The 57,519-nt window shown below is 65.3% G+C and carries 49 protein-coding genes and 1 pseudogene (1 of these 50 only partly in view); 22 read left to right on the plus strand and 28 right to left on the minus strand.

Translation table 11 applies throughout. The annotated features are described in order from the left end of the window. Positions 1 to 168: 168 nt before the first annotated feature. From JQ573_RS19675 to JQ573_RS19690, 4 genes are read left to right on the plus strand one after another with little or no spacing between them, the layout of a single operon-like run. Positions 169 to 642 carry a chemotaxis protein CheW gene (locus JQ573_RS19675; RefSeq protein WP_173639571.1) on the plus strand — a complete coding sequence of 158 codons (474 nt, stop codon included), beginning with the start codon at positions 169 to 171 and terminating at the stop codon, positions 640 to 642. Between the two features lie 43 nt (positions 643 to 685). Then, entirely contained in the window at positions 686 to 1,075 is a 390-nt protein-coding gene (locus tag JQ573_RS19680) for a PleD family two-component system response regulator (protein WP_212316523.1), read from the plus strand. A gap of 39 nt (positions 1,076 to 1,114) precedes the next feature. Continuing rightward, entirely contained in the window at positions 1,115 to 1,972 is an 858-nt protein-coding gene (locus tag JQ573_RS19685; protein ID WP_212316524.1) for a protein-glutamate O-methyltransferase CheR, read from the plus strand. Between the two features lie 3 nt (positions 1,973 to 1,975). Beyond that, entirely contained in the window at positions 1,976 to 2,293 is a 318-nt protein-coding gene (locus tag JQ573_RS19690; RefSeq protein WP_050404430.1) for a hypothetical protein, read from the plus strand. 157 nt (positions 2,294 to 2,450) lie between these two features. On the opposite strand, the gene JQ573_RS19695 is transcribed toward JQ573_RS19690, so the two are convergent. Then, entirely contained in the window at positions 2,451 to 2,759 is a 309-nt protein-coding gene (locus JQ573_RS19695) for a hypothetical protein (RefSeq protein WP_212316525.1), read from the minus strand. A 153-nt stretch (positions 2,760 to 2,912) separates the two neighbouring features. On the opposite strand from JQ573_RS19695, the gene JQ573_RS19700 reads away from it, so the two are divergent. The 3 genes from JQ573_RS19700 (at position 2,913) to JQ573_RS19710 (ending at position 6,357) form a co-directional block, all read left to right on the plus strand. Further along, positions 2,913 to 3,545 (plus strand): response regulator transcription factor, encoded by a 633-nt coding sequence (locus tag JQ573_RS19700; RefSeq protein WP_092121810.1) that lies wholly within the window; start codon positions 2,913 to 2,915, stop codon positions 3,543 to 3,545. Positions 3,546 to 3,781: 236 nt separating this feature from the next. Further along, positions 3,782 to 5,521, plus strand: coding sequence for an L-arabinonate dehydratase (araD, locus tag JQ573_RS19705; RefSeq protein ID WP_212316526.1), 1,740 nt, complete (start codon positions 3,782 to 3,784; stop codon positions 5,519 to 5,521). A gap of 116 nt (positions 5,522 to 5,637) precedes the next feature. Beyond that, positions 5,638 to 6,357, plus strand: coding sequence for a ribonuclease activity regulator RraA (locus tag JQ573_RS19710; protein WP_212316528.1), 720 nt, complete (start codon positions 5,638 to 5,640; stop codon positions 6,355 to 6,357). 304 nt (positions 6,358 to 6,661) lie between these two features. Here JQ573_RS19710 and JQ573_RS19715 read toward each other — a convergent pair whose 3' ends face one another. The 9 genes from JQ573_RS19715 to JQ573_RS19755 form a co-directional block, all read right to left on the minus strand. Then, on the minus strand, positions 6,662 to 8,770 hold the full coding sequence (locus JQ573_RS19715; protein ID WP_212316530.1) for a S9 family peptidase: 2,109 nt from the start codon (positions 8,768 to 8,770) through the stop codon (positions 6,662 to 6,664). A gap of 100 nt (positions 8,771 to 8,870) precedes the next feature. Beyond that, the gene (locus tag JQ573_RS19720; RefSeq protein WP_212316531.1) at positions 8,871 to 10,589 is read right to left on the minus strand and encodes an iron ABC transporter permease; all 1,719 of its coding nucleotides are present in this window, start codon (positions 10,587 to 10,589) and stop codon (positions 8,871 to 8,873) included. Between the two features lie 167 nt (positions 10,590 to 10,756). Beyond that, the gene (locus JQ573_RS19725) at positions 10,757 to 11,821 is read right to left on the minus strand and encodes an ABC transporter substrate-binding protein (protein WP_212316533.1); all 1,065 of its coding nucleotides are present in this window, start codon (positions 11,819 to 11,821) and stop codon (positions 10,757 to 10,759) included. A 23-nt stretch (positions 11,822 to 11,844) separates the two neighbouring features. Beyond that, entirely contained in the window at positions 11,845 to 12,897 is a 1,053-nt protein-coding gene (locus JQ573_RS19730) for an ABC transporter ATP-binding protein (RefSeq protein WP_312011594.1), read from the minus strand. Positions 12,898 to 13,175: 278 nt separating this feature from the next. Beyond that, the gene (locus JQ573_RS19735; RefSeq protein ID WP_212316537.1) at positions 13,176 to 13,511 is read right to left on the minus strand and encodes a GIY-YIG nuclease family protein; all 336 of its coding nucleotides are present in this window, start codon (positions 13,509 to 13,511) and stop codon (positions 13,176 to 13,178) included. A gap of 258 nt (positions 13,512 to 13,769) precedes the next feature. Further along, positions 13,770 to 14,954, minus strand: coding sequence for an alanine--glyoxylate aminotransferase family protein (locus JQ573_RS19740; RefSeq protein ID WP_176534284.1), 1,185 nt, complete (start codon positions 14,952 to 14,954; stop codon positions 13,770 to 13,772). A gap of 132 nt (positions 14,955 to 15,086) precedes the next feature. Beyond that, on the minus strand, positions 15,087 to 15,917 hold the full coding sequence (locus tag JQ573_RS19745) for an LssY C-terminal domain-containing protein (RefSeq protein WP_312011543.1): 831 nt from the start codon (positions 15,915 to 15,917) through the stop codon (positions 15,087 to 15,089). Between the two features lie 133 nt (positions 15,918 to 16,050). Next, on the minus strand, positions 16,051 to 16,776 hold the full coding sequence (locus tag JQ573_RS19750; protein ID WP_212316539.1) for a thermonuclease family protein: 726 nt from the start codon (positions 16,774 to 16,776) through the stop codon (positions 16,051 to 16,053). A 334-nt stretch (positions 16,777 to 17,110) separates the two neighbouring features. After that, complete coding sequence (locus JQ573_RS19755; protein ID WP_212316541.1) at positions 17,111 to 18,838, minus strand: hypothetical protein; 1,728 nt, start codon at positions 18,836 to 18,838, stop codon at positions 17,111 to 17,113. Between the two features lie 360 nt (positions 18,839 to 19,198). Here JQ573_RS19755 and JQ573_RS19760 point away from each other — a divergent pair, with 360 nt between their 5' ends. Continuing rightward, positions 19,199 to 20,053 carry a caspase family protein gene (locus JQ573_RS19760; RefSeq protein WP_212316543.1) on the plus strand — a complete coding sequence of 285 codons (855 nt, stop codon included), beginning with the start codon at positions 19,199 to 19,201 and terminating at the stop codon, positions 20,051 to 20,053. A gap of 168 nt (positions 20,054 to 20,221) precedes the next feature. On the opposite strand, the gene JQ573_RS19765 is transcribed toward JQ573_RS19760, so the two are convergent. From JQ573_RS19765 to JQ573_RS19795, 7 genes are all read right to left on the minus strand, one after another. Further along, positions 20,222 to 21,049 (minus strand): efflux RND transporter periplasmic adaptor subunit, encoded by an 828-nt coding sequence (locus tag JQ573_RS19765; protein WP_249132113.1) that lies wholly within the window; start codon positions 21,047 to 21,049, stop codon positions 20,222 to 20,224. A 124-nt stretch (positions 21,050 to 21,173) separates the two neighbouring features. Next, positions 21,174 to 21,566 carry an alpha/beta fold hydrolase gene (locus tag JQ573_RS19770; RefSeq protein ID WP_212316547.1) on the minus strand — a complete coding sequence of 131 codons (393 nt, stop codon included), beginning with the start codon at positions 21,564 to 21,566 and terminating at the stop codon, positions 21,174 to 21,176. Then, complete coding sequence (locus JQ573_RS40920) at positions 21,563 to 22,090, minus strand: alpha/beta fold hydrolase (RefSeq protein WP_409363665.1); 528 nt, start codon at positions 22,088 to 22,090, stop codon at positions 21,563 to 21,565. The genes JQ573_RS19770 and JQ573_RS40920 overlap by 4 nt, the downstream gene beginning before the upstream one ends. A gap of 688 nt (positions 22,091 to 22,778) precedes the next feature. Then, complete coding sequence (locus tag JQ573_RS19780; RefSeq protein WP_212316551.1) at positions 22,779 to 23,024, minus strand: hypothetical protein; 246 nt, start codon at positions 23,022 to 23,024, stop codon at positions 22,779 to 22,781. A 233-nt stretch (positions 23,025 to 23,257) separates the two neighbouring features. Then, on the minus strand, positions 23,258 to 23,467 hold the full coding sequence (locus tag JQ573_RS19785) for a cold-shock protein (protein ID WP_029084280.1): 210 nt from the start codon (positions 23,465 to 23,467) through the stop codon (positions 23,258 to 23,260). A gap of 213 nt (positions 23,468 to 23,680) precedes the next feature. Further along, positions 23,681 to 26,179 carry an adenylate/guanylate cyclase domain-containing protein gene (locus JQ573_RS19790; protein WP_212316553.1) on the minus strand — a complete coding sequence of 833 codons (2,499 nt, stop codon included), beginning with the start codon at positions 26,177 to 26,179 and terminating at the stop codon, positions 23,681 to 23,683. A gap of 136 nt (positions 26,180 to 26,315) precedes the next feature. Beyond that, positions 26,316 to 28,394 (minus strand): AsmA family protein, encoded by a 2,079-nt coding sequence (locus tag JQ573_RS19795; protein WP_212316555.1) that lies wholly within the window; start codon positions 28,392 to 28,394, stop codon positions 26,316 to 26,318. A 212-nt stretch (positions 28,395 to 28,606) separates the two neighbouring features. On the opposite strand from JQ573_RS19795, the gene JQ573_RS19800 reads away from it, so the two are divergent. Then, positions 28,607 to 29,281 (plus strand): Crp/Fnr family transcriptional regulator, encoded by a 675-nt coding sequence (locus JQ573_RS19800; protein WP_212316557.1) that lies wholly within the window; start codon positions 28,607 to 28,609, stop codon positions 29,279 to 29,281. A 243-nt stretch (positions 29,282 to 29,524) separates the two neighbouring features. Here JQ573_RS19800 and JQ573_RS19805 read toward each other — a convergent pair whose 3' ends face one another. Then, complete coding sequence (locus JQ573_RS19805; protein WP_212316559.1) at positions 29,525 to 30,385, minus strand: helix-turn-helix domain-containing protein; 861 nt, start codon at positions 30,383 to 30,385, stop codon at positions 29,525 to 29,527. Between the two features lie 186 nt (positions 30,386 to 30,571). On the opposite strand from JQ573_RS19805, the gene JQ573_RS19810 reads away from it, so the two are divergent. The 5 genes from JQ573_RS19810 to JQ573_RS19830 are packed head-to-tail and all read left to right on the plus strand — an operon-like array spanning position 30,572 to position 36,340. After that, on the plus strand, positions 30,572 to 32,149 hold the full coding sequence (locus JQ573_RS19810) for an ABC transporter substrate-binding protein (RefSeq protein ID WP_212316561.1): 1,578 nt from the start codon (positions 30,572 to 30,574) through the stop codon (positions 32,147 to 32,149). Continuing rightward, entirely contained in the window at positions 32,146 to 33,147 is a 1,002-nt protein-coding gene (locus JQ573_RS19815; RefSeq protein WP_212316563.1) for an ABC transporter permease, read from the plus strand. The genes JQ573_RS19810 and JQ573_RS19815 overlap by 4 nt, the downstream gene beginning before the upstream one ends. Continuing rightward, positions 33,147 to 33,980, plus strand: coding sequence for an ABC transporter permease (locus JQ573_RS19820; RefSeq protein WP_212316564.1), 834 nt, complete (start codon positions 33,147 to 33,149; stop codon positions 33,978 to 33,980). Before JQ573_RS19815 ends, JQ573_RS19820 begins: the two co-directional genes overlap by 1 nt. After that, positions 33,977 to 35,680 (plus strand): ABC transporter ATP-binding protein, encoded by a 1,704-nt coding sequence (locus tag JQ573_RS19825; protein WP_212316566.1) that lies wholly within the window; start codon positions 33,977 to 33,979, stop codon positions 35,678 to 35,680. Before JQ573_RS19820 ends, JQ573_RS19825 begins: the two co-directional genes overlap by 4 nt. A 24-nt stretch (positions 35,681 to 35,704) precedes the next feature. Continuing rightward, positions 35,705 to 36,340: a pyridoxamine 5'-phosphate oxidase family protein gene (locus tag JQ573_RS19830; RefSeq protein ID WP_212316568.1), complete on the plus strand. Its 636-nt coding sequence runs from the start codon at positions 35,705 to 35,707 to the stop codon at positions 36,338 to 36,340. A gap of 329 nt (positions 36,341 to 36,669) precedes the next feature. On the opposite strand, the gene JQ573_RS19835 is transcribed toward JQ573_RS19830, so the two are convergent. The 4 genes from JQ573_RS19835 to JQ573_RS19850 form a co-directional block, all read right to left on the minus strand. Further along, positions 36,670 to 39,819 carry an efflux RND transporter permease subunit gene (locus tag JQ573_RS19835; protein ID WP_212316570.1) on the minus strand — a complete coding sequence of 1,050 codons (3,150 nt, stop codon included), beginning with the start codon at positions 39,817 to 39,819 and terminating at the stop codon, positions 36,670 to 36,672. 13 nt (positions 39,820 to 39,832) lie between these two features. Then, positions 39,833 to 40,750, minus strand: a complete 918-nt coding sequence (locus tag JQ573_RS19840) for an efflux RND transporter periplasmic adaptor subunit (RefSeq protein ID WP_212316572.1) — start codon at positions 40,748 to 40,750, stop codon at positions 39,833 to 39,835. A gap of 245 nt (positions 40,751 to 40,995) precedes the next feature. Beyond that, a complete protein-coding gene (locus tag JQ573_RS19845; protein ID WP_212316574.1) occupies positions 40,996 to 41,643 on the minus strand; it encodes an OmpA family protein in 648 nt (215 codons plus the stop codon). Positions 41,644 to 41,783: 140 nt separating this feature from the next. Continuing rightward, positions 41,784 to 43,388, minus strand: a complete 1,605-nt coding sequence (locus JQ573_RS19850) for a caspase family protein (protein WP_212316576.1) — start codon at positions 43,386 to 43,388, stop codon at positions 41,784 to 41,786. A gap of 387 nt (positions 43,389 to 43,775) precedes the next feature. Here JQ573_RS19850 and JQ573_RS19855 point away from each other — a divergent pair, with 387 nt between their 5' ends. Beyond that, positions 43,776 to 44,582, plus strand: a complete 807-nt coding sequence (locus JQ573_RS19855; RefSeq protein WP_212316577.1) for an N-acyl homoserine lactonase family protein — start codon at positions 43,776 to 43,778, stop codon at positions 44,580 to 44,582. A gap of 60 nt (positions 44,583 to 44,642) precedes the next feature. Then, a pseudogene (locus tag JQ573_RS19860) lies at positions 44,643 to 45,527 on the plus strand (NAD(P)-dependent oxidoreductase); the annotation flags it as partial. Between the two features lie 327 nt (positions 45,528 to 45,854). On the opposite strand, the gene JQ573_RS19865 reads toward JQ573_RS19860, so the two are convergent. Then, positions 45,855 to 46,415, minus strand: coding sequence for a MarR family winged helix-turn-helix transcriptional regulator (locus tag JQ573_RS19865; RefSeq protein ID WP_409334689.1), 561 nt, complete (start codon positions 46,413 to 46,415; stop codon positions 45,855 to 45,857). Between the two features lie 194 nt (positions 46,416 to 46,609). On the opposite strand from JQ573_RS19865, the gene JQ573_RS19870 reads away from it, so the two are divergent. The 5 genes from JQ573_RS19870 (at position 46,610) to fahA (ending at position 52,222) form a co-directional block, all read left to right on the plus strand. Then, a complete protein-coding gene (locus tag JQ573_RS19870) occupies positions 46,610 to 48,238 on the plus strand; it encodes an FAD-dependent oxidoreductase (RefSeq protein WP_212316579.1) in 1,629 nt (542 codons plus the stop codon). Positions 48,239 to 48,248: 10 nt separating this feature from the next. Continuing rightward, entirely contained in the window at positions 48,249 to 48,476 is a 228-nt protein-coding gene (locus tag JQ573_RS19875) for a DUF2783 domain-containing protein (RefSeq protein WP_212316580.1), read from the plus strand. 28 nt (positions 48,477 to 48,504) lie between these two features. Continuing rightward, positions 48,505 to 49,458, plus strand: coding sequence for an MBL fold metallo-hydrolase (locus JQ573_RS19880; protein ID WP_212316581.1), 954 nt, complete (start codon positions 48,505 to 48,507; stop codon positions 49,456 to 49,458). Positions 49,459 to 49,460: 2 nt separating this feature from the next. Continuing rightward, positions 49,461 to 50,807 (plus strand): homogentisate 1,2-dioxygenase, encoded by a 1,347-nt coding sequence (gene hmgA / locus JQ573_RS19885; protein WP_212316582.1) that lies wholly within the window; start codon positions 49,461 to 49,463, stop codon positions 50,805 to 50,807. Between the two features lie 143 nt (positions 50,808 to 50,950). Then, a complete protein-coding gene (gene fahA, locus JQ573_RS19890; RefSeq protein WP_212316583.1) occupies positions 50,951 to 52,222 on the plus strand; it encodes a fumarylacetoacetase in 1,272 nt (423 codons plus the stop codon). 104 nt (positions 52,223 to 52,326) lie between these two features. On the opposite strand, the gene JQ573_RS19895 is transcribed toward fahA, so the two are convergent. Both JQ573_RS19895 and JQ573_RS19900 read right to left on the minus strand, forming a co-directional pair. Then, entirely contained in the window at positions 52,327 to 52,638 is a 312-nt protein-coding gene (locus JQ573_RS19895) for a DUF1272 domain-containing protein (RefSeq protein ID WP_212316584.1), read from the minus strand. 85 nt (positions 52,639 to 52,723) lie between these two features. Next, positions 52,724 to 53,200: an Lrp/AsnC family transcriptional regulator gene (locus tag JQ573_RS19900; protein ID WP_212316585.1), complete on the minus strand. Its 477-nt coding sequence runs from the start codon at positions 53,198 to 53,200 to the stop codon at positions 52,724 to 52,726. A 123-nt stretch (positions 53,201 to 53,323) separates the two neighbouring features. Here JQ573_RS19900 and hppD point away from each other — a divergent pair, with 123 nt between their 5' ends. Next, positions 53,324 to 54,442: a 4-hydroxyphenylpyruvate dioxygenase gene (gene hppD, locus JQ573_RS19905; RefSeq protein WP_212316587.1), complete on the plus strand. Its 1,119-nt coding sequence runs from the start codon at positions 53,324 to 53,326 to the stop codon at positions 54,440 to 54,442. Positions 54,443 to 54,622: 180 nt separating this feature from the next. Here the strand turns inward: hppD and JQ573_RS19910 are convergent, their stop codons facing one another. The 3 genes from JQ573_RS19910 to JQ573_RS19920 all read right to left on the minus strand — a co-directional run. Continuing rightward, positions 54,623 to 55,735 (minus strand): CaiB/BaiF CoA-transferase family protein, encoded by a 1,113-nt coding sequence (locus tag JQ573_RS19910; protein ID WP_212316589.1) that lies wholly within the window; start codon positions 55,733 to 55,735, stop codon positions 54,623 to 54,625. A gap of 249 nt (positions 55,736 to 55,984) precedes the next feature. Further along, the gene (locus JQ573_RS19915) at positions 55,985 to 56,785 is read right to left on the minus strand and encodes a xanthine dehydrogenase family protein subunit M (RefSeq protein WP_212316590.1); all 801 of its coding nucleotides are present in this window, start codon (positions 56,783 to 56,785) and stop codon (positions 55,985 to 55,987) included. 13 nt (positions 56,786 to 56,798) lie between these two features. After that, positions 56,799 to 57,519 carry the final stretch of a xanthine dehydrogenase family protein molybdopterin-binding subunit gene (locus tag JQ573_RS19920; RefSeq protein ID WP_212316591.1) on the minus strand. Its footprint extends 1,619 nt past the window's final position, so the window shows 721 of its 2,340 coding nt (coding positions 1,620-2,340); the start codon falls outside the window, past its right edge — the gene reads right to left on this strand; its stop codon occupies positions 56,799 to 56,801.

Here is a 57,519-nt window from a genome sequence, read left to right on the forward strand (position 1 = left end):
AGGCCGGCTTCCACGACTATGTCGCCAAGTTTGATCGTCCCGGGCTGATCGCGGCGCTGAAAGAGCAGACCGCCGAACTGCGCCGGGCGGCTTAAGGGAAGCGAGCGTGATCCGGAAAAGTGGGAACCGGTTTTCCGATCCGATCATGCTCAAACAAAAGGTTGAGTGATGAGCAGCAAGACCGAGACCAGTGAAGGCGCAATGGCCGAATACGTCACGGCCGTGATCGGCGGGCAGCTGTTCGGCCTGCCGATCTCGCGGGTGCAGGACGTGTTCATGCCCGAGCGGCTGACGCGGGTGCCGTTGGCCTCCAGCGAGATCGCCGGCGTGCTCAACCTGCGCGGCCGCATCGTCACCGTGGTCGACATGCGCGCCCGGCTCGGCCTGCCCAAGGCCGACGACGGCACGCCGCCGATGGCGGTCGGCGTCGACCAGCGCGGCGAATCCTATGGCCTGCTGATCGACCAGATCGGCGAGGTGTTGCGGCTGCCCGATGACAGCCGCCAGGACAATCCGGTCAACCTCGATCCCCGCATGGCCAGGCTCGCCGGCGGCGTTCACCGCCTCGACGGCCAGCTCATGGTCGTCCTCGATGTCGATCGCGTGCTCGAACTGGTGCCCAAGACACTTGCTGCAGCGTAACGCTCCGCCGCGGAGACGGCGGACTCTACAAGGAGGCCAACATATGAAGACATGTCTTGTCGTCGACGATTCCGGTGTGGTGCGAAAAATCGCACGCCGCATCCTCGAAGGAATGGAATTCACCGTCATCGAAGCCGAGGACGGCGCGGTCGCGCTCGAAGCCTGCAAGCAGGCGCTGCCGGACGCGGTGCTGCTCGACTGGAACATGCCGGTCATGGACGGCTTCGAATTCCTCGTGCAACTGCGCCGCATGCCCGGCGGCGATGTGCCGAAGGTGGTGTTCTGCACCACCGAGAACGGCATCGACCACATCTCGCGGGCGCTGCATGCCGGCGCCAACGAGTACATCATGAAGCCGTTCGACAAGGACATCGTGATCGCGAAATTCCAGGAAGTGGGTTTGCTGGCGCTCGATGCGTCGGCCGAAGCCTAATACCCACCCAGTTTCACCCTTTGCCTTTGCGAGGCTCCCGTGACGCCCCCCGACTACGAGTATCTGCGTAAGCTCCTGAAGGACCATTCCGGTCTCGATCTGTCCGCGGACAAGCAATATCTGATCGAGAGCCGCCTGCTGCCGCTGGCCCGCAAATGCGGTCTGTCCGGCATTCCCGACCTGATCGCCAAGATCAGGGCCGGCTCATCGACGCACACCGTCCAGGTGGTCGAGGCGATGACCACCAACGAGACGTTCTTCTTCCGCGACAAGGTGCCGTTCGATCATTTCCGCGACACCATCATGCCCGAGGTCCTGAAGGCGCGCGCCGCGCGCCGCAGCGTCCGGATCTGGTGCGCCGCCGGCTCGACCGGCCAGGAGCCCTATTCGCTGGCGATGTGCCTCAAGGAGATGGGCGCAGCGCTGGCGGGATGGCGGGTCGAGATCACGGCGACCGACCTGTCGCAGGAGGTGCTGGAGAAGTCGAAAGCCGGCATCTACAGCCAGTTCGAGGTGCAGCGCGGGCTGCCTATCCAGATGCTGGTGAAGTATTTCAAGCAGTCGGGAGAACTCTGGCAGATCAATCCCGAGTTGCGCGCGATGGTGCAGCACCGTCAGCTCAATCTGCTGCACGATTTCTCCCAGCTCGGCACGTTCGATGTGATCTTCTGCCGCAACGTGCTGATCTATTTCGATCAGGACACCAAGATCAACATCTTCAACCGGCTCGCCCGGTTGATGGAGGCCGACGGCTTCCTGGTGCTCGGCGCCGCCGAAACCGTGGTCGGCCTGACCGATACGTTCAAGCCGATTCCCGAGCGGCGTGGCCTGTACCGGCCGAGCGGGGTGCGGCCTGCGCTTGCGATGCCGCGGACTGCCATGGCGGTCGGATATTGAGCGATGACGGAGGACGGCAAATCCATTGAGCGTGTCACGTTCAGCCGGGGCGTCGATGTCTGCATCATGGCCATCGACGGCACCTGGCGGCGCGACTGCCAGCTCAATGCCATCTCCGACAATGACGCGGCGTTGACCGTCGAGGGTTCCATTCAGGGGCTCAACCTGAAGGAGTTCTTCCTCCTGCTGTCGTCGACCGGGCTCGCCTATCGCCGCTGCGAGCTGGTCCGCGTCAACGGTACCGAAATGGATATCAGCTTCCTCAAGGGCAAGCCGAGCAAGCGGCGGTCGGGCTCTGACGAAGAGCGGGCCAGAGCCTGACGTAACGAGGGCCTGACCTCAAGAAGGCCTGACCCGGCTGGATGGTCGATGCCTGCCGCCAATCCGAATGTGGAACGGATCGCCGCCTCGAGGGTTGGGGCGTCGTCGGCACAATCCGCATGATGGCGCCGAACTTGGCGCTGGCCGGTCCGGCTGGTCAGTTCAGGAAACGCGCCGGTGCCTCTGGATCGCGCAGCCGATCGAGCGCCGTGCCGAGGTCGGTGTCGCAGGCCTTCAAGGCCGTGGACGCCACGGCATAGCGCGGGGTGACGTCGTCAAGCACGAAGATGTCGGCGGCAGCATCCCGCTCGGCCAGAAATGCCTCGCGCGCAATCGCCGCCTCGATCAGCCGCAGGCTCGCCTGGACATGGCCGATCAGTGCGACCAGGTCCGTCACGATCAGGCTGTAGGGATCGCTGCCCTCGTCCAGGCACACCGCAACGCCGTCCGCCGCTGCATTTTCCATGCATGTTTCTCCACTGCCCCCACTTTTAGGGACCGCGGTGCTACTTGTGCGTTAAGCGGACGTCCCGTACAAATACGGGTCCATTGATCGAGATGGTCGAGTTACTTCTTGTGCAGTCTGGGCAGCACGCTTCACCACTGATGGACGAGACATATGGTTGAGAATGGCGCTCCTCGCGGGGAAATCTTTGTAGTCGACGACGACCCCGCCGTTCGCGAGACGCTGTCCGTGGTCCTGTCGACCGCCGGCTACAAGGTGATTTGCTTTGCAGACGGCGCTGCGCTGCTCGCGGTGGCGCGCAGCCGGACGCCGGCCTGCATCCTGCTCGACGTGCATATCCCCGGCAAATCCGGCCTCGATATCCTGAAGGAGCTGCACGGCGAGGACTATCCGGCGCCGATCTTCATGATCTCCGGCCAGGGCGACATCACGATGGCGGTCAGCGCCATCAAGAACGGCGCGCTCGATTTCATCGAGAAGCCGTTCCGCGGCAACGAGATCGTCAGCCGCCTCAATGAGGCGATTGACGCCTATACCAGGCGCCAGGCCGAGACCTCGGCATCGCGCATCGCCGCGCTGCACTTTCCCGGCCGCGAGCCGCTGACCCGCCGCGAACGCGAGGTGCTCGAGCAGTTCACCGCGGGCGCCTCCAACAAGGAGGCCGGGCGTCACCTCGGGATCAGCCCGCGCACGATCGAGGATCACCGCGCCAACATCATGAAGAAGCTCGGCGCGCGCAACGCCGCCGACCTCGTCCGCATCGTGATGACGGCGCAGCAAAAGTAAGCCAAGGTCGGGCCAAGGCCGGTCTACGCTCCGATTTCGTACATCGCAGGTTTGTGCGGCGCACGCCCGGCACACGGGCGGCGAACGGCACGTCTGCGCCGCGCGCGGGACGAGACGTCCGGAAATCCTGTATATGCGTGGCGCAGGGCATGCGTGCCGAGACCCGCGCGTGTGCGAGCAATCTCGAGACACGCGATATCGTAACACGCAATATCGAAGCATATGGCGCATCCAAGATGACCAACAAGAACAAGACCCCGGATCAATTGCGCAGCGCGCGCTGGTTTGCGCCCGACGATTTGCGCGCCTTCGGCCATCGCTCGCGCGCGATGCAGATGGGCTACGCGCCGGAGGAATGGCGCGACCGGCCGGTGATCGCGATCATCAACACCTGGTCGGACGCGCAGCCCTGCCACATGCACTTCAAGAGCCGGGTCGATGACGTCAAGCGCGGCGTGCTGATGGCCGGCGGCTTTCCGCTCGAGCTGCCGGCGCTGTCGCTGTCGGAATCGCTGCTGAAGCCGACTACCATGCTCTACCGCAACATGCTCGCGATGGACGCCGAGGAGCTGCTGCGCGGCCATCCGGTCGACGGCGTGGTGCTGATGGGCGGCTGCGACAAGACCACGCCCGGCCTGCTGCTAGGGGCCACCAGCATGAACCTGCCGGCGATCTATCTGCCGGCCGGGCCGATGCTGCGCGGCAACTGGAAGGGCAAGACGCTCGGCTCCGGCTCGGATGCCTGGAAATACTGGGACGAGCGCCGCGCCGGCAAGATCTCCGACAAGGACTGGGTCGACATGGAGGCCGGCATCGCCCGCAGCTATGGCACCTGCATGACCATGGGCACGGCCTCGACCATGACCGCGATCGCAGAAGCCATCGGCATGACGCTGCCCGGCGCATCGTCGATCCCCGCGGCCGACGCCAACCATATCCGGATGAGCTCGGAAGCCGGCCGCCGCATCGTCGAGATGGTGTGGGAGGATCTGACGCCGCAGAAGATCCAGACGCGAAAAGCGTTCGAGAATGCGATCACCGTCGCGATGGCGATGGGCTGTTCGACCAACGCCATCATTCACCTGATTGCGCAGGCGCGCCGCGCCGGCCAGGACATCTCGCTCGACGATTTTGAAGTCGCGAGCCGCAAGGTGCCTGTCATCGCCAATGTGCGGCCGAGCGGCGACCTCTATCTGATGGAGGATTTCTTCTATGCCGGCGGGTTGCCCGGCCTGATGAACCGCATCAAGCCGCATCTGCATCTCGACTGCATGACGGTGTCGGGCAAGACGCTCGGCGAGAACATCGAAGGCGCGGAGGTTCATAATGATGATGTCATCCGCACCGTCGACAACCCGATCTACAAGGAGGGCGCGCTGGCGGTGTTGAAGGGCAATCTCGCGCCCGACGGCTGCGTCATCAAGCCGTCCGCCTGCGATCCGCGCTTCCTCAAGCACACTGGACCTGCGCTGGTGTTCGACGACTATCCCTCGATGAAGAAGGCAGTCGACGACCCCGATCTCGACGTCACGGCCGATCACGTGCTGATCCTGCGCAACGCCGGCCCGCAGGGCGGCCCGGGGATGCCGGAGTGGGGCATGCTGCCGATCCCGACCAAGCTCGTGAAGCAGGGCGTGCGCGACATGGTGCGGCTGTCGGATGCGCGGATGAGCGGCACCAGCTACGGCGCCTGCATCCTGCACGTCTCGCCGGAGTCCTTCATCGGAGGCCCGCTGGCGCTGGTGCGGAACGGCGACCGCATCACGCTCGACGTCGCCGCGCGCACCATCAATCTCGATGTGCCGGAGGCGGAGCTGGCCAAACGCCGCGCCGAATGGAAGCAGCCCGAGCAGCGCTTCGAGCGCGGCTATGGCTGGATGTTCTCAAAACACATCAAGCAGGCCAATGAAGGCTGCGACTTCGATTTCCTGGAAACCGGTTTTGGTAGACCGGTGGGCGAGCCGTCGATCTACTGACCGTCGTTCCGGGGCACGCGCAGCGTGAACCCGGAACCCATTTCTCCGAAGCGCATGCGGCCTGATGGATTCCGGGCTCGCGCTCTGCGCGCCCCGGAATGACGAAGGGAGCACCGATGTCAAAACTCAGCGACACCACCCGCAACAAGCTGAAATCCGTTTCCACCGCCACCGTTGCGACCGCGCTGTTCAAGCGCGGATTGCGCATCCAGATGATCCAGGATGTTCATCCCCTGAGCCCGGATCAGCCGATCATGGTCGGCGAGGCCTTCACGCTGCGCTACATGCCGGCGCGCGAGGATCTCAACACGATCGACGTGTTCCGCGACCGCGCGCATCCGCAGCGCAAGGCGATCGAGGATTGCCCGCCGGGCAGCGTGCTGGTGATGGACAGCCGCAAGGATGCGCGCGCGGCGTCGGCCGGCGCGATCCTGGTGACGCGGCTGATGAAGCGCGGCTGCGCCGGCGTCGTCACCGACGGCGGCTTCAGGGATTCGGCCGAGATCGCGCGGCTGGACTTCCCGGCTTTTCATCATCGCCCGAGTGCGCCGACCAATCTGACGCTGCATCAGGCGATCGAGATCAATGTCCCGATCGGCTGCGGCGACGCGCCGGTGTTCCCCGGCGACGTGATCCTTGGCGACAGCGACGGCGTCATCGTGATCCCGGCGCATCTCGCCGACGAGATCGCGAACGAGACTTTCGAGATGACCGCGTTCGAGGATTTCGTCACCGAGCAGGTCCAGAACGGCCGCGGCATCTTCGGCCTCTATCCCGCGACCGACGAGCAGACGCTGAAGGATTTCGCGGCCTGGCGGAAGGCGAAGGGGCGGTAGCGGCTCCACGCCCTCCGCTGTCGTCCTGGCGAAAGCCAGGACCCATAACCACAGGGAGGAGTTTGGCGAAGACCGGCAGTGATCCATCGCCGTGGTACGACCACCGCGCTTCATCGATAGATCACGCGGTATGGGTCCTGGCTTTCGCCAGGACGACGATGGGGATGGGACCGGGCAAGCTAACCGGTTCCAGTCGCCTCGGGGGCGTCCGTAGCCCGGATGGAGCGAAGCGCAATCCGGGACTCTTGCATGCGGCGTGACCGCCCCGGATTTCGCTGCGCTTCATCCGGGCTGCGGGAACTCGCTACACCTCCGCCTTGTCCGCCATCCCGACCGCCCACAGCGCGAACGCGTAGACGATTGCGACCTCGTCGAGGCGGTTGAAGCGGCCGGAGGCGCCGCCGTGGCCGGCGCCCATGTTGGTGCGCAGCAGCACCGGGCCGCCGCCGCGCATGGTGGCGCGTAGCCGTGCGATCCATTTCGCCGGCTCCCAGTAAGTCACGCGAGGATCGGTGAGCCCGCCCATCGCGAGGATCGCCGGATAGTCCTTCGCCGCGACATTGTCGTACGGCGAATAGGACAGGATGGTGCGGAAATCCTTCTCGCTCTCGATCGGATTGCCCCATTCCGGCCATTCCGGCGGCGTCAGCGGCAGGGTGTCGTCGAGCATGGTGTTGAGCACGTCGACGAACGGCACCTCGGCGACGATGCCGGCAAACAGCTCGCCGGCGCGGTTGGCGACCGCGCCCATCAGCATGCCGCCGGCCGAGCCGCCATGCCCGACGATGCGTTTTTCACCCGTGTATTTCGCATCACACAGCGCGCGGCCGGCGGCGGCGAAATCGTCGAACGTGTTGGTCTTCTTCTCGCGCTTACCGTCGAGATACCAGCCCCAGCCCTTGTCGGCGCCGCCGCGGATATGCGCGATCGCGTAGACGAAGCCGCGATCGACCAGCGACAGCCGGTTGGCGGCAAACGACGCCGGCATCGCCATGCCGTAGGAGCCGTAGCCGTAGAGCAAGAGCGGCGCCTTGCCGTCACGAACGAAATCCTTGCGGTGCAGGATCGACACCGGCACCTGCGCGCCGTCATGCGAGGTCGCCATGATCCGCGTGGTGACGTAATCGGCCGGGTTGTGACCGGACGGAATCTCCTGCCGCTTGCGCAATACCCGCGTCCGCGTCGCCATGTCGTAGTCATAGACCTCCGACGGCGTCGTCATCGACGAATAGGCGAACCGCAGATTGGTGGTCTCGAACTCGTAGCCGCCCATGGTGTCGAGCGAATAGGCCGCCTCGTCGAACGCGATCGCGTGTTCGTCGCCACTCTTGAGGTCGCGGATGATGATCGCCGGCAGCGCGTTGGCGCGCTCCAGCCGCACCATGTGGCCGGCATAGAGCTCGACATCCAGCACATAGACGCCATCGCGATACGGGATCAGGTCGCGCCAATTGGCGCGCCCGGGCGAGGCGAGCGGCGCGGTGACGACCTTGAAGTCGATCGCGTCGTCGGCATTGGTCAGGATGAAGAGCTCGTCGCCGCGGTCGGCGATCGAATATTGCACGCCTTCCTCGCGCGCCGCGACCAGCCGCGGCGGCGCGTCGGGATTGGAAAGATCGATCAGCCGCTGCTCCGAAGTCTCGTGATCGCCGCCCGCGATCACGCAGAAGCGGCCGCTCGCGCTCTCGTGCAGATGGGTGAACCAGCCGGAATCCTGTTCCTCATAGATCAGGAGGTCGTCGGCCTGCTTGGTGCCGAGCTTGTGCCGCCACACCTGCATCGGGCGGTGATTGTCGTCGAGCTTGACGTAGAAGAAGCTCCTGGAATCCGCGGCCCACACCACGCCGCCGTCGGTCTCCTCGACGAGGTCGTCGAGGTCGCCGCCGGTTGCCCAGTCGCGCACGCGGATCGAGAAATATTCGGAGCCCTTGGTGTCGGCGCTCCAGGCGTGCAGGCGGTGGTCGTTGGAATGCCGGCTGCCGCCGAACTTGAAATATTCGTGGTCCTTCGCCAGCGCGTCGCCGTCGAGCACGACATGCGCGTCACCGCCGTCGCGCGGCATGCGGCAGTACAATTCATGCTGGCCGCCTTCGCGGAACTTGCGGAAATAGGCGAACGGGCCGTCCGGCGACGGCACGCTGGAATCATCCTCCTTGATCCGCCCGCGCATCTCCTTGACCAGCCGCTTCTGCAACGCATCGGTGTGGCCGAGCAGGCTCTCGGTGTAGCCGTTCTCGGCTTCGAGATAGCTCCGGATGTCAGGATCGAGGATCGAGGGATCGCGCAGCACCTCCTGCCATTTCGGATCCTTGATCCAGGCATAGTCGTCCGTCACCGTGATGCCGTGGGTGGTGAAGGAATGCGGCCGGCGCGGCGCGACAGGGGGCGGTGTTGTGGTGGCGGATTTGGTCACACGATCCTCATGGTGCGGGGTTCCGCCTTATATCGGGATGAATGTGGCGATTGCCAGATGGGCACGTTGCGCGTCCCATCGCGAGGATGCCGGGAGGCTGCTACCCGTTCCGCAGCTTCGCGCCCGCGTTGCCGCCGGACATCGGGATCTGGTTCACCGCCAGCACCACAGCGAATGTGATCACCAGCATCGCGATGCCGAGCACCGCGATCGCGGCGAGATCGCCGCCTTCGTTGAGATCGTAGATCAAGACCGACAGCACCTTGGTCTGCGAGGTGAACAGCACGATCGCCGCCGACAGTTCCCGCATCACGCCGATGAAGATGAAGCACCAGGTCGCGATCACGCCGGTGCGCAGCAGCGGCGCGGTGATCTGGCGCAGCGCCTGCAACCGCGTCGCGCCGAGGATGCGGCTGGCTTCCTCGAGCTCGGGATGAATGGTCGTGAATGCCGCTTGCAATTGCTGATAGGCCGACGGCAAATTGATGGTGAGGAACGCCAGCAGCAGGATCCACAGCGTGCCGTAGAGCACGAAGGGCGGCCGCGTGTAGCTCAGGAACAGGCCGACGCCGAGCACGATGCCGGGAACGGCGACCGGCGCCGTGGCGAGGAAGCCGAGCACGCGGTGGCCCGCGATCACCTTCCGCGTCGTGACATAGGCGATGACCAGCGCGAGGACGGTGCCGATCGTCGCGGTCGCGGTGCCCAGGATCACGGTGTTCTTCAGCGCGAGCTGGGTCGACGACAGCTCGGTGAACACGAAGACGATGTTGTGCAAGGTCAGCGTCGACGGCGTCACCAGCGTAGTGGCGTTGGGCGAGAACGCGGCGTTGAGCAGCGCGAGGTACGGCAGGAACACGGGATTCAGCAGCACCAAAAGGCAAAAGCCGAGCGCGGCCCAGCGCCAGCCGCGCAACTCGACCCGGCGCGGCGCGCCATATTTGCCGCCGATCACCGAATAGCCACGGCGGCCGAGCAGCGCCTTCTGCCCCTGCAGCAGCAGGATGGTCAGCACCAGCAGCGGCACCGCGGCGGCCGCGGCCAGCTCGAGTTTTGGCGGATACTGGAACAGGCTCCAGATCTTGGTCGTCATGGTGTGGAAGCCGGCCGGCAGCGCCAGGATCGCCGGTGAGCCGAACAGCGTCATCGCCTGCAGGAAGGCAATCAGCGCGCCTGCGACCAAAGCGGGCAGCGCGAGCGGGATGGTCACTCGCCGCGCCGTGGTCCAGGCATTGCCGCCGAGGATCGCGGAGGCGTCCTCCAGCTCGCCCGGCATGGTGTCGAGCGCATTGGCCACCATCACGAACACGAACGGGAACGTGTAGCAGGAGATTACGAAGATGATCCCGGTCATCGAATAGATGTTGAACAGCGCGTCCGCATCCTCGCCGGCGAACAGCCGGTAGAGCTGGTTGAGCAGCCCCGAATTCGGCGCCGCCAGCAACTCCCAGGCGACCGCGCCGAGGAGCGGCGGCGTCACGAACGAGGCCGTCACCAGCGCGCGGATGGTCTGCCGGCCCGGCATGTCGGTGCGCGACACCAGCCAGCTGAGCGGCGCCGCGACGATGCAGCAGATCAGCGCCGACGTTGTCGCGATGATCGCGGTCGTCAGCAGCGGATCGAGGAAATCGGGATTGCTGAACAGCGTGACGAAGTTCTGCAGCGTCGGATGGCGATTCTTGTCGGTGAAGGCGTAGACCGCGAGCCACGACAGCGGCAGCAGGATCAACAGGATGAGCACCGCGGCGAACAGCCACAGCACGGGGCGTGTCCAGTCGATGCGGGGTTTTGCGGCAGAGGAGGTTGTTGTGAGAGTCATGCGAGATATCTCCCCTCGTCATTCGCGGTGCGCAATTGCGCACCTGAGGGCGCGCGCAGCGCGAGCCCGGAATCCATTGCACCGCCAGCACATGCGGCCTGATGGATTCCGGGCTCGCCGCTTTGCGGCGCCCCGGAATGACGAAAACGTTTGCGGCTCGGCATCGCTCAAACCCGAAACAGCCGCGCATAGCGCGTCTTGATCTCTTCGGTCATCGCCTCGACTCCCGCCGGGTCCTCCTTCATCAGCTTGATGTCGGCGAGCTTGCGCCGGCCGGCCTTCGGCTGCACCTGCGCGTGCACCGAGTACTGGCCGGTGAAGTCGACGAAGGATTGCTGGGTCGCGCGGGTGTGCAGCCAGGCCTGGAACAGCTTTGCCGCGTTCGGATGCGGCGCGCCGGCGAAGATGCCGGTCGGACCCGAGATCGTCGGCGTGCCCTCGGTCGGGTAGACCGGCTCGACCGGCTGTCCGGCTTCCTTCAGGAGCACGATGCCGTATTCATTGCCGTCGGCCATGACAGCGCGCTCGCCGAGCGAGAGCTTCTTCGGCGGATCGGTCGAGGATTGCACCTGCATCACGCGCTGCTTCGAAAGCTTCTCCAGGTACGGCCAGCCGAGCTCGCGCACGATCTGGAACGTGGTGGTCATGATGGTGCCGCTATAGGCCGGATGGCCCTTCACCATCTTGCCGATCCACTTTGGATCGAGCAGGTCGGCAAAGCTTTTCGGCGCATCCTCCGCCTTCACCAGATTGGTGTTGTAAGCGATCGACGACAGCCACAGCCGCGTGGTCACGGCCATGCCGTCCGGATCGCGATATCCATCGGGAAAATGCCTGGCGACGTCCTCGGGCACGAACGGCATCAGCCAGCCGCTCTTCTTCCATGGGATAAAGTGCGAGGCATCGGCGCTGTTGACGACGTCGGCGGCGTGGATGTTGGAATCGAATTCCTGCGCCACGCGCTGGAACAGCCGCTCCGAGCCGGAGCGCTCGATCTGCACGGCGATGCCGGGATAGGCGGCCTCGAACGCCTTGCCGAGCTTTTCGCCGACCGGCAGGTCCATCGACGAATAGAACACGAGCTTGCCTTCTTTGGTCGCGGCCGCGACGAGGTCGGGCGTGATCGCGGCCGGCTCGGGAGCCGCGGCGCGCGCCGGCGACGCGAATATCTTGCCGAGCGCGAGCGCCGCAGAGCCTTTCAGGACGTGGCGTCTGGAGATTTGTTTCCGCATCGCGTCCCTCGGCTTTCTGTTTGTTATCGGTTGAGGGCGCGGCAGCGTTCGGGCGGCAGTGTCAGCCAGACCTCGCTGCCCTTCTCGACCGCGGTCTCGGTCGGCGTGGTCACGCGCAGCGAGGTGCCGTCAGGGGTTTCCACCATGTAGTCGCGGTTCATGCCGAGATAGACCTGCCGCGTCACGATGGCCTTCAGCGTGTTCTGCGCGCCTGCGGGGGCTTGCGTCGAGAGCTGAATTTCATGCTGGCGGATCGCGACCGGCGCGCTCTGGCCGGCCGTGAGCCTGGCGCCGACCACCGCGAGAACAGCGCCGGCGAACTCGACATGGGTCGCATCGCGCGCGGTGCCTTTGATCACGTTGGCCGCGCCGATGAAGCGCGCGACGAATTCGGATTCCGGCCGGGCATAGATGTCCTCAGGGCTGCCAAGCTGGTCGATCTTGCCGGCATTCATCACCGCGATCAGGTCGGCCGTGGTCATCGCCTCGGATTGATCGTGGGTGACGTAGACGGTGGTGTAGCGATATTCGTCGTGCAGGCGACGGATTTCGAACCGCATCTCCTCGCGCAGATTGGCGTCGAGGTTGGACAGCGGCTCGTCGAGCAGCAGCGTCTCGGGGCCGACGATCAGCGCGCGTGCCAGCGCGACGCGCTGCTGCTGGCCGCCGGAGAGCTCGCCCGGATAGCGCTGCGCCAGCGGCTCCAGCTTGGTCGTCGCCAGGATCGCGGCGAGTTTTTTTGCGATGGTGTCGCGATCCATTTTGCGCAAGCGCAGGCCATAGACGATGTTCTCGGCCACCGTCATATGCGGCCACAGCGCGTAGCTCTGGAAGATCATCGACATGTTGCGCTGCTCGGGCGGCAGCGTGCGCGCTTTCGATGACACCACGCGGTCGCCGACGCGGATCTCGCCGCCGGACGGTTCGAGGAACCCGGCGATCAGCCGCAGCGTCGTGGTCTTGCCGCAGCCGGACGGCCCGAGCAGACAGACCAGCTGGCCGTGATCGATCGTGAGCGAGACGTCATCAACCGCGACAAACGATCCAAACCGCTTGACCAGGCCACGCAGTTCCACCGATGCCAAGCGATCCCTCCATTTTGTTCTGTCGCAGGGATCCGTGCCCGGCTGTTGCCGGCAGTAAAGCGGAAAACGATGACGACGAAAAGTGCGCGGGCCTTCTCAATAAGTCGTGGCACCTCCTTCCTTCTGTTATCGCATGGCCGCTGTCCCGTCATCCTGAGGCGCGAGCGGAGCGGGCCTCGAAGGATCGACGGCCCGGCTATTTCCGCGTCTAGAGTCCTTGTGGCCACAGCGAGGCCGTCGATCCTTCGAGGCTCGCAAGAGCTCGCACCTCAGGATGACGGGGAGGGATCGGCGGCTCCGGATTTAGCTCGTGGCGCGCCGCCGCGACGGCGCGCGAAGCGGCTGACGGTCTCCCAATCGGATTTGACGAGCGCTTCCTTCTTCGCCCGGCCCCAGCCCTTGATCTGCCGTTCTGCCGCGATGCCATCGGTGATGCGATCGAAATATTCCGACCAGACGAGAACGACCGGCCGCCGCCTATAGGTGTATCCCGGAAAAGCACCCGCATTGTGTTGTTCGATGCGCGGCGCGAGATCGTCACCTGTGGCGCTGCCGACGTAGAACGAGTTGTCGGCGCAGCGAAGCACGTAGACGTAGATGCCCATGGCGATGGTCCGTGAAGCGGCGGACCAAGGATGGGGCAAATTGTGCCGCGGTCAATGCGCGAATACTCGCAGATGCTTCGTCAGCCTGAGAACCGCGCGTTCCGTCATCCTGAGGTGCGAGCGAAGTGAGCCTCGAAGGATCGACGGCCCGGCTATTTCCGCGGCGAGAGCCTTCGGCCGCAGCAGGGCCGTGCATCCTTCGAGGCTCGCTGCGCGAGCGCCTCAGGATGACGGGTCTCAAGCCGCGGCCTTCTGCTCCTACGCCTTCACGTTCTCGCCGAGCCACTGGATGGCGGCGTCGGCGCCGGCCTTGCCGTGCGGGATGTTCAGCGCGGTCAGCGCGACCTCGACGACGCCGAGCGTGCCGAGGATCATTGGCGCGTTGACGTGGCCCATATGCGCGATGCGGAAGGCCTGGCCCTGCAGGTCGCCGATGCCGGTGCCGAGCACGACGCCGCATTTCTCCTTGGCATAGCGCTGGATCGCAGCGGGATCGGCGCCCTTCACGGTCACGGTCGTCACCGTGTTGGAGCGCTCGGCGGGCTCCGCGATGTTGAAGCCGAGCACCTGGCCCTCGCCCCAGACGGCGACGGCGCGGCGCACGGCTTCGCCGAGCAGGCGGTGCCGCTCGAAGGCATTCTCCAGGCCCTCGGCGTGCAGCATGTTGATCGCCTCGCGCAGCGCGAACAGCAGATGCACCGGCGCGGTGCCGGCATATTTGCGGTAGTGCTCGGAGCCTTCGCGCTCGGTCCAGTCCCAATACGGCGTGCGCAGGTCGGCCTTCTTGTGTGCATCCCAGGCGCGGTCATTGGCGGCGACGAAGCCGAGGCCGGGCGGCGTCATCAGGCCCTTCTGCGAGCCGGACATCGCGACGTCGACATACCATTTGTCCATCTCGAACGGCATGCAGCCGAGCGAGGCCACGGTGTCGACCATGAACAATGCGGGATGGCCCGCGGCCTTGATCGCCTTGCCGATCGCCTCGATGTCGTTATAGGCGCCCGACGCGGTGTCGACCTGCACGGCGAGGATCGCCTTGATCTTGTGTTCCTTGTCGCGGCGCAGCCGCTCCTCGACCTCCGCCGGGCGGATCGCGCGGCGCCAGTCGCCCTTCAGCACCTCGACATCGGCGCCCATCGCGGCCGCGGCCTGGCCCCAGCCGATCGCAAAGCGCCCGCTCTCCAGCACCAGCACCTTGTCGCCGCGCGACAGCACGTTGGACAGCGTCGCCTCCCAGGCGCCGTGGCCGTTGGCGATGTAGATGTAGGATTTGCCCATGGTGGCGAACAGCTTCGAGAGATCGCGCAGTAGGCTTTCGGTTAGTTCGAACATCTCGGCGGAGTAGATATCGAGCGCCGGGCGATGCATCGCCTGCAGCACCTGATCAGGCATCGTGGTGGGCCCGGGGATGGCCAGAAATTCCCGGCCCGCGCGAACGGTCATCGTCCTGTTCCTTTTGGGTAATGCTACGCAAATCATGCGTCTGAGGGGTCAAGGGTGGAGAATATGCCATCACGGCCGCGATTGCGAGCCGGACGAAGCAATCCAGCGTTTCCAAAAGCGCGGGACACAGCCTTATTTATCGATGGTCTCGACCACAGCGCGCCAGATCTGGTCCTTGAACTGGGTCGCCGCGGGGCTTGGAATTTGCTCGACGGTGCCGTCGTTCTTGCGGCAGGCTTCGACCAGCCGCATCACCCAGATTTCACCGTCGGTGTAATAGAGGTCGCCGCCGCCATTATGCCCGTCGAAGGTCGGGCCGATACCGGTGACCTGGTATTTCGCGGTGACCATGCCGGCGGATTCGAGGTCGGTCGCGAGCAGCGCGCGTTCGGCGTCGAGGTCGGCCGCGATGTGATGCGTCACTGCGCCGGTGTAGCTACTGATGCCGACACTGCGGTCGAGCGTCGCAGCGCCAAGCCACACCGGGCGCTTCTCCTGACCCTGATCGAGCACCCGCCAGAAACGGACATGATTGCGGCGATCCGCGCTTGCGCCGACCGGCCGTTCGAAGGCGAGGTCCTCGCGGCGGCCGAGATAGAACAGGTTGCTCACCGGCGCATCCTTGTAGGGACGGTCGAGCAGCACGCTGCCTACGATTTCGATCGAGGATTTCAGCGTGACCGGATCGGCCGGGAACCAGCCGGCCTCGTGCATCGCGCAGACCACGTCCTTGGTGTCGCCGATCAGCCCGACATTCATGGGGTCGCCGGGAATGCCCTGCGCGGTGCGGGTCACCATCGGCAGATTGGCGAGGCCCTTCTGGTGCTCGTAATGCGTCCACAGCGCCGGCAGCACCAGATAGGCCGCGATCAGATAGGTGACCAGGACGAACAGCAGCAGCTGTAGATAGCGCACGCGTTTGCGACGGCGCGCCGCAGGCGGGTTGATTTCGACGTCAGTCACGGCACACGCTTTCCGGATCAGTGCGTGGCGCCCTAAAGCGCGATGAGATTGGGTTGAATCGTCATCGCGCCTTAGCTCTTTGTTTGAGCACGATCTTATCGGAAAACCGCTTCGCACTTTTCCGGATCATGCTCTAGCGCCGCGTTTCGCGGCAGCCGGCGGCTTCGGCTTCCTCGACCGAGCAGAACCAGCGCGTGCCCTTGCTGATCTTCATCTCGATCTTGGCGTACCAGCGGCTGGTCGGCTGGTGAAAGATGCATTCGCCGGAGCGGTTGACGTTGCCCTTGATGGTGCAGTCGGGCGAGGGCGCCACCGGGCCGGAGGCGGAGGCGAGCAGGATCGCGTGGGCGCCTTCCGGCGGCTTCACGGTGCCGAGCACGGTGGTCTTCTTGTTGCGCACGCGCCAGTCCCACGGCGCGATGAATGCGCCCTGCCACATCCCGGCCTTGGCCTCGCGCGCCGCTTTCTCGTCGGGTTCGTAGTCATGCGAGATGCGGGTGTAGGCCAGCGCCCAGCCATTGCTGACCATCCACTTCTGGATGTCCTCGCCGTCGACCTCGCAGCGCGCAATGGTGCGGCCGCGGCGATCGACCGAACGGGCGTGGCAGGTCCAGCTCTTGTTGCCGGCATGCTTGATCAGCTCGTCGCGCGCGGCGACGCCGCAGGTCCAGCGCTCACCCTTGGTGTTGAGGCAGAGCTGGTCGGTCGACGGCGCGTCGATCCCGCCGAGCCGGATCTTGACGCTGCCGATCATGAGCTGGTCACCGTCGCGGATCTTCGGCACGCCGGTGATGTCGGCGGCTACAGCCAGCGTCGGCAGCGACAGCAGCAGGCCAGCAGTGAGCAGCGTCTTGAGCATCGGCGTTTCCGGCCAGTCTTTCGTTCAGCGTTCAGGGCCCAAAGGATCGGCGAGGATTGTGCGGGCAATTGGGCAACCCTGCCAGTGGTGTTGTGTTTCCGCCAGTTTCAACTTCGCGTCATCCCGCTCCGCGATGTCATCCTCCCCTGGAGGGGGAGGATCGGTTCGCATGAAGCGAAGCGCAATGCGAACCGAGGTGGGGTGACAGTCTCTCCGCAGGAGCGGTGCCCGTGTGGAGGGATCACCCAACCCGTATCGCATCTTGCTTCGCGCGATGCGATGCGACCCTCCCCCTCCAGGGGAGGGTGAACCGGGCGACTTCGCTCTATCCATCCTAAACCGCAACCATTCGCTTCCTGGCTAGCGCCAGGGCCATCAGCACGAAGGCCGACGTCACCTCGGGGCCGCCGACCAGGATCCGCGTCGGCGTCTTCATCTTATTCCATTCATAGGCCCTGTAGGGTCCCTTGCGGCCGCCCTCGCCGAGGCCCTGCACGATGCAGTGCAACGCCGGCGTGAAGGTCGAGACCTCGGCGCCAAGATGCGCCAGCGCCATCAGCGCGAGCGCGGCGTCGAACGGGTTCATCTCATGCGTAATCAGCTCGCCCTGAACATAGCCGAGCACGCGGGCGCGGATCAGCGCGAACACATTGCCGGGATCGATCACGCGCTGCGCCGCCAGCGGCAGCGCGATGAAGGCGGCGTAGCAGCGGCCGAAATAGGCCGAATAGAGCTCCGGAAGATAATAGATATGCGAGCGCGGATTCCTGAACGCGCCGCTTTCGACCAGATTCTTCTGGAAGGCGATGATGCGATGCACCGTCTCGAGCCGCTGCGGCGTCTCGATGATCCGCCAGCGGGCGAGGTTGCGGAACGAGACCTCGAGGATGTCGAGGTTCAGCGTCGGATCGAGGTCGTTGCCATAGGGCCGCTCGCCGGCGAGATTGTCGATCCAGGTGACGACGCCGCCCTCATAGTCGATGTTGTCGTTGAGCGGCACGGTGACGCGCGGCTCGTTGGCGCCCGCGCGCACCTGGTAGCCGCGATAGAAATCCAGCAGCGGCTGCTGCAGGATCGGATCGTCGGAGCCGGCTTGCGTCGCGGCCGAGAACGCGCACGCGGTGGTGTCGCAGTCGGGCACATAGACGCCGAAGCCGAGGTCCTGCTTGATCTGGGCGAAGAAGCGCGAGAAACGCGGATGCCGCCCCGGCGCCAGCGCGGTGATCACCTTCACGACCGAGCCGTCATGCGAGGGCACCTCCTCGGCGCTGGTCTTCAGGCAGAAGTCCACCATCTCGGCCACCGCGCGCCGCGCCGCGCCCGCCTCATCCGGTGATGCGAGCCCGGTCTCGACATAGCCGAGCAGCGCCTCAGTGAAGAACGCGTCGTAATAGGCCGAGCGGTGGCGGATCTGCACTGGCTCCCACATCGGCTCGGCAATGCCGCGCCATGGCGGGTTGATCAGCGCGCGCGCCGGCGAATGCGCGATGAAGACCCGCGCCAGGCTGAATAGCAAGGTCGAGTTCTTATAGCCGCGGGCGTTCAGCCCGGTCAGCGCCATCAGCATCTCGCGTCCGCCGATATCGGGGTCGCCGATCAGGTTGAAGGCGGCATAGGTCGGGATGAAGCCGCATCTGCCGAACGAGCGCAGCAGATGCGCGCCGGTCAAGCGGATCACGTGGTCGATCTCGGCCATCGCGGGCGGGTGGTGAGGTGCGGTCGCGGCCGGCGGGGCGGGGTGGCGCACGCCGATGCCGTCCATCAGGTCGGCGACCGGGGCGCCGATCGCGGCCCAGTCCGGCGTCGCGGCGTCGCGCGCCTGGACCAGCGCGGCGCGCAGGCCCGCGAGGCGGTCGGGGTCGTTCAGCGCCGGCAGGCCGGTGCGGCGGAGCAGCGCGCGCAGCGGCGGATTGCCGAGCGCGGTCCGATAGAACTTCCCGAGATGGGCATCGCCGCCGCGATAGGTCTGCAGCACGGGGTCGCAGACGTCGTAAAGCGACGGGCCGTCTTTCTTGGCGGTCAGCGCCCGGCACACCGCGCCCGCGATCTCGTGAAGGCCCATGGATCCCTTTCTCAAGGAACCGGTTAACGCCGCCGCCCCCGGCGGTGTTTCCTCCGGTCCTCCCCCAAACTCGCAAGCCTTTGGAAAGCTACATGAATCCCTACAAAATACAAATGTGACCGAAGTCACGTAACGGGATCTTAACGGCGTCAATGGCCTGTGCCGGGCGGCAGCATGCTGCAAACCGGGTTGCTCCGGCGGTCCAGCCGGGTTAAGGGAGTGTTTGTTGCGGCGCCGCAAATTGAGCTGAATTCAACGGCACACACACCTCAACCCCATTAAACCTGATCGTCACTGACGCGACTAACTGGCGCGATTTCGTTCGAACGCCATCGGGATAGAGATTGGGACTAGAACGTTATGAACCTTAGGCAGCTTCATATTTCCCGTCGCACCATCGCCGTCTGCGTGGCGGTGGCCGGCACGGTGTCGCTGGCGATCGGCGCCCACGCCGCGCTCAACAAGCGGACACCGGATGTTGCCAGGGAGACTGTCGCCGGCGCCGTCACCACCGGGCAGACCGGCAGCATTGCGGGCGGCTCCTCCCGCCTCGCGCTGATCATCGGCAACGGCCATTATCCGGACGCTGCGGCGCCTTTGGCCCAGCCGATCAACGATGCCCGCACTTTGTCGTCGGCGCTGCGCCGCGAGGGCTTTGACGTCGACGTGGTCGAGGACGCGACCAGGGACGACATGTTCCGCGCGGTCGAGCGCATGAAGGCCAAGATCCGCCCCGACACCGTCGTGATGCTGTTCTTCGGCGGCTACGGCGTGCAAGTCGGCCGTGAGAGCTACATGATCCCGGTCGATGCCACGATCTGGAAGGAAGCCGACGTCAAGCGCACCGGCGTCAGCGTCGAGTCCGTGCTCGATGCGATGAAGGAGCGTGGTGCCAAGGCAAAGCTCGTGGTGCTCGATGCCTCGCGCCGCAATCCCTATGAGCGCCGCTTCCGTGCCTTCTCGCACGGCCTCGCCCCGATCAGCCCGCCGGAGAACACGATCGTGCTGACCTCGACGACGCCGGGCAAGGTCGCCGACGATTCTTCAGCGCCCAACAGCGTCCTGGTCTCCGAGCTCATCAACAACCTCAACGCCCAGGCCGGGGCAGAGACCGCCTTCAACAAGACCCGCGTCGCGATCTCCCGCGCCAGCGAAGGCGAGCAGGTGCCGAGCGTGTCGTCCTCGCTACTGGAAGACATCAAACTCGGCGGCTGAGCCCGACTCTTTCCCCACGTCGTCCCTGCGAAAGCAGGGACCCATAACCACGACCGGTTATTGTGGCTCCGCGCTGTGGCCCCAGCGCAATCCTATTCGCGCACTCGTGGTTATGCGTCCCGGGTCGCGCTTCGCTTGCCCGGGACGACGGTGTGGATACAGTGCCGCCTACTTCGCGTCCGCGCTCGCGCCCACCGGCCGCACCGGATCGCCCTCGCGCAGCAGCGCGCCGGCGCGGGCGACGACGATGTCGCCTTCCTGGATGCCGTCGCGGATCTCGACCTGACCGGCCGACATCAATCCGATCTCGACCCGCCGCGTCTCGACGCGGCCGCCGCGCACCACCTGCACCACGGTGCCGGCGGTGGAATAGAGGATCGCGGTCAGCGGCACCGCGACGCCGCAGCTCTGCCCGGTCTTGATCTGCGCGCGGCCGGACGAATTCACCAGCAGCCGCTTGTTGGAGGTGATGCCGACGAACACCTGGCCGAGCTGGCTGTTCGGCTCGATCGTCGGCGCGATCGTCCGCACCTTGCCGTCCATCTCGCCGGCGCCGATGATCTTCAGCCGCGCGGTCTGCTCGGTCTTCAGCTTGGCGATGTCGCGGGTCGGCACCATGCCGACCAGATCGTATTCGTTTCTGGCGATGATCGAGAACAGCGCATCCTTGCCCGAGGCCGGCGCACCGACGATCGCCGAGGACGCCGAGATCGTGCCCGCCACCGGCGCCGTGAGGTTGATCGCGTTGGTGCCGTCGGTCAGCCGCGCCAGCACCTGGCCCGCGGTGACGGTGTCGCCGGGATCGGCCTTCACCTCCGCCACCTTCAGCCCGAACCGATCGGGCCGGATCTGCTGCTCGTCGCGCGGCAGCACGATGCCGGAGACCTCGACGATGTTGCCGAAGCAGAATTTCGAGGCCTTCAGCACCGTCACCGCCGCGCCCTTCGGCGCCGCGTCGGCCTCGCCCGCGGCGAGCGCGGGAGAGGCCGCGAGCATGAACAGCACTGAGACGCCAAGCGCGGCTGCGTAGGATGGGTAGAGCGGCTTGTCCGCCGTAGCTCGAAGAGCGAAGGCGGAAGCGAAACCCATCAATCGCTTGAGACGCAAAATCATCGGCAAACTATTCCCAAAATGAGGGCCTCCTGAATACCAGATGCGGCCGGGCCGAGCCAGCCGGCTGCGCCGCGGCGGCAGCCGCCTCGGCTGGCCCGGCACACGCGGCGAGCTCCAGCTTCGCCAGCTCCTCGGCGCGCCAGATGTGCCGCAGGATCTCCGGATTGACCCGCTCGGCATGCGTCACCGGCAGCATGTGGCCGGCCGCCGGCAGATGCCGCATCTCGGCGCCATCAATGATCGCGGCGAGTTTTGCGACAATGCGCTGCGTCACATAGGGCGACAGCCCGCCCGACACCAGCAGCGTCGGCACCCGCAGGGCGCGCGCGGCCGCCGCCACGCCGTCGAGATCGAGCGCGGCGTTGAAATCGTAAGGCAGCTTGTCGGCCTGCTCGATCATCCGCAGCCGCCCGCTCGGCGAGAACTGCTCGCGCGGGCCGGAGCCGGCCCAGAACGCGGTGAACGCCTCGACCGCCTCCAGCGCCGCGCCGTCGAAAATATCCTGCGACACCACCTGCGCGATCCGCGCGAAGCGATCGTACAGCCGCACGTCGGCGGAGCCGTCGCGGAGCAACGCGGAAGTACCGGCTCGATCAGCGTCAGGCTGCGGATGCGCTGCGCATAACGCGATGCCGTCGCCAGCCGAAACGCGATCGCCCCGCCATAGGAATGCCCGACCAGATGGATCGGCCCCGTGGCCTTGGCGAGCCAGGGCTCGAGCCGCGCGATCTCGCCATCCAGCGTCCGCGGCCAGTCGCGCCCGCAGGCGGCGACGCCATAGCCGGAAATATCCGGCGCCATGAACGGCGTGCCACTGAGCGCGCCCGCAAGCTTCGTCCATTGCCGCCCCGACCCCAGCGAGCAGTGCAACGCCACCACCGCCGCCGCCTCGTGCGTCCCGTCCAATCCTGTCATCAAACCCATGCCTCGCGTGTTCTTGTTCTCACGCACGCGCAGTTCCGCGCGCCCGTCATGACGCGAGCGAGGTGGGGGATGGGTTATTCCTGGGAGGGGCGGGTGGGGTCGTGATCGTGATTGCGGAGGCAAACAGATTCACTGGATGGTGATTTGAGGCTCGTGGGAGTTCGCGGAAATGAAAGCAACATCGCACAGTTGCTGCTTTCTAGCCGCTTACATTGTTCTGGATATCAGAAGTTGCCTTGACGTCCCCAACTCGGCGCCCGGTCTTCCCTGCGCCCTCTCACGATTATTGAAGGTGAGTTGATCGCATCCCTCGGGCGCAACGCGCCGCGAGATCGCGAGCGCGTATCCCATCTGCTGTTTGACAATGTTGATCGGGACTAGATTGGGTGCAGCCCCGTCACCCCCGCGCAACGGCTTTGCCGTTGTCGCTGGAGGAGCGCGCATTTGCGCGCGTCTCGAAGGGGCAACGGCCCGGCTGGTGGCCGTGCATCCTTCGAGGCGCGCAAGAAGCGCGCACCTCAGGATGACGGGATTGAGGCTGTCATTGCGAGGAGCGATAGCGACGCGGCGATCTATGGCTCCGCGCAAGCTGAAGTATGGATTGCGTCGCTTCGCTCGCAACGACGGGGGATAGAAGGCGGCTCGTCGGCTGTCGCCGCAATCAAAACAGCGCCGCCACAGCGCGACGTCAGCGCACGATGCGCTTCACGCGCGCTTTCTTCTTGGCGATGGGTGCTGGCGCCAGCTCGGCCTCTGCGGCAGCTTTGGCCTCGCGCGCTTCGCGCAGCGCGCGCAGGCGCTCCATGTTCTTGCGGATCGCGGCTCCGTCGCGTTCGACTTCGGCGATGGCGCGCGCGCCTTCCTCGGCCGCCAGCCGCTGGCGGTCGGCCCTGGCGAGGCTTGCGGGCGATGGCGTGGGCTTCCTGGCGGTCATCGGCAATCTCTCCAAGGCATCATCCCTCTGCGAACGCTTCGCGTCTGTTGCACGGAACGGCGCGATGCAGCGTGCTTTGGGATCACGCGCAGCAAGACATGCTAAAACCCGCCCAATCCGGGTGGATCGAGCGGGCCGCAACGTCATCCCAGTACATCCGTGGAATGACGAACCGGCATGATCGCGACAAACGCGGAACGCGTTTGCGCGGAAATCATGCCCGAGTAAGAAACTCAGACGATCTGAAGATTCTCGGCGCTGGTCTTGCCGCGCATCTTGTCGGTCTTCAGCTCGAACGACACCTTCTGGCCTTCAGCGAGGCCGGTCAGACCGGCACGCTCGACTGCGCTGATGTGAACGAACACATCCTTGCTGCCATCGCTCGGCTCGATGAAACCAAAGCCCTTCTGGCCGTTGAACCACTTCACAGTACCTGTCGCCATCTTCTCTTCTCCAAAATGCGCGTCTGCGCATGTGTTGCGCAGAATCGCGCGCCATCCATTCAACTGACGATGTCTTTGGAGGAGGGCCGTTCTGACCATTCAACAAGGCGCAACGGCTAATCGAATGGCCCCAATATACACACTTTCCGCGCGAATGCAAGGTTCGGGCGGTAGCGGGTTCCCGCTCGGACGGGCGAATGGAGAAAGCGCGGATCACTCCGCTGCCGCCTCCGCTGACGGCTCGCCCTTCCAGCTCAGGATCTCCGCGGCGAGGATCGGGTGATTAAAGCCCTTCAGCACGAGGTCGTCGATGGCGCGGCCTTCGACATGGGGCTCGACCATGCCGTAGACGCGGCGGCTCACCACGATCTGGCCGGCCTTGGCCTCGCCGCACAGGCGGGAGGCGAGGTTGGTGACGCTGCCGATCGCGGCATATTCCAGCCGCTGCTCAAAGCCGACCTGGCCGAGCGTGGCGTAGCCGAGCGCGATGCCGATGCCGAAGCCGAGGGTATGCCCGCGGTTGCGCCACTTCTCGGTCAAGGGGCCGACCGTGTCGCGCATCTCCACCGCCATCCGCACGGCGCGCGCGGTGTGGTCGGCGAGCTGGATCGGCGCGTTGAACAGGATCATCACGCCGTCGCCGGCATATTTGTCGAGCGTGCCCTCGTACTTGAAGATCAGCTTGCCGAGCGCGGCGTGATATTCGCGCAGCACGTTCATCGCCTCTTCCGGCTCGGTCGCCTCGGTGAAGGCGGTGAAGCCGCGCAGATCGCAGAACACGACGGTGACTTCGCGCCGGTGGCTGTCGAGCAGGCCCTCCGGATTGTCGGAGGAGGCGATCAGCTGCGCCACCTGCGGCGCCAGGAAGCGCTCGAGCCGCCGGATGCGCTCGATCTCGCCGAGCTGGGTCTCGACCCGCTGCTCCAGCGACTTGTTCCAGTCCTTGAGCTCTTCGGTCTGCTGCCTGAGCTTGTCGGCCTGCTCGCGCACGGTGGCGTTGGCCTGCTCCAGCGCGTGGCTCTTCTGGTCCACTTCAGTGAACAGCCGCGCATTGCGCATCGCCAGCACCGCCTGGTGCGCAAAAGTCTTCATCAGGCCGATCAGGCTCGCGGGGAAATCGCCGGCCGCCTTGCGCAGCACCACCAGCGAGCCGAGCACGCCCTGCTGGTCGACCAGCGGCACCACAAGCACGGAGTGGAAGCCGGCGCCGACCACGACATCGCGCAGCGGATGATCGGCACTGGATTCTTGTTCTAACGCGCTTTCTTCACGCCAACCGGTATCCACTTCGCTCGAAAACGCTCTAGTGGCGAGATCGGGAAACGCCAGCGGCTCGCCCTTCGTCGCGGCCTCGCCGAGCGGGCTGTTCGCGGCGTCGATCGCGCGATGATGGCCCTCGGCTTCGGCGTCGATGCCGATCGATTGCGTCAGGTTGAACGTGTGCTGTGTCGCGTCGTAGCCATAGATCAGCACGGCGTCGGCATGGGTGATCTCGAGCGCGCGGGCGGCGACCGTCGGCAGCACCGCGTTGAGGTCGAGCGAGGACGCCACCGCGCGGCCGACCTCCTCCAGCACCTTCAGCTCGTTGATCGATTGCGCGAGATCCCGCGTGCGCTCCTTCACCTTGCCTTCGAGGCCAGAATAGGTCTCGGCAAGTTGCGAGGCCATGCTGTTGAATTGCCCGGCGAGCTCCTCCAGCTCATCCGCGGTCTTCACCTCGATGCGGTGGCCGAAGTCGCCGTCGCCGAGCCGGCGCGCGCCGGTACGCAGCGCGGTGATCGGCACCAGCATGCGCCGCGCCAGAATCGTGCCGGCGATGATCGCGACCACGAGGCCGAGCGCAATCAGCAGCGCGATGCGCACCAGCTGGTCGCGGATCGGCGAGAGCGCTTGCGCGGTCGGCTGCTCGACGAAGACGTGCCAGCCGAGGTCCGGCGCTGCGGTTGCGGTCGTGAGCACCGTGTTGCCATCGACGTCCTTGCCGGACGCGATCCGTCTGCCGCTCGGCGACAGTACCGCGGCGACCTGCGGCAGCGCGGCAAGGTCCTTGCCGACCTCGGGGCCCTTCGACGAGCTCGCGAGCACGCGACCCTTGGCGTCGACGAGATAGGCGTAGGCCGTGCGGCCGACCTGGGAATCGCCGAAATAGTCGTTAAGGAAACGCAGGTCGATCTCGGCCACGGTGACGCCGGCGTTGAAGCCGGAATGCTGCTCGCCGATCGACATATAGGGCCGCTCGTCGCGAAAGTACGCCGGCGCGTACGCGGTGCCGCGCTCGATCGCCTCGGTGAAGCGGAGGTCGCGGGAGAAGTCGGCGTTGGAATTCAGCGTATAGGTCTGCCGCGACAGCCGCAGCACCTCGCGGCCCTGGCCGTTGATCAGGGTGAGCTGGTTCACCGCCGGCACCTGGCCGAGCAGCTGGGCATAATCGGCGCGGCGCAGCTCGATCGTGTTGGAGGAGGCGCGGGTCACCCAGGAGATCTGCCGTTCGAGATCGGCGATCGACTGCTCGATGTGCTTGGCGGTGGCGTCCGCCTTCTCGCTCATCGCGTCGGTCAGCGTGCTCCTGATGCCGCGGTAGCTGATCCAGGTCTCTAGCGCGCCGTTGACCGCCAGCACGAACACGACGAGGCCGACCAGCGCGAGGACGTATTTGGCGAACAGGCCGCCGCGCAGGAACCAGTTCTTGCCCTTGTCCGGTGCCCCGTTCATCCAGCCTCGTCCGTTCCCCTCCGATCAGTCGGGTGCGCCACTGTATCGCTGCTGTTTAGCACGGATCGGCGGGGCAAGGCGGGGCCTCCCGTCGCATGGTTAGCCCTGCATTCCGGCGGGGGATATCCGGGAATATTCAGCGGTTGAACAGTTGCCGCAGCACGTCGCTCATCGCGGGATTGTCATGCTGCTCGGCGGGGTCGGCCGGCGGAGGGGCGGGCGGTGGTGGTGCGGCGGCCGGCGGCGCGTCCGGGGTGGGCTGGGCCAAGCTGCGGCTCGGGCGGGAGGCGTTGCCCTGATTGAGGGTCGAGAGGCCCTGCTGCAGCAGGTTCCCGATGGTGTCGCCGAGCTGCCCGCCGAGCGGGCTGTTCTGGCCGGCGGCCACGCCGGCTGGCGCCTGGCCGGTGCCGGGCTGCGCGGCGGTCCCGCTGCCCTGCACGCCGTTGAGGAGGTTGTTGAGCCCGTTCAAGCCTTGGCTCAGGCCTTGGTTCAGACCCTGGCCATTCGCGCCGAACAGGCCCTTGCCCATCTCCTTGAGCTTGGCATAGGCGGCCTCGGGATTGTCGAGGATGCCCTGCATCTCCGGATAGATCCGCGGGGACACCCAGGGCCCCTCGATCATCACGGGGATGCCGAGGCCGACCGGATTGCCGACGCGGCCCTGGCCTTCGGTGGTCATCACGAGCTGCGGCTCGACGCGGAACCCGATCTGGCGGGTGTTGAGATCGACGGTGCCGACCCCGCCCATCTTCACCAGCGGGCCGATCAGATTGAGGTCGGTGGTGACGGCCTGGCCCTTGTCGAGCTTGAACGAGGCCGAGAGCTGGCTGAGATCGGTCGACAGTGCCTCACTCTGCTGCCAGCCCGACAAGGTACCGGTGGTGAGGTTGCGGATCATCTGCGCGACGTTGAGGCCAAGGATCTTGCCGTCCTGGAACACGACGAACGCGGTGCCGCCGAGATTGCCGACGATCGCGCGCGCGCTGGTGCCCTGCGAGGTCAGCGCGATCTTCGCCTGCATCTTGCCGTCGAGTTTGTCGAATTCGGCGAGGCTCTTCAGCACCGGCAGCGCATGCACGCCGGCGAGATCGAGCCGCAGCGCGTAGGTCGGAGTAGCGGCCCTCGCGTCGATCGTGATGTCGCCGTTGGCGGTGCCCTCATAGGCGCCGAGATTGCCGAGCCGGGCCTTCAGCACGCCGCTGTCAACAGATGCATCGATCGCAGCCTGTGCGAAGCGGCCGTCGCCGATCACGAGCTCCGCCGTTGAGATGCGCGCCTGCGCGTCGACATAATTGAGCCCGCCGAGGTCGATCGATGCGTTGCTCCAAATGTTGGTGCCCAATGGCTGCGCCGCATCGGACCGGCTCGGCATCGGCGCCATCGTCATGCGCTGGAAGTCGAGATCGAGCTTCACCAGCGGCTTGTTGCTGGCGAAGTCGACCGAGGCCCAGCCGGTGAAGCCGCCATCGCCGAGCGTGCCGGATACGCCGTTGAACATCACCACCGTGCCGTTCAGGCGCACTTCCGCATTCGCCTTGATCGCCGCGGGCAACAGGCCGGGTGCGTCGATGTTGAACTCGGCCGGCACGTTTTGGCGTTCAAGCGGCGCTTGCGGCGCGGTCGCGCGGATCTCGAACTTCAGCGGCTTGTCACTGGCGCTCGCACTCCCCGTGACGACGATCTTGCGGTCGTTGCCGATGGTCGCATCAGCATTGAGCGTCTCGATCCGATTCTCGACCCGGTCGCGCACATTGGAGAACACGATGGTGCCGCCGGTGACGCTGACATGCCGGATCGTGAGGCCGCCGCTGTCGGACGCGGAAGACTTCGCCGGCGGATTGTGATCGCGGGTGCGCTCGCGCTGCAGCGGCAGATTGATCACCGGCTTGACGATCACAAGGTCGGTGATGTCGGGCTGGCCCGACCACAGGCTCGACAGCGTCATCTCGGCTTCGACCCGATCAGCCGCGAACCGGTTGTTGGCCTCGCGCTCCCGCGGGTCCTGCAACACGACGTCGCTCAGCGTCAGATTGACGGTCGGCCAGAGGCCAATCCTGGCGCTGCCATTGATGGTGAGTGTGTAGCCGGTCTCCCGCTCGACCCGCTCGGTGATGGCCGATGTGAGGAACGAGGACGGGATCCCGACCGCGGCCACCAGCGCGATGATCACGATCACGACAGCGATGGCGGCCCCGGCGAATTTCAGTGCTCTCATCTCGATATTCCAGGCCGGGGCAGACAGGGTTCCGCCGTGGAAAGGCACGGCCGATCGCATGAGATTATCCCGCAAACGGGACCTTGCTCCAACGAGGCGAAAAATAATCCGTTACCAGCATGAACTTATGTGACCTCTCACACACTCTTATGAGGGTGATTGTTGCTAACCGGGCGGAGGGGACCGCTCGGATCGATTTGGAAGGCAATTCAATGAGCAAACAGGCCGAATTTGCGGTCATTCTGAAAATGAACCCTATGTTCGCCGATCTCGGTGCGGACGAATTGGCGCGGCTTTCGGGCCTCTGCCACACCCAGCAGCTCGCCACCGGCGAGGTGCTGTTCCAGAAAGGCGATCCCGGCGACGCCCTGTTCGGGGTCCGCCGCGGCCAGGTACGCATCGAAACCGGCGCCTCCGACGGCAGCCGGCTCACACTGAACTTCATGGGATCCGGCGACCTGTTCGGCGAAGTCGCTGTCCTCGACGGTCAGGATCGCACCGCGGATGCGACCGCGGGCGAGCCCACCGAATTGTTCGTCCTGCGGCGGGAGGATTTCCTGGGCTTCCTCGAGCGCGAGCCGAAGGTCGCGGTCCGCCTGATCGAATTGCTGTGCCAGCGCATCCGCTGGCAGAGCGAGCGGATGGAAGAATCCGTGCTGCAGCCATTGCCGGTCCGTCTCGCACGCCGGCTGTGCGCGCTGGCCGAGGATTTCGGTTCCGAGGTGCACATCTCGCAGGAGCAGCTCGGCATCTTCGTCGGCGCCGCGCGCGAGAGCGTCAACCGGCAGCTGCAGACCTGGCGCAAGGACGGCATCGTCGACCTGCAGCGCGGCCGGATCATGCTGCACAACATGACCAAGCTGACGGCGGTCGCACGCAACGACTAAACGGTCGCATGCAACGCGCGCGCGAGGATCGCGTCCTCTCGCGCGCCTTGCTTGCGAATGTTGACGCACTCCTGCCTAAAAGACTTGCTTGCATGACGAGGCGGGTATCGCTTTCATCCGCGTGCCGGTCCTTGGGGTGACACCCAGCCTTGCTGGCCTCACGCCATCCACCTGCAAACCCCTGCGGTCTTTCCCGTTGACCGCAGGGGTTTTGCGTTCCGCGAGTGCGTGACGCGAATTCGCCTACCTCATCACCACTTCGGGATTGGCCCAGCGCAGATACTGGCGCGGCGCGGCGCCGAGCTCGCGCTTGAACATCGCGGCGAACGCGCTCGGGCTGTCATAGCCGACGTCGAGCGCGACGCCGGTGACCGCTTCGCCGGCGCCGAGCCGCGCCAGCGCTTCGAGCAGCCGCACCCGCTGGCGCCAGGCCGCAAAGCTCTGTCCGGTCTCGCGCCGGAACAGCCGCGTCAAGGTCCGCCGGCTGAGCTGGCAGCGGTCGGCCCATTGGTCGAGCGTGAGATCGGAGCTCGGATCGACCAGCACCGCTTCACAGATCGCGGCGAGCCGCGGATCGGGCGGCACCTGCACATGCAACGACACTTCAGGCATCCTGCCGATCTCATCGAGCAGGAAATCGACCAGCCGGCCGTCGCGCCCTTCCGGGTCGTAACGGGTCGGCATATGCACCGCTTCTTCCATCAACGCTTCGACCAGCGCGGAGACCCTGATCAGGCGGCAGGTTGCCGGCGCATTCCGCACGCGATCCGGCGTGACATAGATGGTCTGGATCTCGACCTCGCCCCATGCACGCGATTGATGCGCGACGCCGGCCGGAATCCACAGGCCATGGCCGGGCGGAACGACGAAATGACCGCGCTCGGTCATCATCGAGGTCACGCCCGCGGTCTGCAGGATGAATTGATCGCGCCGATGCGCGTGTCGCGCGCTCGTGCTTTCGTTCGGATAAGAGGCCGCCATAGCCGCGAGCGGCCGTTCGACCTGTTGCAATTGTCCGGCATAATGCGCGGCGGCTACGGGACCGGATTGCTTGCGGCACACGCGCAAGCCGGCGGTGTCATTTCGTCGCGCTGCGACTTTCAAGTGTCGTGAGCTCCTGATCGATCGTCGTTTTCGCAGGGTGCTCATGCATCTTCCGGGCCAGTTGGCCCGATCGCGATGGTTGTTGTCCCCATTCAGGTAGCGCGGGATACGGCGTTTGGCAACAATGCGCCACCCCGCGACATTCGCCGAAATCGAATGCCTGACGCGCGGCGACGGAGAGGTCCGATGAACAGACGCGAATTCACCAAGGCGATGCTAGCCTGCGGTGCAGCCATCCCGTTCGGCATCACGCGGGCGGCGGGCCAGACCCGCGGTGGAACGCTCAACACCATCATCCAGCCCGAGCCGCCGGTTCTGGTGACCGCGCTGAACCAGCAGCAGCCGACCTTGACACTCGGCGGCAAGATCTATGAAGGCCTGCTGAAATACGGCGCCGACCTCAAGCCGATGCCCGGCATGGCGCAGTCCTGGGAGGTCTCGCCGGACGGCCTGACCTACACATTCAAGCTGTTTCCCGGCATCACCTTCCACGACGGCAAGCCGATGACCTCGGAGGACGTGGTCTTCAGCTGCATGAAGCTGCTGGTGGAGACCCATCCGCGCGCGCGGCAGAACTTCGCCCGCGTCGCCTCTGCCGAAGCGCCCGATCCGCTCACCGTCGTGTTCAAGCTGAAGCAGCCGTTCGCGCCCTTCATCGGCTGCTTCGACTGCACGTCCGCGCCGATCGTGCCCAAGCACATCTACGACGGCACCGACTATCGCAAGAACCCGGAGAACGACAAGGCGATCGGCACCGGCCCCTTCAAGCTGAAGGAATGGGTGCGCGGCTCGCATGTTCACCTCGTCCGCCACGACGGCTACTATCTGAAGGACGAGCCCTATCTCGACGAGATCGTCTACCGCGTGATTCCGGATGCGGCGTCGCGCGCGCTCGCGCTCGAGAACGGCACCGTGCAGCTCGTGCAATGGTCCGACGTCGAATTCTACGACGTGCAGCGTTTCAAGGCGCAGAAGAACCTCGAATTCACCACCAAGGGCTACGAGTATTTCGCGCCGCACCAGTGGCTCGAAATGAACAACCGCATCGCGCCGATGAACGACAAGCGGTTCCGGCAAGCGGTGATGCACCTGATCGATCGCGAGGCGTTCAGCAAGCGCGTGTACTTCGGCAACGCCAAGGTTGCGACCGGCCCGATTTCGTCGAAGACGCGGTTCTACGATCCGAACGTGAAGCGCTACGAGTTCTCCGTGGACAAGGCCAAGGCGCTGCTCGACGAGATGGGATTGAAGCCTGGCGCCAACGGCAAGCGGGCCGAGATCAAGTACATCGTGCCGCCCTATGGCGAGTCCTATCAGCGCGCCGGCGAATTCTTCCGTCAGAGCTTTGCACGCGTCGGCATCGACCTCGTGCTTGTCGGCACCGATATGGCGGGCTGGGCCGAGAAGGTCGGCAACTGGGACTATGAGATGACCCAGAACCTGCTCTACCAGCTCGGCGATCCCGCGCTCGGCGTGGCGCGCACCTATATTTCGTCGAACATCAAGAAGGGCATCCTGTTCTCGAACACGCAAGGATACTCGAATCCCGAGGTCGACAAACTGTTCGACGAGGCCGCAATCACGCTCGACGAAGCCAAGCGCCAGGAGCTCTACAGCAAGGTGCAGCAGATCCTGGTCGAGGATGTGCCGGTGGCCTGGACGCTCGAGATCGAATATCCCATCATCTACGACAAGGCGTTCAAGAACATCGTGACGACGGGCATCGGCTCGCACGAAACCTTCGGGTCGGTCTACAAATCGTGACCCGGCTCGGGAGCGCAACGGCGATCGGGCTCCAGGCGATCAGCCGCATCGCCCAGCTCGTCGCCGTGATCCTCGTCATCGCGACGTTCAACTTCGTGCTGGTGCGGGCCGCACCCGGCGATCCGGCCCAGGTGATGGCCGGGCAATCCGGCGCGTCCGATCCAAAACTGCTCGACGATCTGCGCAAGGAGTACGGGCTCGACAAGCCGTATTTCGTGCAGCTCGTGAGCCACCTCGGCCGCGTCGTCAGGCTCGATCTCGGCTATTCCTATCGGCAGCGCCGCCCCGTCGTCGATCTGATCCTCGAACGGCTTCCAGCGACGCTGCTGTTGACGGTCACGGCGTTCTGTCTCGCGCTCCTGATCGGCACCGCGCTCGGCGCGCTGGCGGGGCTCGCGGCCGGCAGCGTGCTCGATACGGTGTTCACCGTGCTCTCGCTCGTGCTCTATGCGACGCCGGTGTTCTGGCTTGGGCTGATGCTGGTGCTGGTGTTCTCGGTGACGCTCGGCTGGCTGCCGCCGTTCGGCTATGAGACCATCAACGTCCAGCTCTCACCGATCGAGCACGCGCTCGACATCATGAAGCACATGATCATGCCGGTCACCTCGCTGGCGGCGATCTATCTGGCGATCTATGCGCGGCTGATGCGATCCTCGATCATCGAGGTCGCGCAACAGGATTTCATCAAGACGGCGCGCGCCAAAGGCCTGTCCGGCACGCGTATCGTCGTCGGGCACATGCTGCGCAATGCGCTGGTGCCGGTCGTCACCGTCGCCGGCATGCAGGCCGGCGCGCTGGTCGGCGGCGCCGTCGTCATCGAGACGGTGTTTGCCTGGCCCGGCCTTGGCCGCCTGACCTTCGAGGCCCTGCTGCAGCGCGACTATCCCGTCCTGCTCGGCATCTTCCTGATCCTCTCGATCGTCGTGATCGCGCTCAACCTTCTGACCGATCTGGCCTACCGGCTGATCGATCCGCGCATGACCACGGGAGCGGCGTGATGGAGACGGTGCGCGCTTTCCTGCGTCATCCCAGCGGTATGATCGGGCTTGTCCTGCTGCTCGTCGTCGTTGTCATCGCGATCATCGCGCCGATCGTGTTTCCGGTCTCACCCTGGGAGATGGTCGGTGCGCCGTTCACGCCGCCCGGCGAGGACGGCTTATGGCTCGGCGGCGATACGCTCGGCCGCGATGTCGCGGCCGGCGTCGCCTATGGCGCGCGCGTCTCGCTGCTGATCGGCATCGCATCGGCGCTCGCGGCGATGGCGATCGGCGTCGTGGTCGGTGCGATCTCGGGCTATTTCGGCGGCAAGGTCGATCTGGTGCTGATGCGGATGACGGAATTGTTCCAGACCATTCCGGCCTTCGTGCTCGCCATCCTGCTGGTCGCAACGTTCAATCCGTCGCTGCTCACGATCATCCTGACCATCGGGGCGGTGAGCTGGCCGCCGCTGGCGCGGCTGACGCGCGCGGAATTCCTGCGCCTGCGCCATCGTGAATTCGTCGAGGCGGCGCTGTGCCAGGGCGAGCGCACCTGGCGCATCGTGCTCGGCCATATCCTGCCGAATGCGATCTCGCCGATCCTGGTCGTGACGTCACTGACGGTCGCCACCGCGATCCTGCTGGAAAGCGCGCTGTCCTTCATGGGGCTCGGCGACCCCAATTTGATGTCGTGGGGCTTCATGATCGGCGCGGGGCGTACCGCGATCCGCAATGCGTGGTGGATGAGCGTGTTTCCCGGGCTTGCCATCCTCGTCACCGTGCTGGCGATCAACCTGTTCGGCGAAGGCCTGTCCGATGTCCTCAACCCGCGCGTCTCGAGGCGCCGGTCATGAGCGAAGCTATGCAGAGCAACGCCCCGGTTCTTGCGGTCAAGGATCTCTCGATCGCGCTTCCCAAGGGCGGCGATCGGCCCTTCGCGGTCGAGAATGTGTCGTTTGAGATCAAGCCCAACGAGGTGGTCTGTCTGGTCGGCGAATCCGGCTCCGGCAAGTCGATGATCGCCCATGCGGTCCTGCAGCTGTTGCCGCGGGGCGTCGATATCGTGTCCGGCACCGTCATGGTCGCGGGGCAGGATCCATCCAAGCTCGACAGTCGCGGGCTAAGGAATTTGCGCGGCGGCAATGCCGCAATGATCTTTCAGGAGCCGTTGTCCTCGCTCAATCCGCTCAAGCGGGTCGGCAAGCAGATCGAGGAGATGATCCTGGCGCACCAGCGGCCCACGCCGTCGATGGCGGAGGTCCGCGAGCGGGTGCAGACGCTGCTGACGCAGGTCGGGCTGCCGAATCCGCTTCTGCTGGAGAAGAGCTATCCGTTCGAGCTGTCCGGCGGTCAGCGCCAGCGCGTGATGATCGCGATGGCGATGGCCAACCGGCCCGCGCTGCTGATCGCGGATGAGCCGACCACCGCACTCGATGTCACGACCCAGCGTCAGATCCTGCGCCTGATCGACGATCTCCGGCGCGAGCGCGGCATGGGCGTGTTGCTGATCACCCATGATTTCGGCGTTGTTGCCGATGTCGCCGACCGCGTCGTGGTGCTGCGCCATGGCAAGGTGGTCGAGCAAGGCACGGCCAGTGAGGTGCTGCGCAATCCGCAAGCCGCCTACACGCGCGAATTGATCGACGCGGTGCCGAAGGCGCGGCTCGCCGACATCCATGACACAATCGTGCGGCCCGAACCGCTGCTGGAGGTCGTCGGCCTGCAGAAGACCTTTCGGGTCAAGCGCGGCTGGTTGCAGCCGCCGCGCGAAGTCGTCGCCGCGGACGGCATCTCGCTGACCTTGCACCAGGGCGAGACGCTTGCCGTCGTCGGCGAATCCGGCTCCGGCAAGTCGACGCTGGGGCGCATGATCATGCGGCTGACCGAACCGGATGCCGGCGCCATTCGTTTCGGCGGCGCCGACCTCCGGCTGTTGCGTGGTGAAGCGCTCCGCCAGGCGCGGCGGCGGCTTCAGATCGTGTTCCAGGATCCGTTTGCCAGCCTCGATCCGCGCCAGAAGGTCGGCGATGCCGTCGCGCGCGGTCCGATGGCCTATGGCACCTCGCGTGCCGAGGCGATGGCGCAGGCGCGGAAGCTGCTGGTGCGGGTCGGCCTGTCGGAGACCGCCGCGGATCGCTACCCGCACGAATTCTCGGGCGGCCAGCGCCAGCGCATCTGCATCGCGCGGGCGCTCGCGCTCAAGCCGCGGGTCTTGATCGCCGACGAGGCGGTGTCGGCGCTCGACGTCTCGGTGCAGGCCCAGGTGCTGGCGCTGCTCGCCGAACTGCGCCAGGAGATGCGGCTTGCGATGATCTTCATCACCCATGATTTGCGCATCGCGGCCGAGATCGCCGACCGCGTCATCGTGCTGCAGAAGGGGCGCATCGTCGAGGAAGGCACTACGGCAGAGGTCTTCACCGCGCCGCGTCAGGCCTATACGCGCGACCTGCTCGATGCGATCCCCGGCCGCGATTTCTTCGACCAGCCGGGCTTTGCGGCCGCGGCCGGCGCACGCCAGACGGCGAGGATCGCTTCCGGCATCGACGCGGTGTAAACTAACAACAAAGGGAGGTTCGCTATGGGTCACGAGGGCGCAGGCGGCAAGCCGCCGGTCAAGTCGCAGGAGGATCTTCGCGCGCATTTCGGGCAATTGAGCCCGCTCGCCGAGAAGAAGGTGCTCAACCATCTCGACAAGTTCTGCCGCGACTTCATCGCGCTGTCGCCGTTCCTGGTCATCGCCTCCAGCGACGGCAAGGGCCATGCCGACGCCAGCCCGCGCGGCGACGCGCCGGGCTTCGTCTCGGTGCTCGACGACAAGACGCTGCTGATCCCGGATCGGCGCGGCAACAACCGGGTCGATACATTCGGCAATATCATCGCTTCGCCCGGGGTCGGTTTGATCTTCATGGTGCCGGGCATCAACGAGACCCTGCGCATCAACGGGCGGGCCGAGATCTCGCAGGAGCCGGATCTCCTGACGCCGCTGACGGTGCAGAACGTCACGCCGATCATCGGCATCAAGGTGCATGTCGATGAGACCTACTTCCATTGCGGCAAGGCGCTGATGCGCTCAAAACTCTGGAATCCGGCCGCGCAGGTCGAGCGCCACAGCTTCCCGACGCTCGGCCGGATCATCGCCGAGCAGACCGCCGCCGTCGAGGTCGAGGTCGCCGAGAAGACGATGGAAGAGGCCTATCGCACGCGGCTGTATTAGAGCGCGACAGGACTCGCTTCGGCGCGCCGCTATATCCTCGTCCACCGTGGTCATCGCCCGGCTCGACCGGGCGATCCAGTACGCCGCAGCCTCTCGGCTCAAGCACTGCGGTCTCTGGAATACTGGATCACCCGCATGCGCGGGTGATGACACTGAGCAAGGTGAAGGGCGTCTGCACGATTTCTGGATAATGGAAAAATACCCCTGAATTGCCCGACGAGTCAAGTTGCCGTGTCGAACGCGGCGGCCGCCGGCTACTGTGCATGGGGTTATTTTCGATATTTTGGTGGGCGCCCCTTCATCGTGGGCTGACGCGGCGCGAACTTGGCTCATTCTGCGGCGGGCGAGATCATGCTCGGCGGACCGGGCTTCTTGGCCTTGTCAGCCTCGGGCTCGCTCGGGGTCAGCTCGTGGTCGGCATGCGAGACCACGAGCCGCTTGCCGAAGCGCCAGATCAGGTTGCCGATGTCGTCCATCACCATGAACATCGCCGGCACGAACACCAGCGACAGCACGGTCGAGAAGATCAGGCCGCCGATCACCGCGAGCGCCATCGGCGAACGGAATTCACCGCCGGCGCCGAACGCCAGCGCCGACGGCATCATGCCGGCGGCCATTGCGATCGTGGTCATCACGATCGGGCGGGCGCGCTTCATGCCGGCGTCGATCATGGCTTCCTCGCGCGCCTTGCCGTCGCGGATCGCCTCCACCGCGAACTCCACCAGCATGATGGCGTTCTTGGTGACGATGCCCATCAGCATCAGGATGCCGATCCACACCGGCGTGGTGAGCTGCTTGCCGGTCAAAAGCAGCGCGCCGATCGCGCCTCCGATCGAGAGCGGCAGCGAGAACAGGATGGTGATCGGCTGCAGGAAGGTGCCGAACAGCAGCACCAGCACGGCGTAGACCATCATCAGGCCGGCGGTGATCGCGGTGGCGAAGCCGTCGGACAGCTCGGCGAGGCTCTCGGCGTCGCCGGACGGGCTGACCTTCACGCCCTTCGGCAGGCTCTTCATCACAGGCAGGTCGTAGATCAGCTTGGTGGCGTCACCGAGCGCGGCATTGCCGACGAGGTCGGCCGCGACAGTCGCCTGCCGCTCGCGGTCGTAGCGGTTGATGCTGGTCGGGCCCTGGTCGAGCTGGATGTCGGCGACGACGGAGAGCGGGACGCCACCGCGTTCGCCACGCGCGCCGAGCGGCACGCGCAGTTGCTCCAGCATCTGCAAATCACTGCGCGCATTGTCCTCGAGCTGGACGCGAATCGGGACCTGGCGGTCGCCGGCGTCGAACTTGGCCAGCGCCGGGCCGACGTCGCCGATGGTGGCGACGCGGATGGTCTGCGACAGGCTCTCGGTCGAGACGCCGAGCCGCGCCGCGAGCTCGGCGCGCGGACGGATGCGCAGTTCGGGCCGGTCGAGCGCGGTCTCCGAGATCACGTTGGCGATGATCGGGATCCGCTTCATCTGCGTCGCCAGTTCGCTGGCGACGTTGTTGACGATGTTGCTGTCGGTGCCGGTGACGACCAGCGAGATGGCGCGCAGGCCATTCTCGTCGAGGAACCAGAACCGGATATCGGGGACGTTATCGAGCTCCTTGCCGATCGACAGCTCGAGCTCGCGCTGGGTGATCTTGCGGTCCGCCTTCGGCGTGTAGTTGATGATCAGCGCGGCGCGGCGCACTTCCTGGATGCCCGGCGGCACGCGGCCGCCGTCGACGAACACGCTGCGCACCTCGGGCCGCTTGCGCAGCCGCGCCACGATCTCCTCGGTGACCTTCTCGGTATAGGCCAGCTGCGAGCCGGGCGGCAGCTCCATTGCGAGCAGCGAGCGCGCAGTGTCCTGCGCCGGCAGGAAGCCCTGCGGCAGCAGCGTGATGCTCCAAATCGACGCGGCGAACACCGCAAAGCCGATCAGCACGGTGATGTAATGGTGCTTCACCGACCAGGTGACGAGGCCGTGATAGCTGCGCAGGATGCGGCCGGGCGGCGGGTCGTCGTGGTCATGATGCTTGAGGAAATAGGCGGCCAGCATCGGCGTCACGAAGCGCGCGGCGAGCAGCGAGAAGAACACCTGTACCGACACGGTGATGCCGAACTGTTTGAAGAACTGCCCGGCGATCCCGGACATGAAGCTCGCCGGCGCGAAGATCGCGATGATGGTGAGCGAGATCGCGATCACCGCGAGGCCGATCTCGTCGGCAGCTTCTAGCGCTGCCCGGTAGGGCGTCTTGCCCATCCGCATGTGGCGGACGATGTTCTCGATCTCGACGATGGCGTCGTCGACGAGGATGCCGGTCGACAGCGTGATGGCGAGGAAGGAGACGAGGTTGAGCGAGAAGCCGAGCAGGTCCATCGCCCAGAATGCCGGGAAGATCGACAGCGGCAGCGAGACCGCGGCGATGATGGTGGCGCGCATATCGCGCAGGAACAGCAGCACGATGATGACGGCGAGGATCGCGCCCTCGAACAAGGTCGAGATCGCGGCCTCGTAATTGCCCTTGGTGAACTCGACCGAGGTGTCGATCAGCTTGAGGTCGACGTCGGGATAGGCAACTTTCAGGGCGTCGATCCGCTTCTGCACCGCGGCCGCGACGACGACGTCGCTGGCGCCCTTGGAGCGCTTGATACCGAGCGCCACCACCGGCTCGCCGTTGAAGCGGGCGAAGGTGCGCCGGTCGGCGATGGTGTCGGTGACGGTGCCGAGATCGTCGAGCCGGATCTCGCCGCCGCCGAACAGCGGAATCATGGTGCCGGCGAGTTCGTTCAGTGTCTTGGCGCCGGCCAGGGTGCGGATCGCCTGGTCGTTCTTGCCGATCTCGGCGCGGCCGCCGGCGACGTCGACATTGGTCCCACGCAGGATCTGGCTGACATTGACCGCGGTGAGCCCGACCGCCTGCAGCTTGTCGGGATCGAGCGAGACCAGGATCTCGCGCTCGACACCGCCGATGCGCTCGACCTGGGCGACGCCGCGCACGCCCTGCAGCGCGCGCTTGACCACGTCGTCGACGAAATATGAGAGCTGCTCCGGCGTCTTGCCGGGCGAGATCGCTGCGTAAGTCACGATCGGCAGGCCGATCACGTCGACGCGCTGGATCAACGGCTCGGTGACGTTCTGCGGCAGGTTGGCGCGCACCCGCGTTACGGCGTCCTTGACGTCGTTGAGCGCGCGGTCGGTGTTGGTCTCCAGCGCGAACTGGATCGTGGTCACCGACAGGCCGTCGGTGATCGAGGAGGAGATATGGCGCACGCCCTCGACGCCGGAGACGCCGTCTTCGATCGTCTTGGTGACCTGCGATTCAAGTTCCGAGGGTGCCGCGCCGAATTGCGAGACCGCGACCGAGATCACCGGAATGTCGGCGCTCGGCAGCCGCGTCACCGCGAGCTTGGTGAAGGAGACCCAGCCCAGCACCAGCAGGATGATCGAGAAGACGATCGAGGGAAGCGGGTTCCGGATCGACCATGCCGAGATGTTCAAAGCCATTAGCGTGCCCGAATTAGCGTGATCGCGTGCGATCGAGTTCGTCGGCGAACATGGTCTTGATCTGGTCGCCGTCATGCAGCGAGGTGCCAGCATCGGCCACGACGATTTCGCCGACGTCGAGGCCTTCAAGGATTTCAGTCGAGGTGTCGGAGGTCAGCCCGACGCGCACCCTGCGGGTCTCGACCGTGTTGCCCTTCACGACTTGCAGGGTCAGGCGGTCGATCGCGGTGCGCGGCACCGCGACGCCGCAGGAGCGCTTGGCGTCGATATTGGCGCGCGCGAACATGCCGACCTTCAGCGTCGGATTGTTATTGATGGTGATGCGGACGTGCCCGAGCTGGGTGGCGCGGTCGATCTGCGGCGAGATCTGGCGAACCTTGCCGACGATGTCGGGCGCGTCGTCGCGGCTGATCCGGACATTGGCGCCGGGATTGAGCTTCAGGAGCTGGAAGCCCGGCACCTCGGCGTCGAGCTCGATCTCGTTGTTGACGGAGATCTTGAACATCGGCGGAGCCTGCGGCGAGGCCGGCACGCCGGGCGCGGTGCGCACCTCGGTCACGAGGCCGGCGGCCGGCGCGCGCAGCACGATCGGCTTGGCATTGCCCTGCGCCGCCTGCTGCGGCGGCGGGGTCAACCGCGCCAGTTCCTGGTTCTCGGTCACGGTGTCACCCTCGCGGACCAGCACGTCGGTCACCTTGGAGCCGTCCTGGTCGACATTCACCTGCGCCTCGCGGCGCGGCACGATGAAGCCGGTGACGCGGACCATGTCGGAGAAGCAGGCATTGGTCGACTTCGTCACCACGACCAGCGCCTGGCCCGGCGTCTCCTTCTCCTCCGGATGGGAGCGGTGCTCGAACGCGTAATAGGCGACAGCCAGCGCGAGGAACACCACCGTGCCGAGCGCAGGCTTGAGGTATTGGGAGAAATTCATCGCCTGATCAATCCAGAACTTGGCGCGTATCGACAGTGATTGTCTTGGGCGCTCGTCGAAGTCTCATCTCGCCGTCGTATTGTGTGGGCATCGGAAAGGCCGGGGTCCATTGTTCCGGATCATGCCCTGATGTCATGTGAGGCGGGTCACCTGTGGGCCGCTTTGGGCGTTCGCCCTCAAGCAAATGCGCCCCGCCGGGGTGCGGGACGCATTGTAACCTCAAAAAGGGGCCACGCCACCGCCCATCACTTGGAGGCGGTGTCCTTGTTTTCCATGTTCACGACCTGCACGCGCCGGTTGACGTCCGCCATCGGGTGGCTCGGGTCCTTCAGCTTGCTCTTGCCATAGCCGACGGTGACGAGATCGGTGCCGTTGATGCCATATTTGTCGACCAGATAGCGTTTGATGGCGTCGGCGCGGCGCTCCGAGAGGCCCTGATTGTAGTCCTCGCCGCCGGCGGCGTCGGTGTGGCCAGCGACCACGAAGGTCGAGCCCTTCAGGTCCTGATTGGTCAGGGCGCGGCCGAGCGCCTGCACCGACGGCAGCGACTTCGCGCTGATGTCGGCGGAGTTGTAATCGAAGTTGATCTCAAGATCGATCTTCGGCTTGTCCTGGACGATGGTCGCGATTTCCTCGCGCTCAGTCGAGGACAGCGAGCGGGTGGCGCGGCCACGGACGCTCTGCACGAATTTGGCCTGGTCGGCGTTCAGCCTGGGCGAGGTCTGCGGGCCGGCCGAAAGGCCGCGGGTCAGCGGCTTCTTCTCGGGTGTCAACGCCTTGATGATCTGATCCTCGGTGACGTCACCAGCGCGGGCGGTCGCCATGCCGAACCAGAGCATGGCGCCGACGGTCGCGATTGAAAGCATCGCGGCCCTTGCCGACGGCTTGAACATTTCGGTCCCTCCTGCGCCGGCTGGCGCGGTTCCATGCAACGGTTTGGATTGATTGCGGGCATCGCTGCCCGGCACGCACCCTCTGATTAGTCGCGCAATTTCGCCTGGGGTTCGAGCCGCGGGCAGGCCTCGTTCATTTGTCACTGCACGCCGTAGTCGGCGAATTCCTTGACGATGTTCGGGTCCATCGCCTTGGCGTTGGCGATGTCGAGATCGCCTTCCGCGACCGCGCCGCTGCGCTTCTTGGCAAGGCCGCGCCCGTACAGCGACGAGGTCAGCCGCGGGTTGATCTTCAGCGCGGCGTCGAAATCGGCGATGGCGTTCTTGTTCTGCCCGCCCTTCAGGTTCATCAGCCCGCGGCTGTCGAGCGCATCGACGAAATTCGGGCGCAGCCGCAATGCCTCGTTGCAGTCCTTCAGCGCCGCCTGCAGGTCGCCGATCACGGTGCGGACCCAGCAGCGGTTGTTATAGGCCTCGACATCCTTCGGGTTCAGTCGCAGCGAATTGGTGAAATCCTTCACCGCGAGGTCGTACGCGCCCTTGCTGGCAAAGACCTGGCCGCGGCGATACAGCGCAGCCGCGTCATCCGGGTTCTTGTCGAGCTTTTCGTTCAGGCCCTTGATCGTCGGATCGTCCGCGAGCACGGGCGAATTGCTCGGAGCCGGGGTGGGCTGGATCACCACCGGCGGCGGAGGCGCGGGTGGCGGCAGCGCGATCTCGGGCGCTTTTGGCGGGGGCGGGGGTGCCGCCGGCGCTGTCGCGACCGGTGGTTTCGGCGGCGCTGGTGGCGGCGTCGGCGCGGTTGCAGCCGGAGGCGTCGGTGTCGGCTTCGGCGTTGCAGCGGGCGGGGCCGGCGGAGGTGCAACTGGCGGTGCCGTTGCCACCTCGGTCGACGGCGACGCGGCAGGCGCGGGCGCTGCGCTCGACGGTCCCGGCGCGCCGCCTGGAATGGCCGCGCCGCCTGGTGTGGCTGCGGCGCTTGGCGTGGCTGCGCCGCCCGGACTGAACGAGAAATCCTCGGCCAGCGACGACGATATCCACGGCACCTGTTCCTGCCGCGAGGCCCGGGTGACGCCGACGCGGGTGCGGTTCAGCGTTTCCTCCGCCATCAGGTCGGGGGTGCGGATCTCCTTCAGCAATTCCCGCACGAACAGGCTGCGGTCGCTGCCATTGTCCGAGACCACGGACGACAGCGCGGCCGAATACATCACCAACGTACCGTTGGGGGCGATCACCGGGGCGAGCCCGGCCGAGAAGCTGCGAAAGCGGCGCTCGAACGGGTTGCGCCGTGAGGCGTCGACCAGGGCGATCTTGACCCCGGCGCCGCGGCTGTTGATCTCGCCGAGCACGGTCTCGAGGCTGAAGCCGTCGCGGCGAACGTCGGCCTCGGCCCAGATCTGGGCATCGATCGGGATCATGTAGCTCTGCCGGTTCGACTGGATGCCGTAACCCGAGAAGAAGATCAGCGCGACCGAGCCGGGCTTGATCTTGCCATAGAGCCGGTCGAAGGCGCGGCGCATGCCGTCGCCGGTCAGGTTCTCGCCGACCTCGACGGTGAAGCCGTCGCGCTTGAGCTCGTCGGCGACGTCACGCGCGTCGTTAACCGGCTCCTTCAGCGGTGCGTCGGCGTCGGGATATTTGGCATTGCCGATGACCAGCGCGAAACGATCGCCGGCGGCGACGGACAGGGTGGGCGACGCGATTGAAAAAATCAGCGTGGCGAGCAAGGCAAGGCGGATTTTCATAATCGCAGCAAATCCAGATCGCGGCATTGTAATGAAATGGCGCCGCTTTCGGCCTGCGCCCCGGGGACCTTACTCTAGCGAAAAACCATTATCAAACCACGGTCAAACCCCCGTCAACGGCTTGCTGCACCATCGCTGATCGCGGCGGCAGGAGCGAGGCCGCAGTGCAGCAGCCGCGATCATGGCGGCCATCGCCTCCGTGGCATGGTGCAGGTTCCTGCGACCGGATAATGTGATTCCATTCACAGAGGCCGCGGCCGTCCCGTCATGCGCTCGTCGCACTTCGCGCGGTTTGACCTTTGCGCGAGGCGATGGCTTTGTGGTCGGGACGCCAAGCCAATCAAGAACAACCCGTTCAAACAAGGTCTGCCAACAAGAGCGAAACCGATGGGAAACGCCTACGAAATCTACGCCCTGCGCTATGCGACGATGTCGCCGCGCACGCCTCACCTCAACTTCCTGGTGCCCGATCCGCATGATACCACGGCGCAGGATCTCGATTATTTCGTCTGGCTCATCCGCGGTCACGGCCGCGATATCCTGGTCGACACCGGCTTCAACGCCGAGGAGGCCAAGGCGCGCGCCCGCAAGCTGACGCTCAACCCGGTCGATGCGCTGGCCGGCTTCGGCGTCAGCGCCGATGCGATCCGCGACGTCATCGTGACCCATCTGCATTATGACCACGCCGGCAATCTGGATCGCTTCCCGAACGCCAAATTCCATCTGCAGGAACGCGAGATGAGCTACGCGACCGGCCGCTGCATGTGCAACGGCATGCTGCGCCATCCGTTCTCCATCGAGCACGTCACCCAGATGGTGCGCCACGTCTATGGCGAGCGCGTCACCTTCCATTCCGGTGACGGCGAGATCGCGCCCGGCGTCACCGTGCATCGCGTCGGCGGCCATTCCGACGGCCTGCAGGTGGTGCGGGTCGAGACCGCGCGCGGCCCGGTCGTGCTGGCGTCGGACGCCGCGCATTATTATGCGAACCTGCACAAGCGTAGCCCGTTCCCGATCGTCTACAATGTCGGCGACATGGCGCAGGGCTGGGAGACCGTCGAGCGGCTTGCCGGTCATCCCGACCGCTTCATCCCGGGCCACGATCCGATCGTCAGCGAGATCTATCCGCGCGCCAGCGACAAGGTCGATGCGTTCGCGCTGCATCTGGCGCCGTCGCGATCGTTCGTGAAGTAGCCTCGCCGATATGGGCGCGGCGTATGCACAACACCTCAAGAAGCGTCAAAAAGAAGAAGCGATATGACTGAATACGAGACTCTCGGATTCATCGGCCTCGGCGTGATGGGTGAGCCGATTTGCCGCAACCTGGTCAAGAAGAGCGGCAAGCGCGTCGTGGTGTTCGACCTCGCGGCTGAGCCGCTGCAACGGCTGCGCGCTGACGGCGCCGATGTGGCTGAAACGGTCGCCGACGTCGTCAGGCAGAGCGATGTGCTGTTCCTCTGCCTGCCGAGCGCCAAGCATGTACGCGCGGTGTTCGAAGGCGACGGCATCCTGAAGAACATCAGAAGCGGCCAGGTCGTGGTCGATCTCGGCACGTCGTCGGTCAGCCAGACCCGCGACTTCGCCAAGCAGCTACAGGCCAAGGGCGCGGCCTGGGCCGACGCGCCGATCGCGCGTACCCGGCAGGCGGCGCAGGACGGCACGCTCAGCGTGATGGTCGGCGCGGTGCCCGCGCTCTACGCCGCGATCGAGCCCCTGATCCGCTGCTTTGCTACCGACGTCACCAATTGCGGCGATGTCGGCGCCGGGCAGGTGACCAAGATCCTCAACAACATGGTGTTGTTCGAGACTGTGAACGCGCTTGCCGAGGCCGTCGCGGTAGCGAAGCACAATGGCGTCGATCCGAAACTGCTGCTGGAAACCCTGTCGAAGGGCTCGGCCGACAGCTTTGCGCTGCGCAACCACGGCATGAAGGCGATCGTGCCCGGCGTGTTTCCCGAGCGCGCGTTCTCGACCGAATATGCGCTGAAGGATCTGTCCTACGTGCTGGAGCTCGCCGCCGACGCCGGCATCAAGATCCGCGGCGCGGAGCTGATCGGCACGGTGCTGCAGGAAGCGATCGACAAGGGATCGGGGGATAATTATTTCCCTGTGATCGCGAAGCATATCGGCGGGGCGTAGTGCAATATTTCACGCCGGCATTGCGCGCGTAATCCCATCACCGTCATGCTGAGGAGGCCGCGCAGCGGCCGTCTCGAAGCACGACGGCCCGACTGTGGCCGTGCATCCTTCGAGGCTCGCTCCGCTCGCACCTCAGGATGACGGGTTTGAAAGCTATGCTCGTGTTGTGCTGGGACGCCAGCCAACTCCGGCGTCGTCCTGGCGAAAGCCAGGACCCATAACCACAAATGTCCCTTGTTGGGCTCGCTGGAACGACGAGTCCCGTTCACAACACCGGCCGCGGAGTATGGGTCCTGGCTTTCGCCAGGACGACAACGGAGTGTGAGGCTAATACACCTCCTTCGCGTCGGCCTCTTCGCTGGTCTGCACCAGCTCGAGGCTGGTCTCGACCTTGCCGAGCAGGCGTGCGAGATCGCGGCGCTCCTGTGCGGACAGGCAGGACAGGATCTCCTGCTCCTTGCGCAGCAGGCGCGGGATCAGCTCTTCGTAGAGTGCCTGGCCCTTTTTGGTCAGGCGCAGGCGGAACTCGCGGCGGTCGTCGGCGTTCTCGACGCGCTCGACGATCTCGCGCTCCATCAGCGCCGACACCGCGCGGCTGATGGTGGATTTATGCGTGCGGGTGCAATGCGCGATGTATTGCGCGCTGCAGGGATCGCTGCGGAAACCCAGCGTGGCGAGCACGCGCCATTCCGGAATGTCGAGGCCGTAGCGCACCTGATATTCGCTCGACAGCGCCGAGGACACCTCGGCCGCCAGCCGGTTCAGGCGGAACGGCATGAAGTGGAAGAGGTCGAGGCGCTTCTTGGTTGGCGCGACATTGTCGCGCGCGTCCGCTTCCACGGCGCTGCGCGGCCGGGCTGGAGGCTGGCTTGCAGAGGTCCTGGCCAAAAATTCCTCCAATTTGAGTTGACGGCGGGTCCGACTGGGAGTTTAAGATAGTTGCAAGTGAGACTAATTTAGCAAGGTCGCGCCCGGCCCGCAAGGTCCCGGTCGCAAACCGGTCACACAAGCCGCAGCCCGAGCCACAAAAAAGGGCCGGCGGCACCAGGGAACATCCAGGGTCAGGCAATCAGGGTCACGCAATGGCACCAGCCAATACGGCACAGGCCAAAACCCAGTTCGGCTATCGCCGTCATCCCGACCAGGATCGCTCGGGCGCCAACGTCGCGGAGCATCCGGTCGTGGTGGTCGGCGCCGGGCCGGTGGGATTGTCGCTCGCGATCGATCTCGCGCAGCGCGGCCAGCGCGTGGTGCTGCTCGACGATGCCGACCGGATCGGCGAAGGCTCGCGCGCGATCTGCTTCTCGAAGCGCTCGCTGGAATTCTGGGATCGCCTCGGGGTCGGCGACCGCATGGTCGAGAAGGGGGTGGTGTGGAGCGTCGGCAAGATCTTCCATGGCGCCTCGCAGCTCTACCAGTTCAATCTGCTGCCCGAGGAGGGCCATAAGCGGCCCGCCTTCATCAACCTGCAGCAGTTCTACGCCGAGGCCTATCTGGTCGACCGGGTCGAGCAGCTGCCTGAAATCGACCTGCGCTGGCGCAACAAGGTGATCGCGCTGGAAAGCCGCAACGATGGCGTCGCTTTGACGATCGCTACGCCTGAGGGCGCGTACCAGGTGCACGCCTCCTTCGTCGTCGCCTGCGACGGCGCGCGCTCCTCGCTGCGGCAGATGGTCGGTGCGGACTTTGCGGGGCAGGTGTTCGAGGACCAGTTCCTGATCGCCGACGTCAAGATGACCGCCGCATTCCCGACCGAGCGCTGGTTCTGGTTCGATCCGCCGTTCCACGCCGGACGCTCGGCGCTGCTGCACAAGCAGCCGGACGATATCTGGCGGATCGATCTGCAGCTCAATCCGGATGCCGATCCGGTGGCCGAGAAGCAGCCCGAGAACGTGCGGCCGCGGATCGAGCGCATGCTCGGGCACGACAAGTTCGAGTTCGAATGGATATCGCTGTACAAGTTCCAGTGCCGGCGGATGGCCAAGTTCATCCACGGCCGCGTGATCTTCGCCGGCGATTCCGCACATCAGGTCTCGCCGTTCGGCGCGCGCGGCGCCAATTCCGGGCTCGAGGACGCCGAGAATCTGTCGTGGAAGCTCGATCGCGTGCTGCGTCGGCTGTCGCCGGAGGGCTTGCTCGAGACCTATCACATCGAGCGCAGTGCGGCGGCGGACGAGAACATCCGCGAATCCACCCGCTCGACCGATTTCATGGCACCGGTGACCCGGCAGGAGGCGCGGCTGCGCGAAGCGGTGCTGTCGCTCGCCAAGGATACCGAGTTCGGCAAGCGCATGGTCAATGGCGGCCGGCTGTCGGTGCCGTCGGTCTATGACACGCCGCTGTCGAGCGGCGATCGCGACAGCTGGCGCGGCGGCCCGCGGCCGGGCGCGTCGATGCTGGACGCGCCGGTGACCGAGCAGGGCGGCGGTTCCAGCTATCTGACTGACGTTTTCATCAGGCAGGGAACGCGTTTCACGCTGCTGGAGTTTGGTAATGGCGTAGCGGCCGATGTCCCTGACGGCGTCGGCACCATCCGGGTTGGCGGCGAGGGCGGGTTGGTCGACGCGCAGGGCCTCGCCGGCAAGCGCTACGATGCCGAGCCCGGCACCGCCTATCTGCTGCGGCCGGATGGTTACGTCGCGGCGCGCTTCCGGAACGCAGAACGGCCGGGACTCGATGCAGCGCTGGCGCGCGCATCCGGCCTGAACTGAGGATTTTGCGATGGCGCTGTCGACCAGTTCGAACTTCGCTAGTCCCGATGACGCCTTCCGCGCCATCGTCGAGGCGCATCGCGGCCTCACCGAGGCGCAGAGCGCCGATCTCGATGCCGCGCTGGTTCTGGTACTCGCCAACCATATCGGCGATCTCGTCGTACTGCGCGAGGCGATCGCGCTCGCGAAGCGGCGGACGCTGGACGCGAGCCAGCAGCAACAACAGCAACAACAATAGCACTGATCAAACGGACAGGATTGAACTGATGGCCAAAGGTTTTGCATCGACCACGGATCTCACGGAGAAGAAGGTCACCTTCTCCGAGATCGGAACCGATCTCTACGCCTTCACCGCCGAGGGCGATCCCAACACCGCCGTCATCGTCGGCGACGACGGCTGCCTGGTGTTCGACGCGCAGGCAACGCCCGCGATGGCCAACAAGGTGATCGAGCGGGTCAAGACCGTCACCGACAAGCCGATCAAATATGTCGTGCTATCGCATTATCACGCGGTGCGCGTGCTCGGCGCCTCCGCCTATCACGCACAGGGCATCGTCGCCTCGCAGGAGACGTACCGGCTGATCCAGGAGCGCGGCCAGCAGGATTGGGATTCCGAGTACGGCCGCTTCCCGCGGCTGTTTCAGGACGCGGCGAGCATTCCCGGACTGACCTGGCCGACGCTGACCTTCGAAGGCGAGATGTCGGTCTATCTCGGCAAGCGCGAGGTCCGGCTGATGCAGCTCGGCGCCGGCCACACTTCGGGCGATATCGTCGCCTGGGTGCCGGATGCCGAGGTGATGTTCTCCGGCGACCTGATCGAGTATCACTCGGCCTGCTATTGCGGCGATGCGCATCTGCGCGAATGGCCGATGACCTTGAACGAGATCCGCGCCTTCAATCCGAAGGCGATCGCGCCGGGCCGCGGCGATGCGCTGAAGGGCCTCGAGACCGGGCGCGATGCGATTGCGATGACCCGCGATTTCGTCACCACGCTCTATGGTGCCGCCGAATCCTCCGTCGCCAAGGGCCGCAGCCTGAAGGAATCGATGGCGGCGACGCGCGAGGTGATGGATCCGAAATTCTCGAAATTTGCGATCTACGAGCACTGCCTGCCGTTCAACGTTTCGCGCGCCTATGACGAAGCGTCCGGGATCGACGATCCCGTGATCTGGACCGACAAGCGTGACCAGGAAATGTGGGCCGCCCTGCAAGGAGGATAGCGATGAACATCAATACCTCGCCTGACCAGATCGTTCGCAGCTCGGGGCAAGTCACGCCGGGCTACATGTCCGGTTTCGGCAACAGCTTTGAGACCGAAGCGTTGCCCGGCGCGCTGCCGATGGGGCGCAACTCGCCGCAGCGCTGCGCCTACGGGCTCTATGCCGAACAACTGTCGGGCTCGCCGTTCACGGCGCCGCGCGGCACCAATGAGCGCTCCTGGCTCTACCGCATCCGCCCGTCGGTGCGGCACTCCGGCCGTTTCGCCAAGGCCGATGCGGGGCTGTGGCGCACCGCGCCGTGTCACGAATACGATATGCCGATCGCGCAACTGCGCTGGGATCCGGCGCCGATCCCCAAGGAGGACATGACCTTCCTGCAGGGCGTGCAGACCATGACCACGGCCGGCGATGCCAACACGCAGGCCGGCATGGCGGCGCACATCTATCTCATCACCAAATCGATGGTCGATCAGCATTTCTACAATGCCGATGGCGAGATGATGTTCGTGCTGCAGAAGGGCAATCTGCGCCTCGTCACCGAGTTCGGCCGCATCGATGCCGAGCCGGGCGAGATCGTCGTGATCCCGCGCGGCGTCAAATTCCGCGTCGAGATTCCGAATGGACCTGCGCGCGGTTATCTCTGCGAGAACTACGGCGGCGCCTTCACGCTGCCGGAGCGCGGCCCGATCGGGGCCAACTGCCTGGCCAATTCGCGCGATTTCCTGACGCCGGTCGCGAGCTATGAGGACAAGGACACCCCGACCGAGCTCTACGTGAAGTGGGGCGGCGCGCTGTTCAAGACCACGTTGCCGCATTCGCCGATCGACGTGGTCGCCTGGCACGGCAATTACGCACCGTACAAATACGACCTGCGCACCTTCTCGCCGGTCGGCGCGATCGCGTTCGATCATCCGGATCCGTCGATCTTCACGGTGCTGACCTCGCCGTCGGAGACCGCCGGCACCGCGAACATCGACTTCGTGATCTTCCCGGAGCGCTGGATGGTGGCCGACAACACCTTCCGCCCGCCGTGGTACCACATGAACATCATGTCGGAGTTCATGGGGCTGATCTACGGCGTCTACGACGCCAAGCCGCAAGGCTTCGTGCCCGGCGGCATCTCGCTGCACAACATGATGCTGCCGCACGGCCCCGACCGCGAAGCCTTCGAGCACGCCAGCAACAGCGAGCTGAAACCGGTGAAGCTGACCGGCACGATGGCCTTCATGTTCGAGACCCGTTACCCCCAGCGCGTGACGCAGCACGCCGCGACGTCGTCGACGCTGCAGGACGACTACTCGGATTGCTGGAAGGGGTTGGAGAAGAAGTTCGACCCGAACAAGCCGTAAACACAACTCCCCGTCATTCCGGGGCGCGCGCAAGCGCGAGCCCGGAATCCATAACCACGATAATGAGTATGGATTCCGGGCCTGGCCCTTCGGGCCATCCCGGAATGACGACCGATAGATCGTAGCAAAATCGGCAGGAAGCCATGCCCCACCCCAACGACCCAAAACTCCGCTCCTTCGTCGACGTCGCTCCCACCTCGGACTTTCCGATCCAGAACCTGCCCTATGGCGTGTTCTCGTCGAAGGATGGCCTTGCGCCGCGCGTCGGCGTTGCGATCGGCGACTACGTGCTTGACCTCTGGGAGCTCGAGCAGGACTCGCGGCTCGATGTCGGGCCGCTCGGCGCGTTCTCGCAGCCGTCACTCAACGCCTTCATGGCGCTCGGGCCGAAGGTGTGGTCGGCGACGCGGGCGCGGATCAGCGAACTGCTGCGCGCCGATCATCCGGAGTTGCGCGACAACAGGGAGTTGCGGGCGCGGACGCTGGTGCCGATGGCGGACGTCCGGCTGCACATGCCGTTTGCCGTCTCGGGCTATACCGATTTCTATTCGTCGAAGGAGCACGCCACCAATGTCGGCGTCATGTTCCGCGGCAAGGACAATGCGTTGCAGCCGAACTGGCTGTACATGCCGATCGGCTACAACGGCCGCGCCTCGACGGTGGTGGTGAGTGGCACCAAGGTGCGGCGGCCGCGCGGCCAGCTGAAGCCGCCGACCGCTGACGTGCCGAGCTTCGGCGCCTGCAAGCGGCTCGACTTCGAGCTCGAGATGGGCGTCGTGGTTGGCCAGGCGTCAGCGATGGGCGAGATGATCACCGAGAAGCAGGCCGAGGAGATGATCTTCGGCTTCGTCATCCTCAACGACTGGAGCGCGCGCGATATCCAGCAGTGGGAATATGTGCCGCTCGGGCCGTTCCAGGCCAAGGCGTTCGCGACCTCGATCAGCCCGTGGGTGGTGACGCGCGAGGCGCTGGAGCCGTTCCGCATGCAGGGCCCGGCGCAGCAGCCGGAGCCGCTGGCTTATCTCAAGCAGGCGCAGCCGAACAATTACGACTTGCAGCTCGACGTCGCGCTGCGCGCCGGTGCGATGAACGAAGCGAAGACGATCTGCAGCACCAACTTCAAATACATGTACTGGTCGTCGGTGCAGCAGCTGGTCCACCACGCCTCCAGCGGCTGCGCGATGAATGTCGGCGATCTCTTAGGCAGCGGCACGATCTCCGGTCCTGAAAAGGATCAGCGCGGCAGCCTCCTGGAAATTAGCTGGAACGGCACCGAGCCGGTCGAGCTTGGCAGCGGCGTGACGCGCTCGTTCCTCGAAAATGGCGACTCGCTTGTCATGCGCGGCTGGTGCCAGGGCGACGGCTATCGTGTCGGCTTTGGCGAGGTCGAAGGCACGATCGTCGCGGCGGAGTAAGTTGTTTCTCCGTCATTGCGAGGAGCGAAGCGACGAAGCAATCCACCTATCCCCGCACGGAGAGGGTGGATTGCTTCGCTTCGCTCGCAATGACGAGAGGAAACTCACCGCTCCTCCGGCCTGACATCCCTCAGCCGCGCCGTATTGGCCGCGCAGTCCTCGAGGCTGTATTTCAGATGCACCCGCTTGTCCGACGGCGGCTGGTTCACGGTGCAGACACCCGCCCGCCACGGCTTGGCCGGGCGGATCGGCCGCGGTGCAAAGCCGCCGCCGCAGTTCGGGCAGACATTGCCGAGCTTGGTCTCGGCGCAGTCCGCGCAGAACGTGCATTCGTATGAGCAGATCCGCGCGTCCAGCGCGCTCGGTGGCAGGTCCTTGTCGCAATATTCGCAGTTCGGTCGCAGCTGCAGCGCCATGGTCGTCTCTCTTGCGGAATGTTGGAGGAATGATCGCAAATCGGGCGGGGAAAGCGAATGACGGATTTCCCTCGATTTGCGCCAGTCAGGTCGGCAACGATTTCAGCGGCAGCTTGGTGCTCTCCTTCAGGCGGTCGAGCACGATCGATGAGCGCACATGCGCCACGCTCTGGTGCGGCATCAGCACGTTGTTGACGATGTCGGACAGGCTCTTGAGGTCGCGCAGCATCACCTTCAGCACGTAATCGGCATCGCCGGTCAGCGCATAGGCTTCCTGGATGTCATCGACGCGGTTGACCAGCTCGCGAAACCGCTTGGCGTTGTCGGGCGAATGGGTCGCGAGCGTGATGTGGATGAAGGCGATCAGGCCGAAGCCGAGCGCCTCGCCAGCGAGATCGGCGTGGTAGCCGGAAATCACCTTCTCCTCCTCCAGCCGCATCCGCCGCCGCGAGCATTGCGAGGCGGAGAGGCCGACCAGGTCGGCGAGCTGCTGGTTGGTCAGCCGGCCGTCGTCCTGCAACGCGGCGAGCATTTTGAGGTCGAAGGCATCGACGTCAGGCATGCGTAAAATGTCCATATCATGCACGGATCGTGCGCGATTCTAGCAAATCAGGGGCTATTTTGCACGCACGTTGCGCAGCAGGTGACGGAAACTGATCTCCAGACAAATCAGGGAGTTTCCGTCATGGGTCCGTTTCCGCACGATGCGCCGCCGGCCGAAATCAGCACTGAGAACCCGATGGGCACCGACGGCTTCGAGTTCGTCGAATATGCCCACCCCAACCCCGGCGAGCTCCACGCATTGTTCAAGCTGATGGGCTTTGTCGCGGTCGCCCGCCACAAGACCAAGAAGATCACGGTCTATCGCCAGGGCGACATCAACTATCTCGTCAATGAGGAGCCCGGCACCCACGGCTTCAATTTCGTCGCCGCGCACGGTCCCTGCGCGCCGTCGATGGCGTTCCGTGTCGTCGATGCGAAGCAGGCCTATGAGCGCGCGATCGCGCTCGGCGCCGAGCCGGCAGATGTGCCGTCCGCCGAGAAGACGCTCGATGTGCCCGCGATCAAGGGCATCGGTGGCAGCCTGCTGTATTTCGTCGACCGCTACGGCGCCAAGGGTTCGGCCTATGATGCCGAGTTCGAGTGGTTAGGGGCGGAGAATCCGCGTCCCGCAGGCTCGGGCCTTTATTACATCGATCACCTCACCCACAACGTCCATCGCGGCCGCATGGATGTCTGGACCGGCTTCTATGCCAAGCTGTTCAACTTCCGCCAGATCCGCTTCTTCGACATCGAGGGCCGCGCATCCGGCCTGTTCTCGCGCGCGCTGACCAGCCCGGACGGCAAGATCCGGATTCCGATCAACGAGGACGCCGGCGATTCCGGGCAGATCGAGGAATATCTCAACATCTATCACGGCGAGGGCATCCAGCACATCGCCTGCGGCGCGCGCGATATCTATGCGACGGTCGAGACGTTGCGCGCGGACGGCCTGCCGTTCATGCCGTCGCCGCCCGAGACCTATTTCGAGCGGATCGATGCCCGCCTGCCGCAGCATGGCGAGGACGTCGCGCGGCTCAAGACCAACGGCATCCTGATCGACGGCGAGGGCGTGGTCGACGGCGGCCAGACCAAGGTGCTGCTGCAGATCTTCTCGGCGAACGCGATCGGGCCGATCTTCTTCGAGTTCATCCAGCGCAAGGGCGACGACGGTTTTGGTGAAGGCAACTTCAAGGCGCTGTTCGAATCGATCGAGGAAGACCAGATCCGCCGCGGCGTGCTCAAGGTCGATTACGCCGCGTGAAGACGTCGTAGGAGTGCGACGTTAGCGCACAGCCAACAGGTGTCGTCCCTGCGAAAGCAGGGACCCATAACCACAGGATTGGATTGTTGAGGGCGCCGCGGCTCCAACGACGCCTGATAACTGCCATTCGTGGTTATGGGTCCCGGGTCGCGCTGCGCTTGCCCGGGACGACAGGGAGGTTTATTTCCCCGCCTTCCACGCGCTGGTCACGTCGCCAATGCTTGCCAGCTCCGGCTCGCGGATCGCCGACGGCGTGCGCGAGAAGCGCGGCGCGGGGGCGGGCTGGGTGACGCCGTGGCGCTCGACGAACACCTGACGCGCCGCCATGTGCGGATGCTTCGGTGCCTCTTCCATGGTCAGGATCGGCGCGAAGCAGATGTCGGTGCCTTCCATGATTGTGCACCAGTCCGCGCGCGACTTGCTCTTGAACACCTTGGTCAGCTTCTCCTTCAGCGCCGGCCAGGCCTTGCGGTCCATCTGGGCGTCGAAGTCGGCGTCGGTCAGGTCGGCATGCTTGCGCAGCAGCGCGTAGAACTGCGGTTCGATCGAGCCGATCGAGATGAAGTTGCCGCAGGAACATTCGTAGACGCCGTAGAAATGCGCGCCGCCGTCCAAGAAGTTCTGGTCGCGGCCGCCGCTCCAGCGGCCCTGTGCGTGCATGTCGTAGAACATCGACATCAGCGAGGCCGCGCCGTCGCACATCGCGGTGTCGACCACCTGGCCCTTGCCGGACTTCTGCGCTTCCAGCAGCGCGGCGAGCACGCCGACCACGAGATAGAGCGCACCGCCGCCGAAATCGCCGACCAGGTTGAGCGGCGGCACCGGCTTCTCCTTGGTGCCGATCGCAGCCAGTGCACCGGTGATCGAGATGTAGTTGATGTCGTGGCCGGCGGCGTTCGCCAGCGGGCCTTCCTGGCCCCAGCCGGTCATGCGGCCGAAGACCAGCTTCGGATTGCGCGCGAGCACGACGTCCGGGCCGAGACCGAGGCGCTCCATCACGCCGGGGCGAAAGCCTTCGATCAGCGCATCGGCATGGCTGAGCAGGTCGAGCACTTCAGCGATCGCCGCCTTGTTCTTGAGGTCGAGCTCGATGACCTTGCGGCCGCGGGTTGCCACCGCCTTCAAATTCTTGCCGGCGCCGACCCGATCGAGGGTGATGACCTCGGCGCCCATGTCGGCGAGCAGCATGCAGGCGAACGGGCCGGGGCCGATGCCGGCGAATTCGACGATGCGGAAGCCGGCGAGCGGGCCCGAGGTGCGAGCGGCGGTTTGGGAGGCGGGTTTATCGAGCACGTTGTTATCCGTTCGTTGTGGGGCGTTAAGCGGCTGAGGTGCTTACGGCTGGCTTGGTGCCGAATGTCATGCGTTCCCCCAGCCGTCCGTGGGACGGTATTTTTAATTAGCTGATTAGCTAAATTGTCTCGCCGAACGCGCGATGAGGCAAGCGTCTTTTGCCCCGAAGCGCCGGTAAAACGAGGCGCCGGTAAAACGCGAACGGCGCGCATCGCTGCGCGCCGCCGCTCGACTTGTGTTTAGGCGCTATCAGCCGGCGGCAGTCACCGCCCGCTGTCCCATCACCTTCACCAGGTTCGCGCGGTAATCCGCCGAGCCGTGGATATCGGCGAGCAGGCCGCTCGCCGGGATCGTGACGCTGTCGAGCGCCGAAGCTGCCCAATTCGCCTTCAGCGCCTGCTCGATCGGCCCCACCCGCATGACGCCGCTTTGCGATGCACCGGTCGCGGTGACGCGGACGTCACCCGACTTGGTCTTGGCGACGAACACGCCAGTCAGGGCGAAGCGCGAGGCCGGGTTCGGAAACTTGGCATAACCCGCCTTGGCCGGGATCGGGAACGCGACCTGCGTGATGATCTCACCATCCTCTAGTGCCGTCGTGAACAGGCCCTTGAAGAAATCATCCGCCGCGATCGACCGCTTGTTGGTCTTGATCGTCGCGCCGAGTGCCAGCACCGCCGCCGGATAGTCCGCCGCCGGATCGTTGTTGGCGAGCGAGCCGCCGATCGTGCCGCGATAGCGCACGGCGGGATCGCCGATCATCGACGCCAGATTGGCAAGCGCCGGGATCGCCTTCTGCACGGCGTCGCTTTGCGCCACGTCATAATGCGTGGTCGCGGCCTTGATGGTGACGGTGTCGCCGGACACGTCGATGCCGATCATGTCCTTGATCTTGGCGACGTCGATCACATCGGATGGCGCCGCAAGGCGCTGCTTCATCACGGGGAGCAAGGTCTGTCCGCCGGACAGGAACTTGGACTCCTTGCCCTTGCCGAATTGCGCCACGGCATCGTCGATCGAGGAAGCACGGTGATAATTTGTCTCGTACATGGCTCTTCCTCCCTCAGCCGTGAATGGCGTGCCAGACGCGATCGGGCGTCGCCGGCATTTCCAGCTTGTTGTTGCCGATGGCGTCCGTGATCGCGTTGATCACGGCAGCGGAAGCACCGATCGCGCCGGCTTCGCCGCAGCCCTTGACGCCGAGCGGGTTGCCCGGACACAGCGTCGTGGTGTGGGAGAGCTGGAACGACGGCAGGTCGTCGGCGCGCGGCATGGTGTAGTCCATGAACGACGCGGTCACGAGCTGACCGGTATCGTCATAGACCGCGCCCTCGAGCAGCGCCTGGCCGATGCCCTGCGCAAGGCCGCCATGGACCTGGCCCTCGACAATCATCGGGTTGATCAGCCGGCCGAAATCGTCGGCTGCGACGAAGTCGACGAAGGTGGTCTTGCCGGTGCCGGGATCGACCTCGAGCTCGCAGATATAGGCGCCGGCCGGGAAGGTGAAGTTGGTCGGGTCGTAGAACGCCGTCTCCTTCAGGCCGGGCTCCATGCCGTCGGGCAGGTTGTGCGCGGTGTAGGCTGCGAGCGCGACCATCGGCAGCGCGATCGCCTTGTCGGTGCCGGTGACCTTGAACTCGCCGTTCTCGATCACGATGTCGCTCTCGGACGCTTCGAGCGCATGCGCCGCGATCTTCTTGGCCTTGGCTTCCACCTTCTCCATCGCCTTCACGATCGCCGCACCGCCGACCGCGATCGAGCGCGAGCCGTAAGTGCCCATGCCG

The organism is Bradyrhizobium sp. AUGA SZCCT0105, from assembly GCF_018129565.1.
Lineage (GTDB): Bacteria > Pseudomonadota > Alphaproteobacteria > Rhizobiales > Xanthobacteraceae > Bradyrhizobium.

Coding starts and splice junctions, on each gene's coding strand:
- JQ573_RS19675 (WP_173639571.1), top strand. CDS start 169: ATGAGCAGCAAGACCGAGACCAGTGAAGGCGCAATGGCCGAATACGTC.
- JQ573_RS19680 (WP_212316523.1), top strand. CDS start 686: ATGAAGACATGTCTTGTCGTCGACGATTCCGGTGTGGTGCGAAAAATC.
- JQ573_RS19690 (WP_050404430.1), top strand. CDS start 1,976: ATGACGGAGGACGGCAAATCCATTGAGCGTGTCACGTTCAGCCGGGGC.
- JQ573_RS19695 (WP_212316525.1), bottom strand. CDS start 2,759: ATGGAAAATGCAGCGGCGGACGGCGTTGCGGTGTGCCTGGACGAGGGC.
- JQ573_RS19700 (WP_092121810.1), top strand. CDS start 2,913: ATGGTTGAGAATGGCGCTCCTCGCGGGGAAATCTTTGTAGTCGACGAC.
- araD (WP_212316526.1), top strand. CDS start 3,782: ATGACCAACAAGAACAAGACCCCGGATCAATTGCGCAGCGCGCGCTGG.
- JQ573_RS19710 (WP_212316528.1), top strand. CDS start 5,638: ATGTCAAAACTCAGCGACACCACCCGCAACAAGCTGAAATCCGTTTCC.
- JQ573_RS19720 (WP_212316531.1), bottom strand. CDS start 10,589: ATGACTCTCACAACAACCTCCTCTGCCGCAAAACCCCGCATCGACTGG.
- JQ573_RS19725 (WP_212316533.1), bottom strand. CDS start 11,821: ATGCGGAAACAAATCTCCAGACGCCACGTCCTGAAAGGCTCTGCGGCG.
- JQ573_RS19735 (WP_212316537.1), bottom strand. CDS start 13,511: ATGGGCATCTACGTCTACGTGCTTCGCTGCGCCGACAACTCGTTCTAC.
- JQ573_RS19740 (WP_176534284.1), bottom strand. CDS start 14,954: ATGACCGTTCGCGCGGGCCGGGAATTTCTGGCCATCCCCGGGCCCACC.
- JQ573_RS19750 (WP_212316539.1), bottom strand. CDS start 16,776: ATGCTCAAGACGCTGCTCACTGCTGGCCTGCTGCTGTCGCTGCCGACG.
- JQ573_RS19755 (WP_212316541.1), bottom strand. CDS start 18,838: ATGGGCCTTCACGAGATCGCGGGCGCGGTGTGCCGGGCGCTGACCGCC.
- JQ573_RS19760 (WP_212316543.1), top strand. CDS start 19,199: ATGAACCTTAGGCAGCTTCATATTTCCCGTCGCACCATCGCCGTCTGC.
- JQ573_RS19765 (WP_249132113.1), bottom strand. CDS start 21,049: ATGCTCGCGGCCTCTCCCGCGCTCGCCGCGGGCGAGGCCGACGCGGCG.
- JQ573_RS19770 (WP_212316547.1), bottom strand. CDS start 21,566: ATGATCGAGCAGGCCGACAAGCTGCCTTACGATTTCAACGCCGCGCTC.
- JQ573_RS40920 (WP_409363665.1), bottom strand. CDS start 22,090: ATGGGTTTGATGACAGGATTGGACGGGACGCACGAGGCGGCGGCGGTG.
- JQ573_RS19780 (WP_212316551.1), bottom strand. CDS start 23,024: ATGACCGCCAGGAAGCCCACGCCATCGCCCGCAAGCCTCGCCAGGGCC.
- JQ573_RS19785 (WP_029084280.1), bottom strand. CDS start 23,467: ATGGCGACAGGTACTGTGAAGTGGTTCAACGGCCAGAAGGGCTTTGGT.
- JQ573_RS19790 (WP_212316553.1), bottom strand. CDS start 26,179: ATGAACGGGGCACCGGACAAGGGCAAGAACTGGTTCCTGCGCGGCGGC.
- JQ573_RS19795 (WP_212316555.1), bottom strand. CDS start 28,394: ATGAGAGCACTGAAATTCGCCGGGGCCGCCATCGCTGTCGTGATCGTG.
- JQ573_RS19800 (WP_212316557.1), top strand. CDS start 28,607: ATGAGCAAACAGGCCGAATTTGCGGTCATTCTGAAAATGAACCCTATG.
- JQ573_RS19810 (WP_212316561.1), top strand. CDS start 30,572: ATGAACAGACGCGAATTCACCAAGGCGATGCTAGCCTGCGGTGCAGCC.
- JQ573_RS19820 (WP_212316564.1), top strand. CDS start 33,147: ATGGAGACGGTGCGCGCTTTCCTGCGTCATCCCAGCGGTATGATCGGG.
- JQ573_RS19825 (WP_212316566.1), top strand. CDS start 33,977: ATGAGCGAAGCTATGCAGAGCAACGCCCCGGTTCTTGCGGTCAAGGAT.
- JQ573_RS19830 (WP_212316568.1), top strand. CDS start 35,705: ATGGGTCACGAGGGCGCAGGCGGCAAGCCGCCGGTCAAGTCGCAGGAG.
- JQ573_RS19835 (WP_212316570.1), bottom strand. CDS start 39,819: ATGGCTTTGAACATCTCGGCATGGTCGATCCGGAACCCGCTTCCCTCG.
- JQ573_RS19840 (WP_212316572.1), bottom strand. CDS start 40,750: ATGAATTTCTCCCAATACCTCAAGCCTGCGCTCGGCACGGTGGTGTTC.
- JQ573_RS19845 (WP_212316574.1), bottom strand. CDS start 41,643: ATGTTCAAGCCGTCGGCAAGGGCCGCGATGCTTTCAATCGCGACCGTC.
- JQ573_RS19850 (WP_212316576.1), bottom strand. CDS start 43,388: ATGAAAATCCGCCTTGCCTTGCTCGCCACGCTGATTTTTTCAATCGCG.
- JQ573_RS19855 (WP_212316577.1), top strand. CDS start 43,776: ATGGGAAACGCCTACGAAATCTACGCCCTGCGCTATGCGACGATGTCG.
- JQ573_RS19870 (WP_212316579.1), top strand. CDS start 46,610: ATGGCACCAGCCAATACGGCACAGGCCAAAACCCAGTTCGGCTATCGC.
- JQ573_RS19875 (WP_212316580.1), top strand. CDS start 48,249: ATGGCGCTGTCGACCAGTTCGAACTTCGCTAGTCCCGATGACGCCTTC.
- JQ573_RS19880 (WP_212316581.1), top strand. CDS start 48,505: ATGGCCAAAGGTTTTGCATCGACCACGGATCTCACGGAGAAGAAGGTC.
- hmgA (WP_212316582.1), top strand. CDS start 49,461: ATGAACATCAATACCTCGCCTGACCAGATCGTTCGCAGCTCGGGGCAA.
- fahA (WP_212316583.1), top strand. CDS start 50,951: ATGCCCCACCCCAACGACCCAAAACTCCGCTCCTTCGTCGACGTCGCT.
- JQ573_RS19895 (WP_212316584.1), bottom strand. CDS start 52,638: ATGGCGCTGCAGCTGCGACCGAACTGCGAATATTGCGACAAGGACCTG.
- JQ573_RS19900 (WP_212316585.1), bottom strand. CDS start 53,200: ATGCCTGACGTCGATGCCTTCGACCTCAAAATGCTCGCCGCGTTGCAG.
- hppD (WP_212316587.1), top strand. CDS start 53,324: ATGGGTCCGTTTCCGCACGATGCGCCGCCGGCCGAAATCAGCACTGAG.
- JQ573_RS19915 (WP_212316590.1), bottom strand. CDS start 56,785: ATGTACGAGACAAATTATCACCGTGCTTCCTCGATCGACGATGCCGTG.